Origin of the sequence: Pseudalkalibacillus sp. JSM 102089 (assembly GCF_041366475.1) — a bacterium.
Taxonomy (GTDB): domain Bacteria; phylum Bacillota; class Bacilli; order Bacillales; family Guptibacillaceae; genus Guptibacillus; species Guptibacillus hwajinpoensis_B.
The window spans coordinates 115344-172610 of the sequence record NZ_JBEWYW010000003.1; the positions used below are offsets into that span (position 1 = coordinate 115344).

60 protein-coding genes and 2 pseudogenes (2 of these 62 running past the window's edge) are annotated in these 57267 nt (G+C 41.8%); 19 read left to right on the forward strand and 43 right to left on the reverse strand.

What is annotated here, in order from left to right; genetic code table 11:
- Window positions 1–2129: the 5' portion of an SNF2 helicase associated domain-containing protein gene (locus ABVF21_RS08875; RefSeq protein WP_371018053.1), read on the reverse strand. The gene continues 1063 nt to the left of window position 1, outside the view; 2129 of the gene's 3192 nt are visible here — the first part of the coding sequence; it begins with the start codon at window positions 2127–2129; its stop codon lies off the left edge, out of view.
- 123 nt (window positions 2130–2252) lie between these two features.
- On the opposite strand from ABVF21_RS08875, the gene ABVF21_RS08880 reads away from it, so the two are divergent.
- Complete coding sequence (locus ABVF21_RS08880) at window positions 2253–2504, forward strand: hypothetical protein (RefSeq protein ID WP_303529955.1); 252 nt, start codon at window positions 2253–2255, stop codon at window positions 2502–2504.
- A 48-nt stretch (window positions 2505–2552) separates the two neighbouring features.
- Window positions 2553–2933 (forward strand): carbonic anhydrase, encoded by a 381-nt coding sequence (locus ABVF21_RS08885; RefSeq protein ID WP_371018054.1) that lies wholly within the window; start codon window positions 2553–2555, stop codon window positions 2931–2933.
- Between the two features lie 99 nt (window positions 2934–3032).
- Here ABVF21_RS08885 and ABVF21_RS08890 read toward each other — a convergent pair whose 3' ends face one another.
- Window positions 3033–3380, reverse strand: a complete 348-nt coding sequence (locus ABVF21_RS08890; RefSeq protein WP_303529957.1) for a hypothetical protein — start codon at window positions 3378–3380, stop codon at window positions 3033–3035.
- 164 nt (window positions 3381–3544) lie between these two features.
- On the opposite strand from ABVF21_RS08890, the gene ABVF21_RS08895 reads away from it, so the two are divergent.
- The gene (locus ABVF21_RS08895) at window positions 3545–4720 is read left to right on the forward strand and encodes a hypothetical protein (RefSeq protein ID WP_283152742.1); all 1176 of its coding nucleotides are present in this window, start codon (window positions 3545–3547) and stop codon (window positions 4718–4720) included.
- 51 nt (window positions 4721–4771) lie between these two features.
- On the opposite strand, the gene ABVF21_RS08900 is transcribed toward ABVF21_RS08895, so the two are convergent.
- The 13 genes from ABVF21_RS08900 to ABVF21_RS08960 all read right to left on the reverse strand — a co-directional run bounded on the left by ABVF21_RS08900 (window position 4772) and on the right by ABVF21_RS08960 (window position 14381).
- A complete protein-coding gene (locus tag ABVF21_RS08900) occupies window positions 4772–5980 on the reverse strand; it encodes a Bcr/CflA family efflux MFS transporter (protein WP_303529960.1) in 1209 nt (402 codons plus the stop codon).
- A 142-nt stretch (window positions 5981–6122) separates the two neighbouring features.
- Entirely contained in the window at window positions 6123–7832 is a 1710-nt protein-coding gene (locus ABVF21_RS08905; RefSeq protein WP_194220634.1) for an ABC transporter ATP-binding protein, read from the reverse strand.
- A 237-nt stretch (window positions 7833–8069) separates the two neighbouring features.
- Window positions 8070–8927: an SDR family oxidoreductase gene (locus tag ABVF21_RS08910; RefSeq protein ID WP_303529965.1), complete on the reverse strand. Its 858-nt coding sequence runs from the start codon at window positions 8925–8927 to the stop codon at window positions 8070–8072.
- Between the two features lie 141 nt (window positions 8928–9068).
- The gene (locus tag ABVF21_RS08915) at window positions 9069–9353 is read right to left on the reverse strand and encodes a hypothetical protein (RefSeq protein ID WP_371018055.1); all 285 of its coding nucleotides are present in this window, start codon (window positions 9351–9353) and stop codon (window positions 9069–9071) included.
- Window positions 9354–9380: 27 nt separating this feature from the next.
- Entirely contained in the window at window positions 9381–9554 is a 174-nt protein-coding gene (locus ABVF21_RS08920) for a hypothetical protein (protein ID WP_194220631.1), read from the reverse strand.
- Window positions 9555–9577: 23 nt separating this feature from the next.
- Window positions 9578–9793 (reverse strand): hypothetical protein, encoded by a 216-nt coding sequence (locus ABVF21_RS08925; RefSeq protein WP_303529968.1) that lies wholly within the window; start codon window positions 9791–9793, stop codon window positions 9578–9580.
- A gap of 39 nt (window positions 9794–9832) precedes the next feature.
- Window positions 9833–10060, reverse strand: coding sequence for a hypothetical protein (locus ABVF21_RS08930; RefSeq protein ID WP_303529970.1), 228 nt, complete (start codon window positions 10058–10060; stop codon window positions 9833–9835).
- A gap of 101 nt (window positions 10061–10161) precedes the next feature.
- Window positions 10162–10530 carry a hypothetical protein gene (locus tag ABVF21_RS08935; protein WP_303529972.1) on the reverse strand — a complete coding sequence of 123 codons (369 nt, stop codon included), beginning with the start codon at window positions 10528–10530 and terminating at the stop codon, window positions 10162–10164.
- Window positions 10531–10548: 18 nt separating this feature from the next.
- Window positions 10549–10716, reverse strand: coding sequence for a hypothetical protein (locus ABVF21_RS08940; RefSeq protein ID WP_303529974.1), 168 nt, complete (start codon window positions 10714–10716; stop codon window positions 10549–10551).
- A gap of 343 nt (window positions 10717–11059) precedes the next feature.
- On the reverse strand, window positions 11060–11575 hold the full coding sequence (locus ABVF21_RS08945; protein ID WP_371018056.1) for a DinB family protein: 516 nt from the start codon (window positions 11573–11575) through the stop codon (window positions 11060–11062).
- A gap of 239 nt (window positions 11576–11814) precedes the next feature.
- Window positions 11815–12069, reverse strand: a complete 255-nt coding sequence (locus ABVF21_RS08950) for a hypothetical protein (protein ID WP_371018057.1) — start codon at window positions 12067–12069, stop codon at window positions 11815–11817.
- A 226-nt stretch (window positions 12070–12295) separates the two neighbouring features.
- A complete protein-coding gene (locus ABVF21_RS08955) occupies window positions 12296–13669 on the reverse strand; it encodes a sensor histidine kinase (protein ID WP_371018059.1) in 1374 nt (457 codons plus the stop codon).
- A 22-nt stretch (window positions 13670–13691) separates the two neighbouring features.
- Window positions 13692–14381 (reverse strand): response regulator transcription factor, encoded by a 690-nt coding sequence (locus ABVF21_RS08960; protein ID WP_303529982.1) that lies wholly within the window; start codon window positions 14379–14381, stop codon window positions 13692–13694.
- A 182-nt stretch (window positions 14382–14563) separates the two neighbouring features.
- Here ABVF21_RS08960 and ABVF21_RS08965 point away from each other — a divergent pair, with 182 nt between their 5' ends.
- Window positions 14564–14932 (forward strand): PepSY domain-containing protein, encoded by a 369-nt coding sequence (locus ABVF21_RS08965; RefSeq protein ID WP_303529984.1) that lies wholly within the window; start codon window positions 14564–14566, stop codon window positions 14930–14932.
- Between the two features lie 140 nt (window positions 14933–15072).
- Here ABVF21_RS08965 and ABVF21_RS08970 read toward each other — a convergent pair whose 3' ends face one another.
- The 5 genes from ABVF21_RS08970 to ABVF21_RS08990 form a co-directional block, all read right to left on the reverse strand.
- A complete protein-coding gene (locus ABVF21_RS08970; protein WP_303530469.1) occupies window positions 15073–15534 on the reverse strand; it encodes a hypothetical protein in 462 nt (153 codons plus the stop codon).
- A 2-nt stretch (window positions 15535–15536) separates the two neighbouring features.
- Window positions 15537–16325 (reverse strand): hypothetical protein, encoded by a 789-nt coding sequence (locus ABVF21_RS08975; RefSeq protein WP_283152753.1) that lies wholly within the window; start codon window positions 16323–16325, stop codon window positions 15537–15539.
- 218 nt (window positions 16326–16543) lie between these two features.
- Window positions 16544–17800, reverse strand: coding sequence for a protein translocase subunit SecD (gene secD, locus ABVF21_RS08980; RefSeq protein ID WP_283152754.1), 1257 nt, complete (start codon window positions 17798–17800; stop codon window positions 16544–16546).
- A 104-nt stretch (window positions 17801–17904) separates the two neighbouring features.
- Window positions 17905–18111 (reverse strand): hypothetical protein, encoded by a 207-nt coding sequence (locus tag ABVF21_RS08985; protein WP_283152755.1) that lies wholly within the window; start codon window positions 18109–18111, stop codon window positions 17905–17907.
- A 119-nt stretch (window positions 18112–18230) separates the two neighbouring features.
- Window positions 18231–19157, reverse strand: coding sequence for an alpha/beta hydrolase (locus tag ABVF21_RS08990; protein WP_371018060.1), 927 nt, complete (start codon window positions 19155–19157; stop codon window positions 18231–18233).
- A 147-nt stretch (window positions 19158–19304) separates the two neighbouring features.
- Between ABVF21_RS08990 and ABVF21_RS08995 the strand changes: the two genes are divergently transcribed.
- Entirely contained in the window at window positions 19305–20204 is a 900-nt protein-coding gene (locus ABVF21_RS08995; protein WP_371018061.1) for an ArsR/SmtB family transcription factor, read from the forward strand.
- Between the two features lie 102 nt (window positions 20205–20306).
- On the opposite strand, the gene ABVF21_RS09000 is transcribed toward ABVF21_RS08995, so the two are convergent.
- From ABVF21_RS09000 to ABVF21_RS09030, 7 genes are all read right to left on the reverse strand, one after another.
- Entirely contained in the window at window positions 20307–21230 is a 924-nt protein-coding gene (locus tag ABVF21_RS09000; protein ID WP_371018062.1) for a zinc-dependent metalloprotease, read from the reverse strand.
- A gap of 1785 nt (window positions 21231–23015) precedes the next feature.
- The gene (locus tag ABVF21_RS09005) at window positions 23016–23147 is read right to left on the reverse strand and encodes a hypothetical protein (RefSeq protein ID WP_283152758.1); all 132 of its coding nucleotides are present in this window, start codon (window positions 23145–23147) and stop codon (window positions 23016–23018) included.
- A gap of 203 nt (window positions 23148–23350) precedes the next feature.
- The gene (locus tag ABVF21_RS09010) at window positions 23351–23512 is read right to left on the reverse strand and encodes a YvrJ family protein (RefSeq protein ID WP_194220617.1); all 162 of its coding nucleotides are present in this window, start codon (window positions 23510–23512) and stop codon (window positions 23351–23353) included.
- Between the two features lie 70 nt (window positions 23513–23582).
- Window positions 23583–23801, reverse strand: coding sequence for a DUF2922 domain-containing protein (locus tag ABVF21_RS09015; RefSeq protein ID WP_194220616.1), 219 nt, complete (start codon window positions 23799–23801; stop codon window positions 23583–23585).
- Between the two features lie 38 nt (window positions 23802–23839).
- Window positions 23840–24058 (reverse strand): DUF1659 domain-containing protein, encoded by a 219-nt coding sequence (locus tag ABVF21_RS09020; RefSeq protein WP_226616647.1) that lies wholly within the window; start codon window positions 24056–24058, stop codon window positions 23840–23842.
- Between the two features lie 196 nt (window positions 24059–24254).
- Window positions 24255–25094: an aldo/keto reductase gene (locus ABVF21_RS09025; RefSeq protein WP_303530008.1), complete on the reverse strand. Its 840-nt coding sequence runs from the start codon at window positions 25092–25094 to the stop codon at window positions 24255–24257.
- Between the two features lie 206 nt (window positions 25095–25300).
- Window positions 25301–27115 (reverse strand): sulfatase-like hydrolase/transferase, encoded by a 1815-nt coding sequence (locus tag ABVF21_RS09030; RefSeq protein ID WP_371018063.1) that lies wholly within the window; start codon window positions 27113–27115, stop codon window positions 25301–25303.
- A gap of 225 nt (window positions 27116–27340) precedes the next feature.
- On the opposite strand from ABVF21_RS09030, the gene ABVF21_RS09035 reads away from it, so the two are divergent.
- The 3 genes from ABVF21_RS09035 (at window position 27341) to ABVF21_RS09045 (ending at window position 31116) form a co-directional block, all read left to right on the forward strand.
- Window positions 27341–28807 carry a flavin monoamine oxidase family protein gene (locus ABVF21_RS09035; RefSeq protein ID WP_371018064.1) on the forward strand — a complete coding sequence of 489 codons (1467 nt, stop codon included), beginning with the start codon at window positions 27341–27343 and terminating at the stop codon, window positions 28805–28807.
- A 247-nt stretch (window positions 28808–29054) separates the two neighbouring features.
- Window positions 29055–30500: an alanine/glycine:cation symporter family protein gene (locus tag ABVF21_RS09040; RefSeq protein WP_371018065.1), complete on the forward strand. Its 1446-nt coding sequence runs from the start codon at window positions 29055–29057 to the stop codon at window positions 30498–30500.
- 265 nt (window positions 30501–30765) lie between these two features.
- Window positions 30766–31116 (forward strand): glyoxalase superfamily protein, encoded by a 351-nt coding sequence (locus ABVF21_RS09045; RefSeq protein WP_303530017.1) that lies wholly within the window; start codon window positions 30766–30768, stop codon window positions 31114–31116.
- A 48-nt stretch (window positions 31117–31164) separates the two neighbouring features.
- On the opposite strand, the gene ABVF21_RS09050 is transcribed toward ABVF21_RS09045, so the two are convergent.
- From ABVF21_RS09050 to ABVF21_RS09065, 4 genes and pseudogenes are all read right to left on the reverse strand, one after another.
- Window positions 31165–31644, reverse strand: coding sequence for a site-2 protease family protein (locus ABVF21_RS09050; RefSeq protein WP_303530020.1), 480 nt, complete (start codon window positions 31642–31644; stop codon window positions 31165–31167).
- Window positions 31645–32072: 428 nt separating this feature from the next.
- Window positions 32073–32816: pseudogene (locus tag ABVF21_RS09055) on the reverse strand (SDR family NAD(P)-dependent oxidoreductase).
- Between the two features lie 115 nt (window positions 32817–32931).
- Window positions 32932–33669, reverse strand: coding sequence for an ABC transporter permease (locus tag ABVF21_RS09060; RefSeq protein ID WP_371018066.1), 738 nt, complete (start codon window positions 33667–33669; stop codon window positions 32932–32934).
- Window positions 33670–33687: 18 nt separating this feature from the next.
- Complete coding sequence (locus ABVF21_RS09065) at window positions 33688–34599, reverse strand: ABC transporter ATP-binding protein (RefSeq protein ID WP_371018067.1); 912 nt, start codon at window positions 34597–34599, stop codon at window positions 33688–33690.
- A 288-nt stretch (window positions 34600–34887) separates the two neighbouring features.
- Between ABVF21_RS09065 and ABVF21_RS09070 the strand changes: the two are divergent.
- From ABVF21_RS09070 to ABVF21_RS09090, 5 genes and pseudogenes are all read left to right on the forward strand, one after another.
- Window positions 34888–35118, forward strand: a pseudogene (locus ABVF21_RS09070) (NIPSNAP family protein); the annotation flags it as partial.
- Window positions 35119–35190: 72 nt separating this feature from the next.
- Window positions 35191–35628, forward strand: coding sequence for an NUDIX hydrolase (locus tag ABVF21_RS09075; RefSeq protein ID WP_283154317.1), 438 nt, complete (start codon window positions 35191–35193; stop codon window positions 35626–35628).
- Window positions 35629–35942: 314 nt separating this feature from the next.
- Entirely contained in the window at window positions 35943–36371 is a 429-nt protein-coding gene (locus tag ABVF21_RS09080) for a hypothetical protein (protein ID WP_303530030.1), read from the forward strand.
- A 266-nt stretch (window positions 36372–36637) separates the two neighbouring features.
- Window positions 36638–38167 (forward strand): BCCT family transporter, encoded by a 1530-nt coding sequence (locus ABVF21_RS09085; RefSeq protein ID WP_303530032.1) that lies wholly within the window; start codon window positions 36638–36640, stop codon window positions 38165–38167.
- A gap of 151 nt (window positions 38168–38318) precedes the next feature.
- Entirely contained in the window at window positions 38319–39095 is a 777-nt protein-coding gene (locus ABVF21_RS09090; protein ID WP_371018068.1) for a 3-hydroxybutyrate dehydrogenase, read from the forward strand.
- A gap of 70 nt (window positions 39096–39165) precedes the next feature.
- On the opposite strand, the gene ABVF21_RS09095 is transcribed toward ABVF21_RS09090, so the two are convergent.
- Window positions 39166–40455 (reverse strand): GntP family permease, encoded by a 1290-nt coding sequence (locus tag ABVF21_RS09095; RefSeq protein ID WP_194220599.1) that lies wholly within the window; start codon window positions 40453–40455, stop codon window positions 39166–39168.
- A gap of 339 nt (window positions 40456–40794) precedes the next feature.
- On the opposite strand from ABVF21_RS09095, the gene ABVF21_RS09100 reads away from it, so the two are divergent.
- Genes ABVF21_RS09100 through ABVF21_RS09110 form a run of 3 tightly spaced genes read left to right on the forward strand, consistent with a single transcriptional unit; the run spans window position 40795 to window position 43119 of the window.
- Complete coding sequence (locus ABVF21_RS09100) at window positions 40795–41034, forward strand: FeoA family protein (protein WP_194220598.1); 240 nt, start codon at window positions 40795–40797, stop codon at window positions 41032–41034.
- The gene (locus ABVF21_RS09105; RefSeq protein WP_303530475.1) at window positions 41027–41767 is read left to right on the forward strand and encodes a FeoB small GTPase domain-containing protein; all 741 of its coding nucleotides are present in this window, start codon (window positions 41027–41029) and stop codon (window positions 41765–41767) included. The genes ABVF21_RS09100 and ABVF21_RS09105 overlap by 8 nt, the downstream gene beginning before the upstream one ends.
- Window positions 41719–43119, forward strand: coding sequence for a nucleoside recognition domain-containing protein (locus ABVF21_RS09110; protein WP_371018069.1), 1401 nt, complete (start codon window positions 41719–41721; stop codon window positions 43117–43119). The genes ABVF21_RS09105 and ABVF21_RS09110 overlap by 49 nt, the downstream gene beginning before the upstream one ends.
- A 58-nt stretch (window positions 43120–43177) precedes the next feature.
- Here ABVF21_RS09110 and ABVF21_RS09115 read toward each other — a convergent pair whose 3' ends face one another.
- Window positions 43178–43498 (reverse strand): DUF4306 domain-containing protein, encoded by a 321-nt coding sequence (locus ABVF21_RS09115; RefSeq protein WP_371018070.1) that lies wholly within the window; start codon window positions 43496–43498, stop codon window positions 43178–43180.
- A gap of 162 nt (window positions 43499–43660) precedes the next feature.
- Window positions 43661–44701 (reverse strand): zinc-binding dehydrogenase, encoded by a 1041-nt coding sequence (locus ABVF21_RS09120; RefSeq protein ID WP_371018072.1) that lies wholly within the window; start codon window positions 44699–44701, stop codon window positions 43661–43663.
- A gap of 144 nt (window positions 44702–44845) precedes the next feature.
- On the opposite strand from ABVF21_RS09120, the gene ABVF21_RS09125 reads away from it, so the two are divergent.
- Complete coding sequence (locus tag ABVF21_RS09125; protein ID WP_371018073.1) at window positions 44846–46252, forward strand: amino acid permease; 1407 nt, start codon at window positions 44846–44848, stop codon at window positions 46250–46252.
- Between the two features lie 58 nt (window positions 46253–46310).
- On the opposite strand, the gene ABVF21_RS09130 is transcribed toward ABVF21_RS09125, so the two are convergent.
- The 4 genes from ABVF21_RS09130 to ABVF21_RS09145 all read right to left on the reverse strand — a co-directional run bounded on the left by ABVF21_RS09130 (window position 46311) and on the right by ABVF21_RS09145 (window position 50562).
- Complete coding sequence (locus tag ABVF21_RS09130) at window positions 46311–47690, reverse strand: Glu/Leu/Phe/Val family dehydrogenase (RefSeq protein WP_303530041.1); 1380 nt, start codon at window positions 47688–47690, stop codon at window positions 46311–46313.
- A 188-nt stretch (window positions 47691–47878) separates the two neighbouring features.
- Window positions 47879–48862 carry a Gfo/Idh/MocA family protein gene (locus tag ABVF21_RS09135; RefSeq protein ID WP_371018074.1) on the reverse strand — a complete coding sequence of 328 codons (984 nt, stop codon included), beginning with the start codon at window positions 48860–48862 and terminating at the stop codon, window positions 47879–47881.
- A gap of 157 nt (window positions 48863–49019) precedes the next feature.
- A complete protein-coding gene (locus tag ABVF21_RS09140; RefSeq protein ID WP_371018075.1) occupies window positions 49020–49595 on the reverse strand; it encodes a hypothetical protein in 576 nt (191 codons plus the stop codon).
- Window positions 49596–49665: 70 nt separating this feature from the next.
- Window positions 49666–50562: an acetamidase/formamidase family protein gene (locus ABVF21_RS09145; RefSeq protein ID WP_303530045.1), complete on the reverse strand. Its 897-nt coding sequence runs from the start codon at window positions 50560–50562 to the stop codon at window positions 49666–49668.
- Window positions 50563–50848: 286 nt separating this feature from the next.
- Between ABVF21_RS09145 and ABVF21_RS09150 the strand changes: the two genes are divergently transcribed.
- Both ABVF21_RS09150 and ABVF21_RS09155 read left to right on the forward strand, forming a co-directional pair.
- Complete coding sequence (locus ABVF21_RS09150; protein WP_371018076.1) at window positions 50849–52282, forward strand: alkaline phosphatase; 1434 nt, start codon at window positions 50849–50851, stop codon at window positions 52280–52282.
- Between the two features lie 65 nt (window positions 52283–52347).
- Window positions 52348–53025, forward strand: coding sequence for a DUF4352 domain-containing protein (locus ABVF21_RS09155; protein ID WP_303530049.1), 678 nt, complete (start codon window positions 52348–52350; stop codon window positions 53023–53025).
- A gap of 161 nt (window positions 53026–53186) precedes the next feature.
- Here ABVF21_RS09155 and ABVF21_RS09160 read toward each other — a convergent pair whose 3' ends face one another.
- From ABVF21_RS09160 to ABVF21_RS09180, 5 genes are all read right to left on the reverse strand, one after another.
- Complete coding sequence (locus ABVF21_RS09160) at window positions 53187–53342, reverse strand: hypothetical protein (protein WP_283152775.1); 156 nt, start codon at window positions 53340–53342, stop codon at window positions 53187–53189.
- 71 nt (window positions 53343–53413) lie between these two features.
- Window positions 53414–53611 (reverse strand): IDEAL domain-containing protein, encoded by a 198-nt coding sequence (locus ABVF21_RS09165; RefSeq protein WP_194220586.1) that lies wholly within the window; start codon window positions 53609–53611, stop codon window positions 53414–53416.
- A gap of 160 nt (window positions 53612–53771) precedes the next feature.
- The gene (locus tag ABVF21_RS09170; protein ID WP_194222223.1) at window positions 53772–55340 is read right to left on the reverse strand and encodes a BCCT family transporter; all 1569 of its coding nucleotides are present in this window, start codon (window positions 55338–55340) and stop codon (window positions 53772–53774) included.
- A 186-nt stretch (window positions 55341–55526) separates the two neighbouring features.
- Window positions 55527–56978 carry an aldehyde dehydrogenase family protein gene (locus tag ABVF21_RS09175; RefSeq protein WP_303530057.1) on the reverse strand — a complete coding sequence of 484 codons (1452 nt, stop codon included), beginning with the start codon at window positions 56976–56978 and terminating at the stop codon, window positions 55527–55529.
- A 20-nt stretch (window positions 56979–56998) separates the two neighbouring features.
- Window positions 56999–57267 carry the 3' portion of a homoserine dehydrogenase gene (locus tag ABVF21_RS09180; protein ID WP_371018078.1) on the reverse strand. 784 nt of this gene lie beyond the right edge of the window, so only the last 269 of its 1053 coding nucleotides appear in the window; its start codon lies off the right edge, out of view — the gene reads right to left on this strand; it ends in the stop codon at window positions 56999–57001.

Sequence of the window (57267 nt, forward strand, 5' to 3'; positions counted from 1 at the left end):
ACGTCCATTCCTTCGACCATTTGTTGAAGCTTGTCACGTGTTGATTGATTGCCATCAATGATCAGCGTTTGAAGCTCTGGAACAAATTTTTTCATTTCATTGTACCAGTTATACGTAAGGGATGATGGACAGACGATAAGAACAGGCTTTTTCTGTTCACGAATGGCTCTAAGCTCAGATACGATAAAGGTGATGCTCTGCAGCGTTTTTCCGAGTCCCATATCATCTGCGAGTACGCCGCCAAATCCATAGCTCGCAAGTGTTTTCATCCATTCATATCCTTGAATTTGATAATCACGTAAAATCCCTTCTAATTCGGGCGGTACTTCAAATTCCATTCGACTCGGATGCCGCACGGAATCGAGAAATTCGCGAAACGACTGGTCTGCTTGAAAAATGTTCTTCTGCTCGATCGCATCCATCAAATTGGCGCCTTTCGTAACGGGCAAGGAAAAATATGGCTCCAGTTGTTCTTGAGGAGGAACGGTCGTTAAGAAATGATGAATGTCTTCCATTTCCTTCGTTTCAAGCGATAAGAGCGATCCACTCCGAAGACGGTAGTATTTCCGCTTTTCTTCTAATGCAGCTAGGATTTCTTTAATTTGATTGTCGGATATACCGTCCATTTCAAATTTAAATTCTAACCAGTTTGTTCGTTCTCGCTTCTTCACCTTTACGTTGATTTTAGGATATGTTTTTTTGTGAACGAGACGATTCCGAACAGCAGTCGTCGCATATAACTGAAGCAGCGATTGAAGCTTTGGAACGGTATGATAGAGAAATTCATACTCAAGCTCTTCATTTTGCATCAAATAGCCACCGTCCGTTTTGGAAAATCCGCTCTCTTCCATCATCGCAAGAATTTCTTCTTCCTTCTCAACATCGCGAATGATGGTTGAACCCGGCACATCGCGATTCTCTAACGGCTGAATCACTACTTCTTCATACTGAAATTCAAGCCCTGCTAGCAGACGATTTCTAATGCGATCTAAGTAAAGTCTCGCCTTTAACGGTGTTCTCATAAATTTTTCACGGAAGGCTCTCGAAAGTTCTACATTTCCCATTCGTTTCAAATCAGGTACAACTTTTTCAAGAAAATGATCAATCTGTGTGTAAGGAATGGGAATATAATTTGTCCCGGGTGACGGGAGCATCTGCTTCAATTCAACGATTCGATGAAAGTCTCTCTCTTCTAATTGAAAGATCGTTCCATGATAGACCATCGATTGATACGCATTCAATATGGTCATGCGTTCGAGTCCTTTAATCGTGACTTGGCAACTGTCCGCATCCGACTCATCTACGATAAACCGGATCGGTGGTGAGCCGTCGATCACGTTGAGACGTTCAAAGGAATGACCATTATGTTCGAGTTTAACGTTAGGCGCCTTTGTTAACAACGGGATCAGGCTGATCCACGAAGATGGCGAGATGATCAAGGTGTCTCTCGACGTGTGATCGGTGGATGTGTATGGCGCTGATTCTAGAAAGGCCTCCTCATCACTAGCGACTCGAATAAGGTGATGAAGAATCGCATCTGCTTCAATTGAAAAACAGTGAAGATTTGTATCATAAGTAAAGTTCGCGGAAATTTCACTAGGCTTCCCCTGTTTCACATGAGAAAGAACGTCGCGAATGCGAGGCACTTTTGTTTGTTCAATCGCTACTTCTATCCCAAGCATAGCCTGATCGTTTAGCGAAACAGGTTTACATGTAAATACCGCATCAAGCATCTTTCTTTTTTCAAAATAGCGTTGATGGCCGCTCTTTTTTGAACCGTCCTTCGTAAATAGCGTCATGAAGTCTTCTGTAAGCTCTCTATTATCAACCTTGTTTTCCTCTTGTGCTTGCTGAAACTGTTGGATCGCAACGAGGACAGCCGCAATGTGCTGACAATCTTTTTGGAAAGTGGCAAGAGAAGGGCAGCTGCATTCCGTTTGAAGCTGTCCATTTTGATCCTTGATTACCGATACGAAAAAATCTTCCGTTCCATGAACAGTGGCCTCACACCGATCATTTTGATTGCATTGAAAGGATACTTTATTTGAACGGTAATAAGCCTCCCCTTTCTTGAAAGAGAGATCCCCACACATTTCTTTGATTCGATTTTTGTTTAGTTGAATATCCATGTTATCCCGATCCTTCATAAATAAATAGCGTGATGGACGCTTCCATCTTATCCACTCGTTTTCTAGTTCCATTTTAGCATATGTCACAGGCACTTACGGTCCAATGCCTATACGATAATATCCTTGTTCTCATACACTATCGTACAACTAATTAAGGGGGAAACGATCGTGTATCGACCATATTATCACCACGGACATGGAAGCTACTATCCTGGTTACGGCTATCATCATGGCCATGGCAGTTACAATCCCGGCTACAGCTATCATCACGGACACGGAACTTATTATCCGGGCTATGGTTACCATCACGGGCAAACAACTTACCATCCTGGTTATGGCTTTCACCACAGCCAGAGCACCTTCCACCGTCTTTAAAAAGATAATGTAGTAATAAAATAATGGCGCATGAAAGACAGGTGCAACATGGAGAAACGATTCGGAACGGCATTGAACTGCATAGATGGACGAACACAAATCCCTGTCACACAGTGGTTAAAAGCACAATATGGTCTCGATTATGTTGATCTCATTACTGAGCCAGGTATGGACCGCGTATTGTCCCATGGTCCACGATGTGAAATCGAGAGCATAAGAGAAAATACGCTCATTTCACTCACCGCTCATGCTTCACAGGTTATTGCAATCGTTGGTCATTTCGACTGTGCTGCCAATCCCGTAAGCAAGCGCCAACACTTTACAGATATCGTTGCTTCCACCCAAGTTGTTAAATCGTGGGGATTTCCAGTTTGGGTCATTGGTCTTTGGGTGGATGAGTATGGCCGGGTAGAGGTTGTTAGTGTATAAAATAAAGGGCCGTCTCCAGCTTTAGGAGATGGCCCAACATATGTAGAAGCAAATTGCCGTATTACCCACCACTATTTATTGTTTCTCGCTTCAAATACTTTAAAACCACGTTCCTAGAAAGATCATCACACTAAAGAAAAGAAGGAAGATGAAACTTCGCATTTTGCTTCTTTTCCAAACTCTAATCGTCATTAAGATCGCACCAGGAACAATAAAGACGAGCCCCATTACTTTTGCAATGAAAAATTCAAAAACATTGCCAACTGATAATAGAAACGCTCCAATTATGAGAAAGCCACCAGTGCACAAAAACTCTAGTGTGCCAAAACTTTCGCGAACTTCTCTTTTTTCTTTCGCATTCATCTTCTTATACCTGATTATGACCGCTATCATAGGAAAGCCGTATATCAGGCTTAGTGTAACAATTGAATCGACGGTACTACTCACAAGCACACTCCTCATTCCATTTATTCCCTTCTATCATGTCAAATATAAGGAACCATTTCAATGATGAATGCACGACCTTCAGATAAGAAGCAGTTTTACTCTAATAAAATAGGGAATTCATTCTTCTAGATACTTACATAAAATTGGAGTGGGAGGAAGAAAAAGTGAGTACCGAAAAAATGTCGGTTGGATTAGTTACCCCGCCAGGTTACCCAGAGAAGTTAAGTAAAAAATTTAGTAGCGAATTGCCTAATCTCCTTCGCTATTATGTAGAAGATGAGTGTGAATGGCATGTGGATTCAACCGTTGATCCTCTCACAGGAGTCACTGAAAAACCCGAAGAAGTTCTAGAAGCAGGTTATAAAAGAAAAGAAGAAGAAAATTGGGACTACATCGTTTGTTTAACAGACTTACCATTCTTTCAAGATAGAAAACCGATTTTGGCAGAAGCTTCTACAAATAAAAAAGTAGCCATCATCAGTCTGCCAGGACTTGGATCGACCCCTATGGTAAAAAGAATAAGGCAATCCATTCTTCAATTAATAAACGAAATGTACTATGGTAGCCCAGAGGAAGATCGAGAAAAAGCGCAGAGACGATTACAAACGAAAGAGAACGATGAATACGACTACTTAAAGGAAAAAGGGTCGAAAAGACTCTTTAAAAAAGGGGGATTCGAACGCTTTTCTCCTATCAAGCGGGTAAGGCCTGGAGAAGAAACATCTATTGATGTAAGATATATCGTAAAGTCGCGGTTAAGTGGGGCCATTCGCATCTTAACTGGAATGGTAAGAGCAAATCGCCCGTGGGCGATCTTTCCCGCTTTTAAAAAGGTGATTATTTTTGCTTTTGCGACTGGGTCCTATGCTCTCGTGTTTCCTACACTCTGGCAGTTAAGTAACAGTTACGGTCTATGGAGAATGTTTATGCTTATGATCGTCTCCTCGTGCTTAATGGTCGGATGGCTTGTCCTAGCTCATAATCTATGGGAAAAACCAAGACAGGATCGAGCGAAATATCTTCGAAACCTCTATAATATAGCAACGATCCTGACGCTTCTTGTGACGGTTAGTTTCTATTATATTATACTATTTTTTATGTTCGCCGTAGCGGTCATAGCGTTTATTCCGATGGGACTGCTAGAATCGCAATTATCAGGTTCCGTTGGATACGATAATTATTTCTACATTACGTGGACAGCTACGAGCATCTCGATTATTATCGGCGCACTTGGGTCCGCCCTTGAAGATGAAGAAGTGGTTCTTTCCTCAACATACGGATACCGACAGCAGCAGCGATATAAGACTGCGAATGACTCGAAGGAAGAAGAGAATACTTAAGTAGTGAAAATGAAGAGACTAATTCAAAAAATGACCCTCCGAGTTGGAGGGTCATTTTGCTTCTACGTTATTCTTCTTTGTTAAGGTAAAAAAGATGATCGCACCAATTGAAGACGTTGTAAACAAAATCGCTCCCATTGGAACCGCAGTTGATTCATCAATCCCAACAAGCGGTGACACCATCGAACCGAATAACAGCGGCAGCATGCCTAATACCGCACTTGCACTTCCGGCGCGGTGGCCCTGCTTTTCCATCGCAAGCGTAAAAGTACTTGTAAGTACCATTCCCATAGCTGTCATATAGATAAAGATCGGGATGACGAGCGTTGCGAGTGGCCCTTCAATAATCGTCATGAGTAGAAGAAACGATGTAGCCGTGACTGCTGTAATAACCGCCGTACGAAGAAGACTTCTTTCATGAAAATAAGCACTTAACCTGCCAATCATGAAGCTACCAGAAATAATCGCAAGTCCGTTAATTCCAAACAGAATACTGAACGCTTGAGGTGAAACGTTATAAATCCCTTGATAAACGAATGGAGTGCCAGATACGTATGCAAAGCTACCACCGTGCACAAATCCAATCGTTAACGCATATCCGATAAAGGAGCGGTCCTTAAGCAGACTTCCCATCGTTCGCACAGATTGCTTCACCGTGCTTGGTAGCCGTTTCTCAGGCGGTAACGTCTCTGGTAGTCGGAAACCGATAACCGTCACGATAATCAGTCCAAGAATTCCAAGGAAATAGAAGATCGTGTTCCAAGTCGCAAACGGCAATAATAAAATCGCCCCTCCCGCAATGGGCGCGATCATGGGCGCTGTCGCATTGATAACCATAAGAAGCGCGAAGAATTTTGTTAACTCTCTCCCGCTAAAAACATCACGAACGACGGCACGTGATAAAACAACGCCTGCAGAAGCGGTGAACCCTTGAATAAACCGGGCAATAACAAGTGTTATTATGTTCGGTGCGACGGCACATAGAATCGAAGCGACCGCAAATAAGAAAATAAAAATGAGCAACGGCTTCCGTCTCCCCTGTCCATCACTGTAGGGTCCAACGACAATTTGTCCAACCGCTAACCCGATTAGACAGGTCGTTAAACTAAGCTGAACAAGCGATGCGCTCGCATTTAAATCACTCGCAATTCCTGGAAAACTCGGAAGATACATATCAATATTAAGCGGACCTAATATCCCGAGCATCCCAAGCAATAACGCGAGGCCAAACCGTTCTTTTCCTGTTGGGTTATGAAGCATGAGTGTTAACACCTTTCTTGCACAATGCATCAGTTAGTAGTCCAATAGATTTTAGCAAACGAGCATTTTCATTACAATTGATAAGACCCCGATTTGGAAAAAGAAAAACGATCCCTACGTATCATAGGAATCGTTTCATTCATCATCCAAACTGGGCTTTATGCAGACGGCTGTATATACCGCTGGATTCGATAAGCTCCGCATGGTTTCCTTGCTCGGCAATCCCATCCTTCGTCACAACCATAATCCGATCAGCATTCTTAATGGTTGCAAGACGGTGGGCAATCACAAGCGTCGTGCGCCCTTCCGTTAGTTCTTCCAGTGACTTTTGAATCGCTACTTCCGTTTCCGTGTCGAGGGCAGAAGTCGCTTCATCTAAAATAAGAATCGGTGGATTTTTCAAGAACATGCGCGCGATCGCAAGCCTCTGTTTCTGACCACCAGAAAGCTTCACACCTCTTTCACCAATCACCGTATCCAATCCGTCTGGCTGACTATAAATAAAATCATCTAGCTTTGCTTTCCGCGCTGCTTCAAGAATTTCTTCATCTCCAGCTAATAGATTCCCATAAGCGATGTTCTCGCGAAACGTTCCTGAGAACAGGAACACATCCTGCTGCACGATTCCAATCTGACTTCGAAGAGAGGAAAGCTTCAATTCTCTCACATCGATCCCATTAATCGTAATCGCACCACTCTGAATTTCATAAAAGCGAGGCAGCAAACTACAAAGCGTTGTTTTGCCAGCTCCAGACGGGCCAACAAACGCAACCGTCTCCCCAGGCTGTATAGATAAGTTGATTTTATTTAATACAGGCGCATAGCCCTCATAGCCAAACGAGACATCTTGATAGCGAATCTCTCCGCTAAGCGCCATTTCAATCGCATCTTCCGAATCCTGAATGTCTGGATCAGTATCAATGATTTCGGTATAACGCTTAAACCCAGCGATCCCTTTCGGATAGCTTTCAATAACGGCATTAATTTTCTGGATTGGTCCGATAAGTATATTTGATAATAAAATAAACGCAACGAACTCTCCGTACGTGAGCTCTCCTGAGATAACGAAAAAAGTACCGAACAGCAGCGTAAATAGCGTTACGACTCGCATTAATAGATAGTTCGACATGACGTTTTGCGCCATAATTTTATACGATTGAAGCTTAGTTGAGCGATAGCTCTCATTGTTTTGACGGAACTTCTCCTGTTCATGGTGTTCATTTGCAAACGCCTGAACGACGCGAATCCCTCCGATGCTATCTTCTACGCGGGAATTAATTTCAGCAACATCCTGAAACATGCGTCTGAACGTTTTCGTCATCTTTTTATTAAAGTAGATGGCGAGAATAATAAGAAGTGGAATAACGATAAAGGAAAGAACGGCAAGCTTCCAATTAATCATCAGCATCAATCCAAATGAACCAAGTAGCGTCATCACCGCCACAAAGACATCCTCTGGGCCATGATGCGCTACCTCGCCAATTTCTTCGAGATCTTTTGTAAGTCTTGAAATGCTGTGACCCGTTTTACTATTATCATAGTAACCAAATGATAGCTTTTGCATATGCGTAAACAGCTTCTGACGCATATCTGTTTCAATGTTAATCCCGAGCTTATGTCCCCAGTAGGTGACGATAAAATGCAGGCCGGTATTTATTAAGTAAATGAGGAGCAACCCAGCACACGCGAGAAGAATGATGCCCCAATTTCCCTCGGGTAGTAACCGATCGATTACCTGATTCACCGCAAGTGGAAAAGCAAGTTCCAACACTCCGACGATGATGGCGGATACGAAATCAAGGATAAATAGCCATTTGTATGGCCGGTAATAAGAAAAGAAGCGTTTGAGCAAAGAAAAACCTCCCTATAACATGATCGAATCAATGACACTCATCACAATTGAGATTCATTATCAATTATAGAGTTTTAACTGACCGAATACAATCTTTTCTTCGCTTAAAAAACCGCACACTCATGAATGCTGATCCATGAGTGTGCGGCTTATCTTGGTTAAGGCGGTTTGGCCAATAAATTTCATTTTTGGCCAATAAACGGAGCTTCCGGCCTAACACCGGGCCGTCTACTCGCATTAGGAGGACATATAGTCCCCACCGTTTACGTGAATGCACTGGCCTGTCATGTAAGAACCGTCATCAGATGCTAGTAAAACGTATGGACCGAACAGTTCAGAAGGCTGCCCTGGGCGTCCCATCGGATTATCGGTTCCGAATTCTGCAACGGAATCTTCGTCAAATGTAGATGGAATGAGCGGTGTCCAGATCGGGCCTGGTGCTACCATATTTACACGGATGCCTTTGTCTACAAGGCTCGCAGCCATACTGCGTGTAAACGCCACGATCGCGCCTTTTGTAGAGGTATAGTCAATTAGCACCTTATTTCCTGTATAAGGATTAATGGAAGTCGTGTTAATGATCGAGCTTCCTTTTTGTAAATGCGGCACTGCGTACTTCGTCATGTTAAAAACAGAATAGACATTTGTTTTAAACGTTTGATCCCACTGCTCGTAAGAAATGTCTTCAATGCTTTCAGTTGGAAACTGAATCGCCGCGTTATTCACGAGAATGTCGAGCTTCCCAAAGTGATCAAGCGTTTTATCGATTAGATCCTTGCATTCTTTTTCTTCCGAGACATCCCCCGGAATCAACAGACATTTGACGCCTTCTTGCTCAACAAACTTCTTCGTCTCGTCGGCGTCGCTCTGTTCTTTCTCAAGATAGTTAATCGCAACGTTCGCGCCTTCTTTCGCATAAGCAATCGCAACCGCGCGACCGATTCCACTGTCACCGCCAGTAATGAGCGCTACTTTTTGATCCAGTTTGTGACTGCCTATGTAATCATGCGGTTGATCAGGCATTGGCGTCATTTTAGATTCGATACCAGGCTGTTCAGGCTGCGTTTGTTTTGGTTGTCCGTTTTGATTATTCACGTGATCTCTCTCCTTCTCTCTTCATTAAGTGAGTTTTTTATGCTGTTTTAATGAAATACCACGGAAGGAAAAAGTGTAAACTTCTGTAAGCGAATCCAGAATGAAAAGGGTAAAAATGTAATAGCCGTTATCTGCTACAGTCTAGATACCGAAGAAATAAGTTATCCATGTAGCAGCGACGGCGATACCAGCAATAAGAGACAATCCGATATTTAACATCGCAAGATTTTTTCGACCATCCGCTATGTTTTTTAATCCAGTAAGAAGCAAACGAATAAACCAAAACGTTAGTAAAAAACCCCAGCCTATATAATCATTAAATGGATCTGAATCAAACAAAAATTGAATAGCTCCAATGAAGAGAGCGGCATTAATGAGTCCCATTACTATTTTGCGGAGTTTCTTCCCCTGACGATTTTCCTTCATTTCCATCTCCTTTCGCTCCAAGTTCACTTATTTCATTTTCTTGATCAAATTCTTCCCCACTACTCGAGCGAGGAGTCCAGCGATTAAAGCGATGACGATGCTGATAACCGTGTTATCCGTCCACTCTTGCCCAAGGGCAAATCCAATCGCTAGCGCAATGCCGATGACAAGCCCTAACATCACTCCTTGCACTTGACTCATGTTCTCACCTCCAACTGAACGCTCTAGTCTTCTGAATCTCCGAAACTTTCCTCGCTGCTATACCGTCGACTCGGATGATCGAGAATCTCACCATATTTCCACAGGCGAACTTGCCTTAGTATAAGCCCAACAAAAAGACCAGCCATCGCGATGATTAATCCCGCTTTATAGCTGGTTAGAAGGGAGAATAACAATAAAAAGCAGGAAGGAATCGCAATGATGATCTGAACTCTTTTCATCGATGTCCTCCTATTGATCTTTTTCATACTGATCGCTTATTAATCAAACTGCTGAATGTAATCAAACGGAAAGGTTAATGAAAAATAGCCGAACGCTAAAGTTACGACTGCGAAGAAAACCAAATTCATGACCTGGATTTGCTGTGACTTAGCGTAGCTTTTATGAATGAGGAACAGAATCACAGCGTTCGGTAGCATCAATAAGAGATAAAGTTTTACCAACAGACTACTCTCCACACTCTTACTAAAAACCACTCCGTCATTCATCAGAAACATCCCGTTAAAAAATAAAATCGGACATAGAATGAGACACACCACACTATATAACACCAACAATAATGAAATCCCTTTTAATTGAGCAATTCGGCTCACTGAAATTCTCTCTCCCTTTTCAACTTCTTCCACAGAACGACTAATTGAAGAAGTGACATGATGACGATAACCTGGACCCCGAGATTACTAAATGAAATGCCTAAAGTTGATTCACCCCCGACTAATTTCAAAACAGCTAGCAGAAACAGCAAATAGATGATCATAAACAGCTGAGACTGAAATAACTCTTTTACTGTATATTCTCTCAAGCGTTTGAAAAGAAACGATGCAACAACAGTCCCAAACATAAGCAGAAGTAGAATGGATGAAGGAAAGGTCTCTTGTAAACTCATATCTGGAAAATAATCATAGATCAATAACAACGTGATAGAAAACAGAAACAAACCCTCTATCGCTTTTGCCAAAACCTTGCTTCTCTCCTTTCATCTATCAGACGGTGCTTTCTCTTTCTCAAGCAGCCGATCAACTTTAGTTTCTAATCGATCAAGCTTTGAGCTTCTCTTTCTGAAACTCACAACGATGAAGACAATCCCACCCAGAACGCCAAACATTAAAAGAAATGCAACTAATTGAAATAGGATATCCCCCATATAAAAACCGCCTCTTTAGTAGTTTGAAATAGCTTTTTATTACACATCGCAATACGAACACTAGCCACTACACTTATGATGGCTATAAATTTAAGTAACATATTCTCCAAAACTCTCAAAGGATAATCCAAGTAAAACCATTCCGAATAAACTTACAAAGCCGGCCAACATGAATTTCACAACTTCCCCCCTCGATCCCCACCTTAATTTTACCATTTCTTCAATGATTTTGTTTCCCTCGTTTTCTATTATGAAGGTGATTTTCATTGAGAAAAATAAAAAAACGACAACTCATAATGGCTGTAGCCCTTTACGAGTCGTCGCTTCTATTATCATTATGAATTCATCCTTGTTCAGGATAGTCCAAATAGCGGTTGATATCGGATGGCGTTAAGAGATCGGTGTCCGTCGGTTCATAACCTAGAGCTCGCGCAAGTGTTACGATCTGCCCTTTGTGATGAAACTCATGCGTAATCGTATGCGTCATTAACCATAGCGGAGACAGCTCTTCTTCCTCTTCTTGCCCCGGTACCTTGCGACTTATTTTCTCATCATATCGCTCGTCATATTCTTCTAGAAAACGATAGACGAGCTGATCAACACGTTCAAACACGGTTCTCATTTCATTTACATCCGTTACATCGTCCACTTCTACGACTGGCTCTTGCATTTCCAAAGCAAAGCGACCTAACCAGCTTTCATAGCACTCTGCGATATGAACGTGTAAATTACGAATCGAACCCCATCCGTATCCATCTACTTCTTTTAAGTAATCATCCTGATCGATTTGCTCACAGAAATGAAAGAGAACTTTACGCGTGTGTTTAACTAAATCATATTGCTCTTTTAGTACGTTCATTGCATTTCCTCCTGTTATCTTAAAGTGACTTCTGTCCGTCACTCGACCGTCTCAAACTATTGCTTCTATCTTCTACTCTTTATTCCTTTTCAACGGTGAACTAAACCTATACTTTTTTAGTGAGTTTGCTCTCAAATCATAGAAATTCACATGACATTTGAACTAATTATGGAGTTACATGTTGGACAATATCTCATCTTTTTTCACTATAAAAATAGAAATAAAGCTTCCTCTCAAGATCAAGAGAGAAAGCTTACTAGTAAAAAGGCTAAGCCGATCAAAATATACTTTAGTGGAAACTGTGATCCTTTTCCTTTTGAAGAAAATTTCCTTATGTCACCTATCACAATGAATAGAAACACAATCGCAATCACATACAGAAATACTTCACTAATTGAAAAAAGAGAATACACTAATCCGATTAACAGTATCATTGCGATAATTCCGATCAAACTCAATGGAATCATCGTAGGTTTAAACGTTATGCTTTTCAATCGCACTCTCCCTTAGTTCCAGAACTTCGAACCACTTCTTCAGCTGTCTGCGTGAAACGTTGCCTAATCATAGAAATAGAGGGAATAAACTTATTAGGATTGTCAATTCAGCCGCTTCCTCTTCCCAATTAATTTGTTTGCGTTACAATAACCCCCACTTCACTTTAGCATATTTATCCATTATTAAGCGATTCTCCCATTGAGAATTTATAAAAAAAGAACCCTCCTAAGAGGATTCATTGTGGATGCTAGAGGACACTTTTTTCATTGACAATAAGACTGTAAACGTACTTCCCACATCGACTTCACTTTTCACTTGGAGCTTACCTTGATGGTTCTCCACTAACTCCTTTGCGATGGAAAGACCTAGCCCGGTTCCTCCCGTTTCACGTGAGCGGTTTTTGTCAACGCGATAGAAGCGTGAAAAGATTTTCGACTGTTCCTCTTTTGGAATGCCGATACCAGTATCGGAAACGCTTAGTACAGCACCATCATTATGTGTTAAGTCAACGGTGATCGTCCCTTCCTCCGTATACCTCACGGCGTTTTCAACTAAAATAACCGCAATTTGCCGAAGCTGCTCAGCATCTCCTAACACAGTGACATTCTTTTCAAGATTTCCGATAAGATGTATTTCCTTATTTCCTTCGAATTGACTGATCACACGCTCAACAATACGAGTAAGATTAACGTTCTCCATCCTACTTTCAAAATGTTCATTACGAGCGATCGTAAGCATTTGTTCTAAAATATGCTTCATTCGGTTACTTTCATCATCTAACGCTTGAATTGACTTTTCCAAAACAGATGGATCGTCCTTCCCCCACCTTTTAATTAAATTCAAATGACCACGAAATGCGGTTAGTGGGGTTCTTAATTCATGTGAAGCATTGGAAACAAAGCTTTTCTCTCGTTCAAACTGTTCTTCTAGCTCCTGAAGTAGCTGATTGAACGTTCCGGCAAGTTCCTTCAGCTCTTTAGGATTCGAAGGTTCAAAAATCCGCTTCTGCAGATCTGACGAACCGTCTATTTTACTCACTTCATCCGTCATGTTTAGAAGCGGGTGCAGCTTCTTTTTTGTAAATTGATAAATCAAAATGGAGCCAATTATAATACTTACTATCCCTGTGATGAGAAGGATAAAGAAAATAAGCTGAATGAATTCAAACTCATCTTCCATATCGACTTTTAAATGAATATTACCATCGGTAAAAGATACATCGTTTCGATAAAATAACCCTTCCTCTTTGTTCCATATAAACTGATCAAACAACGGCAGGTTTACTTCATCACTTATATCTAGTATTTCGTCGTCTCCTCTCGATTGCGCGAGAATTTTCGCTTCTTCACGGATTTCAACATAATAATCGGCATGATCCGGATACAATACTTCATCAAGTGACTCCTGAACATCATCTTCCCGTACAATCATCAGCAATTTTTCTTCCATCGCTCCAACATCATCCTGTGTTCGATCTATCAAGAAAAATCCGATTGTACCAAGCACAACGATACCGATTAGGATAAGGGCGATAATAAACTGCCACACGTACCATGATGTAAATTGATGAAGTAGCGATTGATTTTGTTTTTTCTTCATGCGATTCCCTCCAATCGAACGCTTATGAAGAGCGAAGGATGTAACCGATTCCTCTAACCGTATGAATAAGCGTTGGTTCATACTCTCGATCTAACTTGTTGCGAAGGTAGCGGATGTAGACGTCGACCACATTCGTCTCTCCAACAAAGTCGTAGCCCCAAACCGCTGAGAGAAGCCACTCGCGACTGAGCGCCTCGCCTTCATGTTTCATGAGAAAAACAAGCAAATCAAACTCTCGCTGAGTGAGTTCAATTTCATTGTTTTCCCGTACGACGCGCCGACTTTTTACATTCACTTCAAGATTCGCAATCGTTAACTTATCTTCATCCTGTTGCTTACTTTGAGACTGAGCGCGTCGTAATACAGCACGAATGCGCGCAAGCAATTCTTCAATTTCAAAAGGCTTTGTAATGTAATCATCCGCACCACGATCAAGACCGAGAATTTTATCCCCCACATAATCTCTGGCAGTAAGGATAATAATCGGAACGCGACTCGTTTTACGTATCCGTCTACAAACTTCCAGTCCATCAAGCTTCGGAATCATCCAATCTAATAAAATAACGCTCCATTCTTTTTCTTGAAATCGAGCCATCGCTTCCTCTCCATCACGCGCCGCTGTCACGTCGTACCCTTCATGCTCAAGCTCTAACTTCATGAACTGAATAACATTTATTTCATCTTCTACAAGAAGAATTGATTCTTTCTCCATCTCTCCTCACCCCTTATTTCTTCTTCCTCTATTGTAACTACCCTTAACGTAAGAAACATTAAATAGAAAATGAGAATTTCATGAGAAAAAGCTCATCCATTTCTCATCCTGCTGTCCTTTTTTTATTAGATTCGATCCGTATCATAAGAAGTGTAGAAAAAACAGTTCAAGGAGGATAACTAATGAATATGAAAAAAACACTTATTATCGGCGGAACCGCATTAGGCATAGCTGGAGGAGCTCTTCTCTATCAAGGATCAGACGGTATAGAGAATGTGCTCGCTTCGGGCAATAACGAAAGCAAACTAATTGAGGAGGCTAAAATTTCTGAAGCTGAAGCTGAAAAAATCGCATTGGAAGAGGTTTCCGGAGACGTGATTGAAAAAGAAGTCGAGAAAGAAGACGGGAAGATCGTTTATGAGTTCGATATCAAAACCGATACCGGTGAGAAAGAAGTTGAAATTGACGGCATGAGTGGCGATGTTATTCAAGTTGAAGATGATGGTGAAGACGATGATGAGGAACAGAAGGAAGAGTCCGTAACTCAGTAATAAACTAAATCATGTTTGAGTTTATCTTAAATTATAAATTTAGACCAACACCCTCCTCCGATCGAGGAGGGTGTTGGTCCTTTATGGTCATGGGTTTAATGTGTACACGATTCTTTTATTATTAACTACTTCTTATTCACTCAATGCATCACTTTCGCCAATCCTAAAGCTAAATGTTCCCAAAGAATTTTTTCAACGACCTCCCCGTCAGTAATATCGCAGTTCACAATTAAAATCACTTCAGATTGTTTCCCTTTTAACTGTCGCTTTTTCTTATTAGTTGTCAATACAATAATCAAACGAATCACCAACCCAGTAACAAAACCAACGATCGCTCCGATTAATCCCCAATAGATTGGTCCCCACTTCCATTCAAAACCAAGGCTAGCAGTAACTACGGAAAACGCCGTGGCTAACGGCATTGCAATGTCAATAAGCGATATCCCGTCTGACCGATGGAGGGTATCAAATATCTTTCTATTTTCTTCACGATTATCAAGTGGGACTGCATAGATATCTTCTCGCTTAATACCGACCTTTTCTAGATTTGAAATAGCTATTTCTAAAAAGATATTATTTTCAAAAGTTGAGAACACTTGCATACTCATACCAGTTTTTTCCCTTTCAACATACAGAATGATGCTGCTTGATAATTCTTTTTAAGGAAACGCCTTTGACTTTTTTCATACAGCTTATTATTTTCGACTGTATTCATGTAAGCATCGAATATAGCAAAACCGTATAAAGAAGGAAACATGAGTAACCACTCCGGTTTTAGAACACTAGTCGCCAATTCAATTTCACCTAAGAACAGCAAAGATACTCCTTCTAGCATGTGGGAATAATAAAAGAATATAACACTCCAGATGATTACGACGAAGGCACTTACAATCCTATGAATGTATAGCTGCCCGAGCCCCGGCATAAGTAATGACCATAACGCCGCTAAAAACGGGCTTCTTTTATCTAAGTAATTGATTTCTAATGCCCCTATACTAAAAGAATTGATTTCATGATCTTCTCGTTCAGCAAGGATATAAACATTATTCATATCAACCGTTGATCGATAACTATCCCATATGGCGAAGATGTAAACTGGAATGTAGATAAGGAGCCATCGGGTATCTAAAACCGTTTTTGCCATAGATATGTTCCCCTGAAAAGAATAAATCATGGCAAGGTTCACGTGCGCTTTTAAGTTAATCACAACTTCCCATGCTAATAACAGAAAACCTCTTATATACTTAGAAAGCAATAAGTGACCAAACCCTGGAAAAGAGACAGACCACCAAGCAATAATGTAAGGATTTCTTAAATGGATTTGCGTGGTTCCAAGGATACTTACATAAGCTTTATACCTTCTGGCTGTATTATCGTTCTTGTAATTATCCAATTAAACTCACCCTCACATCCAAAATGATGCTGTTATTTTCTCCTCATCCACGAATAATTATCACAATCCTTATTAGTCACACTATAATACCGAAAATGAGTTGGAAGAAATACAATTTTCAGCTCATACATTTCAATGATTCGCCACCTATGAAATTAGAAGAAACAAAAAAAGCTCAAGATAAGGAAATATCCTTTAATCTCTTGAGCAAATATTGTTTAAGATTTACTATCTTGATTCCATTCCACGAGCTTTGTCTCCCCAATCATATACAACAGAAGTCGCAATAGCGCATAGCATGTTAGAAATCCAGCAACAATGCTAATCAATAGCATTGTCGCAAAACCTTTCACACTGCCTACGCCGAATACAAACAGTCCTGCCGCAGCCATTAATGTTGTGAGATGCGCATCAGCAATCGTAAGAAACGTTCGATTCGACGCTTGCATCACTCGCTCTTCAAATGACAAACGACGATCCTCTATTTCTTTTAAACGTTCAAACGTAATGATCGTCGCATCTACCGCCATACCAAGACCAAGAATGAAAGCAGCCAGTCCTGTTAACGTTAGGACGCCTTCCAGAAAAACGAAAATTCCTATAGCTAAATAAAGATAGCTGATCATACAAAGGATCGAGAGCAAGCCCAGCCAACGATAGCGCCAAATCATGAATAAAAAGATAAGCGTCATAGCTATGATTCCCGCTATCATCGTATTTTTCAACGCCTGTTCACCAAGCTGACCACTAACAGATTGTGAAGAAATCTCTTCTAAAGGAGCAGGGAGATCTCCAGTGCTAAGCGCTTTGGAAAGGAGTTCTGCTTCTTTTTGGGTGAATTCACCTGAAATCGCCATCCCGGAATTTTTTGTCCAGGCCTCATTTATATATCCTTCGAAAAGAATCTTTGAATCTTCCTTTGCTTTCTCTTTTATATACGCATCCCCGTCAACGTAATCAAGCCATAAAGCAAGACGTTGATCCTCATAAGTCTTAGTCACGTTTCTCATATCAATGGAGTCGCCGAACTCGATGGTCACGACGGGGGCAATGTCCTTGGAATACTGTTCTATTCCGACAGATTTGAAATCAGTGGACGAAAGGACAAGATTGTCATCTGTATCCCGAAACGTAATATTTCCGCCAATGGAAATAAACTCGCGCGCTTCCTCCTGATCTTCCACGCCAGGCACCTGTATGCGAATGCGATCTTCATCCTCAATCGTAATGACGGGCTCGCTAATACCTAGCAAGTCAATCCGATCACTGATCAGAGCAGCTGTTTGTTTGACACGTTCTTCTTCTGGTATGTTTTTTTCTTCGTAAGGATCCTGTACTTCATAAAGAATCTCAAACCCGCCCTGTAAATCTAGTCCGAGCTTTAATTCTTCTTGAATGGTTTTAGACGTTGTAATCATTAAGAGAAATATAAGTGCGATGGTGATCGTAGTGGAAATGATCCAGCTTTTTTTCATTAAGTAACAAACACCTTTTGTGAGAGTAGAGAATTCAAATCATGCCTGTCTCTTGCTTATCTAACTGTTCATGGGGATTTCACTATGAGGCTCGGAAAAATCATTTAAGCATTATTTGGCTTTCGCTTTCGATATGAGCGATACAACGAGTTACCGATAAACATAGCAAATCCATAACAAACCGCTACGATCGTGAAAGCAATAAGATTGTCATTCACAATTAAGAGCACACCTACAAGGATAAAAAGCATGAGTCCTAAAATATTTATCCTCCAATATGGTTTCGACAATAGCTGTTTTCTAGACTCCATTTCCACCACTCCTTTTTTGATGATCAATGACTTTCTATACTACTTGTACGATTTCACTTCTATTTGGTTTCATTTTCCAGATAAACAAAAATTGTCTAACTCATTTTGGAGAAACGTTCTTACTGCTTCGTTACAAAACGAACCGCCTCTTCCAACACATTGGGAAATTCATTCGGCCATTCATGCCCGATGCCTTCATTTACAATTAGCTTGCAAGGTATCTGATAATCTTCAAAAAGTTGAGAAGCTTCCAATACACTTTCATAGAAAGGATCTTGATCACCCGTTATAATGCATCCTCTTGCCTCGGGGTTCAGCTGATTGTGCAAAATTTCTTTTAGTGAATGGATATCGAAAGCTGGTGCAACAGCAATAAAGAAATTAAACTCTTCCATATCATTACTTAAGCTCATTTGAGTTGCGATACTTCCTCCTTGCGATGCGCCGGCGAGTATTTGTTTTTTATCTGATATATCAACACGTTGAGTAAATTCACAATACGTCTTTCTTACATCATTATAAGCAACAGCCATATCATCCCATGCGTAACATTGGTAGCTGAAAAGTTGAGAAGATTGAGGAAATCCCATCAAGTACTTCGTGACGAGATTCTCATCAGACCACTGCTCCGCAAAGTCTTTTGCATTTGAACCTTTCCAATGCAAAGGAAAAATGACCGTATCCGCTTCAGAATGCCCCTGAATGGTTAACTCCGCATGTGCAGATGCTTTTGTGTTTTCAAAGATCTCACGACATTGACTTACGATCGACTTAAATTCTGGGTGGGCTTGCAAGGGGGTCAACTCTGGATCAGATGTTAGAATTTCCGGGTTCCACCACAGTCCATGTTTGAGAACTTCTTTTAGTTCACCAACACCTTCTTCGTTCTTCCCTTCCATTACATAAATATTCGCTCTCCAATGACCCAACCGATCTCTTTTATGAGGAAACTTTTCTTTCGCTTCTTCCATAACACGCAAAGCTTCTTCGTTTTCTTTACTTTCCACAAGTTCAATCACCCTATTCTGTAGATCAGCAAACCTCATTGTAAAAACCTCCCAATATCTTAATTAGTTCAATATTAATTGAACTAATATATTAAGTCAATGTTTAAGTAGTTAATGTTTTGATTATTCTAATTAGGAACACCGTATGGTAAGATATGAAAAAAAGAGAGATATGGAGGGACACCTATGCCATTGCAAGTTAGAACGCTTTCTTCACCTGTTTATGAACTCTTATTAAGCATTTCGTTATATAAAAGACAAACATTAATGAAATATTTAGATCTTGGCGCAAAGTGGCCTAAGGATATTGAATTGTCCATTTCCCCTGAGTTACATTCTTTGATTGCTTCAAAAGAGAACTTGTTCTTTGAAGACATATTAGTTTTATTGATTGAACAATCACCATACAAAGACAAAATCGATCTCTTCTTTGATTGGTTAGGAAATCTATCTGGCGGTGAGCTTTTTGAACGAATCGCTCCTTTATTAGACGTTGATCGAACACTTCCTGCTGATCTATCATCACAAAGAGATCAATCACTCACGTTGTTAAAAGCCTGGAATGAGCAATATTTTCAACACATGGATCCCGATCTTTCTGGCCGATTAAATCGTGACGCAGAAGAGAAAAACGATAAGCTTAAGAATCAATCACAAGAGGATGTTGTTTTAGAAGCGAGTCATTTCATCATTGAAACGACTAGCGTGAAGAGCGTTTGCTTGATTCCCGCCATTCACCTTCAACCTATGTCGTTTATCGATCATTTGAAAGATACGCTATACATCACCTATCCTCTTAAAGATGCGAAAGATGAACTAACTGAAGTTCTTCGTTTCACCAAAGCGCTAGGGGATGAAAAACGACTAAAGATCTTGAAGTTTTTATCTCACGAACCTTCTACTTTCACCAATATCGTTTCGGAATTTGGTATGGCAAAAGGGAATATCCATCATCATCTTTCCATTTTAAGAGGGGCTGGATTGTTGAATATTCACGTCAGGGATAAGCGGAATACATTTTATTACAGCACAAACAAAGAAATCGCAGAAGAGTTACGTAAGAAGGTGGATCAGTTTCTTAAATAGTGCCTGTCACCACCTGATAATTCGGCTAATCTACGCCTTTTAAATGAAAAGAGCGCTCAAACGAATCGTTTGAGCGCTCTCACCTATTGCTACTGATATGTATTAATTTCCATACCAACCTTTATGTGCTTCTATTAAATTATCATGATCTTCGTCCCAATAATCAACACTATAAGAATAGTCATAGTTCATAATGCATTTAATCCCACTGCCTTGAGCATCGTGATTTAGTCCATAGTTATGAGAGAATTCGTGCTGAGCCGCGTGCCATGTATTCGTTGCGCCCTGATCGAGGTTAACTGATACTGCACTACCATAAGGTGAGTTCGGATAAACATAAGCAATACCGCCTGAGTTGAAATTAGCATCTCTCGTGAAACCTACTACAAAGTCGTATCCATTTCCATTCCAGTCCTTGTCCATGTCCTGAAGAATCTCAGATGCATTTGCCCCTTCAGAAGTCCACTCACCAAGAGCTTTAATCTCAAAATCAATGTTATGATCACGTGTAAACCCATTATCCGCGTTCTCAACAATGTTTTGCGTGAGCGTTTGCCAGTCGCTATGTGCAGCACGATACTCTTCATCCGCAGCAATCAATACGGTCACTACGCTAGCATCAGTTGCAGTTGGTGTTGTCGTTCCGCCTGAACCTCCAGTTGATCCTCCGTTACCGCATAATAGAATACACAATTCGCCTTCTTCATTAACCTGTTTTTTAGCATTCTTTTTGTTTTGTTTGTCTGCTAGTTTGTCTGCTTTCTTTTCTGCATTTTTCTTGATTTTCTTTTCTCCGATTTTCTTACCTTTTTCATCCAAAACATCCGCTACTGAAGAACTCTCCACTTCAGCTGGACGATCAAACTTCTCTTTCCCTTTTGTTTTGGCTTTGGGAAGTTCATGACCGATCGTAACCTCTGACCCCTGTGAATCTAGCTCTGCTGTTTTTGCACTTGTTTCCCCGAATCCTGGTACGATAGCGATTGATAATGCAAGCGTCAATGCTACAAGTCCTTTACGTTTCATACGTGTTCCCCCTGAGAAGTATTTTTAACACATCTCCTAATCTATCACATGGGTTCGACACTTCGCGGGGGCCAATAGATAGAAATCAACCGATATTTTCCAGGGGAAAAAAAGAACGGTTTTTCTTAACAAAAACTTAACACCGACATTTATTAAGAGGATCATCATTCATTTTTTCATCTCAAAGGTTCACTCAATTTCCAGAAAATGAAGCAAAATAATTAGAATGACTCCCCCCCAATTTAGCTTGTCTTTATATCATTTCCCTCTAAAAACTCATATACTATTTCATCTATGAATGAAAGAGGTGATTAAAAATAGATAGCATAAGATGCCCGAAATGTTGTTCCCTTATTTGTAATCATGAATGCAAAGGGAGCTCAACATATAAAAAACATTGTAAATGTAGAAAGTGTCACTGTTGCAAATGCATCTGTCCTCCTGGGCCTCCTGGGCCTCCTGGGCCTCCTGGACCTCCTGGGCCTCCTGGGCCTCCTGGGCCTCCTGGACCTCCTGGGCCTCCTGGGCCTAGCTTAAACACGATTTATTTAGCTGCAGAAACAGTACCGAGCGGACACTTTATTGGAGTTGGGACAGCTGATCTTAACTTTGAAGAAACAACTGTAGTCGTTCCATTTAGCGGTCTTATCACTGGATTAGTCTTTAGTATTCGTGATGAGATATTAACTGCAAATGAAAGTGTAACAGCTGAAATTTATAAAAGTTCTGATTGTGGATTCACTTCTACCCCTACTGGAATAATCGCAACAGTTATGGGACCAAATAATGCAAATACACCTAATTGCTGTGCTACCGCAATTGGTAATTTATCAATTAATCAATGTGATCTTTTATCAGTAAGAGTAACACATAGTAGCGGAGAAGCATTACAAGATGGTGCTACAGCAACCATTATTACAACAATTTAAACTCCTTGAGAATAGTGCCTGTCACCACCCAAAACCACTCGAATGGTTATAGATTTTGTCGAGTGTACTGAAATGAAAAGAGATCCCTCCGAAAGAAGGGATCTTTCTTTCATTATTTAAGGTTATATCCATATTTTCATTGCCCCTCCTAACTTTCCTCCAAACTACTTTCAAGTAAATATCATACTCAAACGAGAACTACTTTTGTAAGAAGTCATTCAGGAAAACCTGGATACAACTACTAGAATTACTGATAATGTGTTTGCTCTAAAATCTTCTTCCATCCCTTTGCTCTCAAGTGTAAGATTTTAATCGTCCCTCGAAACAGATGAAACATATAGACACTCTAAAATGTACCATTCATTAATATAGGTAATTACGGAAAACACCTCCATGATAAACACAATGTGTACATAACCCACTATCTATATGAAGATATTCCCGTCCTGGCCCATGATACTTCCCAATTGATGCTAAATAAGTGCAATGAACTTCAGCTGATGAATATTACCGACTAATACACCGCTATCAAAATAAGAGGTAGCCATTTTCTTTTTTCACCTAACGTCAAACTCTGATCCGCTTCCCCCTGCTTCCCTATCACCTTTCTTCTCTATTTATCTTTCATATCTTTTAGGCTCTTCAACCACTGAAGGCACTAGATCAGATAGGAAACATTGGACAGAGAATGACTACCTTTACAGCGCCGACAAGAAGCATCAGCGCTGTAAAAGTAGCCGCTCATTACTACTGAAGTATACTGAGACCTTCTGAGGTTTCCACCGTATCACCCGATTTGAACGCTTGAATTTCTTCAACAGCGCGCTTTCTACACATTAAACCAGCCCAATGTGCGTCATCTGCGCGCTGCTACCGTACCGTAGTACGCCTGGTTACCTACCCGAACCGTTAAAGGCCGTTCTCGCCATAGCTTCTCACCACAGAAACCGGGAACTGTGTATTTTTGAGAACGCTGAATTTTCTGCATCGGCTTCAGCTCACCTGACAAGTTTTGTTTTTAAACGTGTGGTAGGCGTTCCACGTTCTGATCAGCGGCGCACTTGAAGAAACCTCACTATCTCTCATTTTAAATAGAGCTTGGGAAGCCGCTGTTCTATATGAAGTTGATCGTGCCATTATGTAATAGGGAAAATGGGAGAGAGGCCCCCGCCTTCTCTCCTGTGCAATACATCACCCTGTATGTTGATTCGAACTTCGAGCGTTTAAGTGATCTGGCAGCTGCAGAATCGTATCGTTCAGCGTATCGAGCTTCTGTTCAATGCGGTGCAGCAAATAAAGCGTCACCACAACCGGGAAGCCAACATCGCTAATGAGAGACATCCAGGACTCCATTCCTTCCCCCTCCTCGTTCGTTTAATAGACTTACTAAAAAGGAAGGACAATTGCCCTTCCTTTAAACTACTTAACCGATGATAATGTCGTTCTCATTACGTTCAACGATACGAGCGCCTTTTTTCGAAACAAGATCGCCTCCGCTCGTTGTAAAACAGTTCTGCGTAATGAGCGTATCCATCGCCGCTGCGATTGCAGCTGGATTAACAGGCTCGACTGGATCGCTTAGAGTGATGGAGAACGGTTTGTTGTCACGCGTGTTGAATTGAAGTTCTAGTGTTTTAGCCATTTGGGATTCCCTCCTTTCTTCCCTTTATTGGTGACTACTTACGACTGAAGATCAGATGAATCATTGCGCTCAACTGCGAACAAATTGTGCTGTTGAAGCGGTGCTAATGCCAATGCGACTGCAAAAAGCGCATCAGGCGTAGCAGAAGTTTTCACGTTGTTGAAGTTCTTGCTGCGGAAAATGGATTTACCGTTTTCGTCAACGCCTACTTCAAGTACCATGCGAAGCTGCGTATCCATGAGAGATGCTGTTGCCATGTCGACCACCTCCTTTCACCTTATATATCGTTTGGAAAGTGGGAAAAGGGGCATTGGGGGAAATAAAATTATCTGGAACTAAAAAAGCCGACCCCACAATGGGACCGGCTTCGTTAAAAGATACTATTAGGAATCTGTGAATACTTCCAAACAAAAGGACCGCATTAAAAGTGCGGTCCTTCTTCTATCATCGCTATTACATTTTAAAATCGAATTCATCTGGGTGTGGGCCGCTACGAGCATTGTCATTCAATGCATCAAGCTGCTTCATTTCCTCTGAAGTGAGTTCAAAATCAAAGAGATCGATGTTCGCTTCAATGCGCTTTTCGTTCATTGATTTTGGAATTGTAATCACGTTATGTTGAAGATCCCAGCGAAGGATTACTTGCGCTACAGATTTATTGTACTTCTCAGCAATGCCAGAGATTGTTTCATTATTTAACAACTCACCAGCCATTAGTGGAGACCATGCTTCCACTTGAATGTTGTGCTCTTCGCAATACGTTCTGACTTCTAATTGTGTCAGACGAGGGTGGAATTCGATTTGGTTAATCACCGGTGTAATCTCGAAGTTTTTACGAAGATCTTCAAGATGATTCACATGGAAGTTACTAACACCAATTGAACGAACACGCTTTTCTTTGTATAGCGTCTCAAGTGCTTTCCAAGGCTCCTGGTATTTGTTATCCCCTGGCCAGTGAATAAGGTAAAGATCTAAATACTCAAGACCTAGCTTAGATAAGCTTGTTTCATAAGCTTGAATCGTTTCATCGTAAGATAACCCGTCGTTCCATACTTTTGAAGTAATAAAGAGCTCATCTCTTGTTACGAGACCTTCTTCAATCGCCTGATTCACGCCACGACCAACACTTTCCTCGTTGCCATAGATCGCTGCTGTATCAATGCTGCGGTAGCCTTTCTTAATAGCCGTTTTCACTGCTTCGACTAATTCTTGGCCTTCCTCTACTCTAAATACGCCGTAACCTAGTTCCGGCATTTCAATATTGTTATTTAGTGTTTTTGTTTGAACAGTCATGATTCATTGCTCCTTTCAATACTCCATTCATTGGTTTACCCGTAGATTTGATTTTAAATCTTCTCATCGAGAAAATCACGTTAAACGCATTATAGAAGTGGAAGGTGCCTGTCACCACCCGTTATTTGGCGTTTCATGTCGAAGGAGGAAGAGCATTTGCTCTTCCTCCTTTGTTTTCTAGTACATAGCAACAGTAAAGCTCTTTCTTAAGTAAACTCACATGGCGGCATCCCCGGTACTGCTCCACTCGAAGGGGAGAGGCGTTTTTGGCGACATTGTTCTTCTAGTACGAGATTTAAGATTTTCTGTACTTCTTTTGATTCGGGTGTTTCAAAGTCAGGATGAGCGAGGTTTTTCTCCTCTAGGGGGTCAAGTGTTAAGTTATACAATTCGAATTCATCTGGCACCGGGGTTGTTTTCGTAGTCGTGATGCACTCCGAAACCTGTTCATCTGCATTTGGTGGAACAGGGTCGGATTGAGTGACCGTAACATCCGAGACTCCAGGGTTACTCCAAAACTGAGGATTATCATAATACCGTCCATATTTCCAGATTTCTTTCTTTTTATCGCTTCCAGTAGGAAGCGTAGTAATAACGGCTTCAATATGATTCGGTTGAATAACGGACTCATAAGGCTCACCCGTTACGGTCACCTGATTCGGCCCCCTCGTCACGTCATCATCCGTCATAAAGTATAGTGGTTCATTAGCACGATAAAATCGCTTCCTACCTGACAATAATGGGGTGAGGTCTCTTCCAACAAGAGGATGAACTTCTGTATGATCAAGACTTAACATCTCTTGAACTTCTTCCTCATCGATTCCCGCAAGCCCTAACATAGTTGGCAGAACGTCCACGTGACTCGTTAGCATCGTTGTGCTCTCTTTACCTGAGAAAAGAGACGGACTATGAATAATCAGCGGAACATGAATCGATTCCTCATACATGTTATACCATTTTTGATAAAGTTCCCCGTGCGCGCCAAGGAGATCGCCGTGATCTGAAAGGAAAAGAACAATCGTATCTTCATAGAATATCGATTTTTTCAACGCTTGAAAAACTTTCATCATCTCGTTATCTGCCTGTTTCTGTAGAGAATAATAGAGCTTTCTATAAAAAGGCGTATCAATTAAAGGCTGTAAAGCTTTAGGATACACGTCGCGATAGCTACTTTGTGCACGAGGTTTTGTGTGAAGAGATTCTAAAGATGTAGGCGCTTTAGGGATGAACGGAACAGTGGGATCGATTTCAAAGTTATAAAGAGGAAGTTGCTCAGCGATCACGCCATACAGAGCAATATCATGTGGATTAATGAACGAGCTCATGATCATCCACGGAGGCGTTTCCTCTTTTTCTTCCTGCTCAAGGCATTGAATTAAGTCCACCACTTCAGTAGCATACACTACGTCTCGTCCGCTGACCCCGATGGCAGCCGATGAACCGGAATTACGAGGATTGGCACCATGTGGTTCAGGTCCAATCCATCCGTTAAAGCCAAATCCATCTAACCGACTTGCTTCAAGGTACTCCTGAACATTTTCTTTATCAGGCACGCCCGTAGAAGTATAGCTTGGTAGGGCATTGTTTGTCCCCGGAATAATAATATCCACTTCAGAAGCGTGCCATTTCCCTTTCCAGTACGTACGGTATCCCGCTTTACGCAAATAGTCTCCCATTGTTGGAACAGTATTGGGATCGAGCCAAAACATATCTGGATCAAACGGCGTCTTTGCTGCACCACTCGTTTGCGTGACTCCGTGAAGAGAAGGATACTGACCTGTATATAATGTTGTTCTACTTGGTGAACAAGCCGTACTCCCAGCGTAGTGATTTTTAAATTCGAATCCATTTTCTCGCAACAACTCTTGCACCAACAGATTTTCCTTGCTCCACTTCTTTATATCCTCATTTTCATAGATTGAGGGATATCGTTGCTCATCCACCATTAATATAAGAAAATTCGGCTTTTTACACCGTTTTGTAAAAAGAGAGGTGCGAGGCTTCGAATGATCTTTCCTCATGATTCTTTTCCTCCTTCAACTAAAACCCTTAACCCTATTCATGCATTTTCAGTAGTCTATGTAAGCGCCCAGGAAACGGTGCTTCTTAGTGATCAGTCTTGCCGCAATCCACCTAATTCTTTCAACGAATGCGCTATTTTTCATAACCTATTTTTCTATCACATACATTAAGAAAGGAAAATATTAGAGGGCTTCATAGCTTTCAAGAGGAGGCTCGGCTAAAATATGGATCAACCGTTCTCTTCATTACGCTATCCAGAAGACTTGCTGTCTCTTATTCAACATGGTCTACCGGGAAAAAGCAGCCCTAAGCACGTCATCATAATTGGAGCTGGACTGTCTGGATTAGTCGCAGGGTCGTTGCTACAGCGGAACGGCCATCATGTGACCATTTTAGAAGGTAATGATCGCATTGGCGGGAGAGTTTATACTTTAAGAAAACCCTTTTCACCGGGACAGTATATGGACGCCGGGGCAATGAGAATTCCAGATAACCATGCTCTTGCACAGGAATACATCAGACATTTCCACCTCCCAACTCATCCGTTTCTAAATGCCACATCAGAAGATTTGATTTTCACGAACAACGTGTTAAAGACGCGAGCGGAATACGAAAAGAATCCTGATATTCTCAGATTTCCTGTAGAAGAAAGCGAGAAAGGAAAGACAGCTACAGATCTGTTTCTTGAAGCAACAAAGCCCTTCATCGACCTTTATAAACAAAGTACGCCTGAAGAGCAAGAAAAGCTCGTAGCTGAATACGGAGAATATTCAATGGGGGAATTTCTGCAGTACAATCCACTAGGTAAGCCATTATCACTTAACGCCATTCGTTACATTGGTGTGATGCTTGGGATTGAAGGCTTTCCAGAGTTTTCTTTCACAGATATTCTAACGGACATCATCTATCCGATTTTCAGTAAAGAAATTCAGTTCTTTCAAATTGATGGTGGGAATGATCGCCTCCCTCTCTCATTCGCGAACGAGTTGCAAAATCAAATCTACCTTAATCAAAAAGTAATCAAGATCAAGCAGTCAAAGCGCGGCGTTACTGTTACAACACTCAACCCAGAAACGAATGAACGGTATCAAGTGAAAGGCGACTTTGCTATTGTTACCGTTCCTTTTTCTGTTCTGCAATTTATTGACATTGCTCCCTACAACTCCGTGTCCTTTAAAAAATGGCAGGCCATTCGTGAACTCATCAATGTTCCTGCTGTGAAAATTGGAATCGAGTTTCGTCATCGCTTTTGGGAGAAAAATAACGTCGGGAATGCTATAACGGATTTACCGACAAGATTTAGTTATGTGCCGAGTGAAGGGAGTGGTTCAAAAGGACCTGCTGTCTTATTAGCAAGCTATTCCTGGGGAGAAGATGCTGTTCTCTGGGGAAGTTTACCGCAAGAAGAATTGACGCGCATCTTACTAAAGGACCTCGCCAAAATATACGGCGATGAAGTGTATACAGAATTCATCAAAGTCGTTCCTTTTAATTGGAGTCGAAATCCTTACTCAGCTGGGTGCTTTACTCTTTTTACACCCGGACAAGAAAACAACCTCGGTGACATTATTAAGCAGCCTGAGGGGAAGCTTCATTTTGCCGGAGAGCACACCTCCTCTTTTCACGGTTGGATGGAAGGCGCCATCGAATCTGGCCTGCGGGCAGCTTATGAAGTGAACACGGATGAGTAAGCCTAATGGATCCCGTTAAGAACCACTAGTAATAAATCAGGTGGCTTCTTAACGGGTTTTTTGTATTCTTTAAACCTAATAAATAAGGAGACTTCCCCTTCAAGCCAAGTTACTGGTAACTATTACTACATATTGCATAAATGTTGTAATTTGTCGGAATTTATTGATAATTTGTCGATTTTCTGTATAATTAAAAATAGATTTGAATTTTCAGAAAATAATTAACAACTAGAGGAGCGACACAACTATGGCTGAATTTCTATCCGGTATTATTGATTTTTCAAATAACATTCTATGGAGTTATGTATTAATTGCAGGATTACTAGGAATCGGAATTTATTTCACGATTGCTTCCCGATTTGTTCAATTTCGATTTTTTGGAGAAATGTTTCGCGTATTAGGTGAAAAACCTGATTACAAAGATGAGGCCAAAAACATCTCCCCTTTTAAATCATTTTGCGTCGGTGCAGCTACACGTATCGGAACAGGTAACTTAGCAGGAGTGGCAGTGGCCATTACGCTCGGTGGTCCTGGTGCTGTTTTCTGGATGTGGATTGTGGCACTTCTAGGTGGTGCGACTGCCTTTATTGAAAGTACACTCGCTCAGGTTTATAAAGTGAAAGGGAAAAACGCGTTTCGCGGTGGACCTGCTTACTATATTGAAAAAGGCCTTAAAGCAAGATGGCTTGGCATTATCTTTGCCGTTCTTATTGCGATTACTTTCGGGCTTATCTTCAATTCAGTACAAAGTAACACGATCTCATTAGCATTTGAGAATGCCTTTGGAGTAAATCGTCTTGTGATCGGATTAATCATTACAGCGATTACGGGGCTTGTGATCTTCGGCGGCGTTCACCGCATTGCGAATTTATCTAGTGTGATTGTTCCTGTTATGGCGATTCTTTACATTGTTATTGCGATGATTGTTCTCATTATGAATGTAGCTGAATTACCGTCTGTCATGGCTTTAATTGTTAAGAGTGCATTCGGATTTGAACAAGCTTTAGGTGGAGCCATTGGTGCGGCTATTATGAACGGTGTGAAACGAGGACTATTCTCGAACGAAGCTGGTATGGGTAGTGCCCCGAACGCTGCAGCTACTTCAACGACTTCACACCCGGCTAAACAAGGTTTGATTCAATCATTAGGTGTATTTGTCGATACGATCTTAGTTTGTTCGTCAACAGCGTTTATCATCTTACTTGCCCCTGTATTCCAGACAGGTGATGTAACGGGGATTGAATTGCTTCAGAACTCACTAAACAGCCACGTTGGCGGCTGGTCAGGCATCTTCATTTCAGTAGCTATCTTTCTATTTGCTTTCAGCTCAATCATCGGTTCTTACTACTATGGTGAAACTAATATTGAGTTTATTAAAGAAAGCAAGCCTGCGCTATTTATTTTCCGCCTCGCAACGATGGGATTTGTGCTTATTGGTTCCGTCTCTAGCTTAAGTCTTGTTTGGAAAATGGCCGATTTATTCATGGCCCTGATGACAGTCATTAACTTAATTGCAATCGGGTTACTAGGTAAGATTGCATTCAAAGTATTGAAAGACTACGAAAATCAGCGCAAGCAAGGCAAAAACCCAGTCTTCAACCCAACTAAGCTTGGCATCAAGGATGCAGATGCCTGGATCGAAGATGAGGAAGAAGATGAAGAGGAATCTAAAAAAGAAGAAGCAGTAGGTTAATAGCGACATTTCAGAGCCCGGTGTATACACTCAGCCGGGCTCTTTTGCGCCCATCACTATCTTTTCGTTAGAAATTCCAAGATTACCGAACACCTAGGCTTTCATAACTTCTTCACCCTTTTTTTGACATACCCTTTTTAAAGTTCCTCATTCGTTATATGATAAGAATATGGTTAGACATCCCACTCATTTATTGTGATGGATAATCTAATTTAGATAATGGAATATGTTGTAAACTACGAAGAAAGGCAGGTTCTTTCTACTTATGATTACACCGATTTTCCGAATCTTTGATACTGAAAAGGCCACTGACTTTTATCGAGATTTCCTCGGCTTCAACGTTGATTGGAGGCATCGATACGAAGATAATATGCCCGAATACATTCAGGTTTCCTTTCATGACGCTCTTATTCATCTCACGGAACATCATGGAGATGCTTCTCCTGGAAGTTCAATAAGGGTGAAATTAAACAACGTCGAAGACTATCATCACACCCTTACTCAGAAAGAATACGCCTATGCCAACCCTGGCATGAAACACACTCCCTGGAAAACAATCGAAATGACCGTCACCGACCCTTTCTTAAACCGGATTACGTTCTATGAGGAAGAGTAGCTGGGAGCGGGTGCCTGTCACCTCCCGCTTCTTGTCGAACGCTGTCCATTAATCAATTGGATCTTCTGCTTTTCCGTAGCGAATAACATCGTAGATCGCCATGCCATCACTTGGTTTTCCATCGTCGTTTTTATAAGGCATTAAAGAGAAAAAGACAAAATAGAAAGAAAAGTAAACAAACTGTCTAAATACAAGAGTTTTCGGTAGCACTTCTATAAGAATGAGATAATTAATAATCAGTATGAGTATAACGTTAAATAGGCTACCACCAAGATAAATGGCCACGTGAGCCCATGTTTGGTTGTAAGTTAACTTATCGTATTGACACCAGCCTTCCATAAAATATTTCTTCCTAACCTCTAGAGGCCCTATATCAAATAATTTCTTACCAGTTCCGATACAAAATTTAATTCTCCCACCAAAGATTCTCGCTACTAGTACGTGACCAGCTTCGTGGACCAATGTAACAATTGGTAAAATAATAAAGAAGTTCACAAAAAACATCGGGATGTCGCTTAACGTAAACATGTATAACCTCCATTTTTTTCGGGCTATGTTAGCCAATTTTAGTAATCTTGTTAGTACGCTTTTACATGATGTTGGCTCAAAATGACTTCCTTAAAACTGACACTCTCTTCATTTTTTAAGGCATAAAAAAAGCCGAAAAGGAGTCGTTCTCCTTTTCGGCTTATGTCTGATACTAATTGTCCAGATCATTGCTACCTTACATATATGTTTGTTTCTTTTTGAGTTTGGTTGTCAGTCTTACAAATTGCTCTACCTGGTGATTTGCGTAAGAGTATGAAGATACAAGTTGTGCACCACACATCACCTAGATGAGATATTTATGAGTTTGCTGTAAAAGTCGTGCTTTAAAAGACCAAACATCTTATTTCAGTCTCAGTTTCTTATTGTAACGGCTAGGCTTAAAAAATGGCAACCCCATTTTAAAAACCTTATACATCAGCCGAACCAAGCGTCATCCCTCCGTCGATCACCATTTCGGTTCCCGTACAATAGGAGCTCTCGTTGGAAGCAAGAAATGCGACGGCTCTGGCAATTTCCACCGGCTGGCCGATTCGACCAAGTGGAATGGACTGATAAAAATCTGGAACCCCTTCCCCTTGCGTAGCCATTTCTGTCTCAACGCCTCCGGGATGGATCATATTAACACGAATCCCTTTTGGTCCTAACTCAATCGCCGCTGCTTTCGACATGGCGACAACAGCAGCTTTCGTGGCCGCATAGGCAGTAGATTACCCAATCGGAGCAAAAGCTGATATTGACACGTTGTTTACGATTGAACCTTTTTGCTGCTTTTCCATGAAAGGAACGACAGACTGCATGCCAAGAAATACGCCGAACTGGTTTACGTTAACCATTTCCTGATAATCGTCGATCGTTAACTTCGTAAATGGTTTTCTTTTTAATATACCGGCATTATTAACGAGCGTATCTAAGCGCCCAAATTCCTCACCAATCTCATCCATCACTGCTTCCCAATCCGCTTGCTTCGTAACATCTAATTGCACAGGATAGGCGCTCTTTCCTATAGAACTAGCTACATCCTTTGCACTTTCATACTGTCGAGCTCCAATGACGACACGTGCTCCTAATGCAGCAAGGTGCTCGGCAATAGCTTTGCCTTGCCCGCGATTACCGCCTGTAATTAAAATGACTTCACCGTTCAAATCTGGCATTTCACTCTCTCCTTCAGCGTTTTAACTAGAGTTTACATGAAGTATGTTTAGATTTCATTCAAAGGCATAAGGAAAAAGCTACGACAGAACGAATATCGCCCGTCATAGCTTTATGTTAGCTTCGAGAATTTTTCAAAAAACGTGGATAGGCCGATAAAGCAATCGCTCCACCTACTGCGCCAGCTAGAAACAGGATAAGCAGATTAAACCAAACATCGCTTACGCCACCGTTCTGAAGAATAATTTCCTTATACCCATCAAGCGCCCAGTATTGGGGAAAGCCTTTACTGATATTCTGCATAAATTCTGGCATCGTTTCAACTGGCATCCACAGTCCTCCGAGCAAAGCTCCGCCGAGTGCAATGATTTGCGTGAGCGCAATGCCCATGTTTTCTGTTTTTACAAGAACGGCCATCGCCATTCCCCAACACGTGACGATGAAGGCAAGGGCGAAGGATAAAATGATGATGGCAAACGGATCTCCTAATGATAGATCATACACAAGAATTCCAAATCCGAACAATACAGTAACCTGAATCAAAACGATGATCACGAACGGGATCCATTTTCCAAGAAAATAATGAATGATCGAAAGCGGCGTACTCGCAATTCGAGCTACCATGCCTCTCTCCCTATCTTTTACAAAAGTGATGACCATCGATATCATAATATAGAAAGCAAACATGATCGTATATCCTGGAATAATTTGCGTAACCACTTCTTTATAGTTCCCCATTTCAGAGAAAATCCCAACAAATGCTACGATAAACACAATCGGTAAGATGAACGTCCAAAACCATAACCCTTTATCATGTACCGTCTTTTTTAGTTCAGTTCTAACAATAGCCCACATGAGCATTCCTCCTTTCGTTTAGACATCACGTAGCTGAGTTCCTGTTAAATGAAAGAAAATATCTTCTAATCTCGGTTGATATAATTCCAATCTTCGAGGTTCAATCCCCTCTTCTCGAAAACGCCCAATGACTTGTTCAAGCGTAGCTAGTGGATTCTCTGAGGTTAATAAGTATCCATTTCCTTTTCTTTCAGGGCTACCGAAAGGAGATAATAGTTCTTCTGATATACCTTCTCCAGAAATATATAGCGAAGGCTTGCCATATCGCTCAAGCAATTCACCCATTTCACCGTACTCCATCAGCTTACCTTTATCGATTAAGCCGATGCTATCACAAAGCTGTTCCACTTCTTCCATATAATGACTCGAATAGATAATCGTGCTTCCTTCTAACTTTAGATGATGGATAATCGAAAATATCGAATTTCTCGATTGAGGATCAATACCCACTGTCGGTTCATCCATAATTACAATGGACGGTTTATGAAGCAAAGCACATCCAATGTTTAATCGGCGCTTCATTCCACCAGAATAAGTAAGCACCTTATCTTTTCCCCGATCTTTCAAACCGATCTGATCAAGCACCTCTTCGATCCGAACATGAAGATTTCTCCCTTTCAATCCATAAAGATGACCGAACAAACTCAGGTTTTCTCTTGCTGTGAGGGTTTCTTCTAAACAAATTTCCTGTGGCACGTAGCCGATTTGCTTCTTGATCGCCTGCCGATCTTTCGATACAAGATAGTGATTCACAGACATTTCTCCATCAAACTGCATTAAAATTCCCGAAAGAATTTTCATTAACGTCGATTTCCCTGCTCCATTGGGACCAACAAGACCAAAACACGTTCCTTCCTTAATGCTAAAACTAATGTCATCTAGCGCCTGAATGGGACCGTATTGTTTACTTACGTTTATCACATCAATCATTCGCCAAACTCCCTCCTCTCAAGATCATAGAGACTACTTTCTTCTATCCAGCTACAAGTACGTATTGAAATGATGGAAAGTTTCTTATTCACAGCATTTAGGCTTCTTAAGAAAATAAATCAACTTTCACTTAATATATATAAAAGAGCCTCCACTTACATTCGATATCACTATACTTCTTCACTAATACTACGGAGCGGAGTAAGAAACCTCTATTAATATTGCGAAAATAGCTACTATTTGAAATAATATAGTGAACAGTAAAATAATGACACTATCTATTTTTATATGAAACGAGGGGTCAATCCATTGATTTACAGAAGAAAAACGTATGCGATACAACCCGAAAAGCTTAACGAGTTCAATGAGTTTTTTCATACTTACCTCTACCCTAATCAATTAAAGCATGGTGCAAAGCTCATTGGTCGATGGGTTAATGAAAGCGAAAATGAAATTACAGCCACATGGCAGTATAATAGCATCGAACAGTATGAGGAGATCGAACGTAGCATTAGACAAAGCTCTTTACATACAAAAGCCCAAGAACGAAGAGCCGAATTAGGAGAGCTTTACCTCGATAGCCGAGAGGAAATGCTAACTTCAACAGCTGAACCTTATTCGTATCACCCGCCAAAACACATCGTGTCCGCAGCTTCCGTTATTTTAAATGAAGATAATGAAATGCTTTTAATCAAAGGCCCGCGTAGAGGTTGGGAGATGCCAGGAGGTCAGGTTGAAGAAGGAGAATCCCTGATCGATGCGGCTGTGCGTGAAGCGAAGGAAGAATCAGGCGCAGATATTGAAGTCGTTAAATTCTGTGGTGTGTTCCAAAATGTAAAGTCCTCAATCTCAAATAATATGTTCTTAGCCAGATTTGTTGGCGGCGAACTCACAACAACACCCGAAAGTCTTGAAGTTGGCTTCTTTCCCATTCCTACAGCGCTCGAAATGGTAACGTGGAAAAACTTTAGACAGCGAATTGAATACTGCTTGAATGAAGCGCAGCATCCTTTTTATGTCGCTTTTTAATAACCGATTTACCGCCACTCAATAGAGAGGCGGTTTTTATATGAGCAAAATTGGTTTACTTCCTCGTCTCAAAAGGTATTTATTTACATATAAAAGGATGATATACGATGCAATCCTATTGGCGTAAAGTCTTAGAATTGCTAATAATTGGGATGCTCTTCATTCCTATCTTGACTATTTTGAACAATGAACCGATTTTCTCCTCAAAAAACATCTCGCTTTTTCTCGGTATTCTAACTTTCAACGTCTGCTTATTTCTTTGGAAATGGTTACGTAACTGACGATCATAAATTAACCTATTTGGAGGGCTGAAAATGACGAAGAAAAAAGTGTTATCACCTTTTAAAGAGTTTCTCGTTATGTTCTCACTGTTTGGGATTCTGTTCGGTGTCGGCTTTCTTGCCTTTTATTATTTGGGTTTTAACATTGGTTTCCCCATTGCTCTCGCTCTACTGATTCTTATCGCTTACATATCAAGGCGATTCATTAAACAATCCGACGAAAACTTTCTTACACCAACTGATCGCAAATTCAATATGAAGAAACACCCTTGGTTTGTCGGTGTTCCTCTTTTTATTCTTTTTTTCGTCGGAAATTATGTTCGCTATGATGATAGCCTCATCACTGCTCTGATTATAACGCTGATTAACTTTTTCTTTAGCTTTGTGGTGGTGCTCGGCGTCTATTATTTTAAGATGAAAAATTACGGATACCGATTGAAGGATGGACACTGGTCTAAATAACTGAAAATATGAGTTGTAAAACCGGAAGAGATAGCTGTTTCTTCCGGTTTTATTTTATCTCCATGGGGTATTTATGAATTGAAAACACAATTTCGACTGAATTCGATTTAATTTTACAAAAAAGGGGGTTAATGGAATCGATTACCTTAAAATTCATCTTTCATTTATAAAGTAACTAATCAGATTAAAACTTCTCTCTTTACACCATACTAACGGTAGTGATAGAGTAAGTAATTGTGTTTAAAAAGCGATTAAAGGAGTCTTCTATGAACAATAAAGAAAATGGGCGTATTGATTGGCCCGTCTTTGGAATAAGCGGTGGAGTGTTAATTCTCTTCGTTATTCTTGCACTTTTTGATATTTCATTGGTAGAAAACATCGTTAGCTCAAGCTTTGCCTGGTCTGCGAGATTTTTCGGAGGTTTTTGGCAAGTATTAATGCTAGCGACGTTCTTCGTAGGTATTGGATTGGCATTCTCAAAATATGGAAAGATAAAACTTGGCGGTATGGACAAGCCTGAACTAAGCCTTTATAAATGGTTATCCATTATTATGGCGACGCTACTCGCGGGTGGCGGTGTGTTCTGGGCAGCGGCAGAGCCAATGTATCATTTCTTAACCGTTCCCCCTTCTCAAGATGGGAAAGGCATTGAAGCAGGAACACAGGGTGCTATTGATACAGCACTAGCACAAAGCTTCATGCATTGGGGCTTTCTCGCATGGGCGATCCTTGGAACGATCAGTGCTGTTGTTATGATGTATGGTCACTATCATAAAGGTATGCCGATGAAGCCGCGTACCCTTCTCTATCCTATTTTTGGTGAAAAACTTCGTCACAGCTGGTTTGGAACGCTTATTGATGCGTTTTCTGTTATCGCAGTTGCGGCAGGAACGATTGGCCCAATTGGATTCTTGGGATTACAAGCAAGTTATGGATTGCAAGAAATCTTCGGAATTCCAAATCAGTTCAGCACGCAGTTCTCGATTATTTTAGCGGTTGTCGTGGTTTCCACGATCTCAGCCGTAACTGGACTTTACAAAGGAATTCAATATTTAAGTAGCTTTAACGTTCGACTGGCTATTGGATTAATGGTGTTTATCGTCATCTTCGGACCTGGTGGCTTTATCTTTAACCACTTTATCTCTGGATTTGGTGTTTATGTCGATCAATTTGTCACAATGAGCACATTCCGTGCTGATACTGGCTGGCTTTCATTCTGGACAGTCTTCTTCTGGGGCTGGTTTATCGGATACGGTCCAATGATGGCCATTCTTGTGAGTCGTATTTCAAGAGGCCGTACGATCCGAGATATTATTATTGCCGTTTCTATTTTTGCACCAGTAATTTCAACATTCTGGTTCACGGTACTTGGCGGATCAGGGATTTTCTTTGAAATTTCTAACCCAGGATCCATTTCAGAAGCATTAAATGCAGCTGGTAATCCAGCAGCGATGTTTGCCATTACAGAACAATTCCCGCTCGCAAGCATTATTTCACCACTGTTCTTAATTCTAACGATTCTTTTCGTTGTAACAACAAGTGATTCTATGTCCTATACAATTGCGATGGCCGTTACAGGCGAAGGCGATCCACAAAGATGGCTTCGCGTATTCTGGGCTATTCTAATGGGAACTGTTGCCGTAATCCTACTCATTACTGGAGACAGCGGTATTACGCAGCTACAGAACTTCATTGTTGTAACAGCTGTTCCCGTCTCCCTCATTCTCCTGCCGATGGTTTGGCTCGCGCCTAAAGTAGCTAGAGAAATGGCGAGAGATCAGAACATCATTAAATAAGAGAAGAGTTTAGAATGCGCACTATCTTAGGATAGTGCGCTTTTTTGGCTTTGTGGTGCCTGTCACCACCCGCTTTAGCTCGAATAAAGTCGAAATATCTTCTGAGAATTTGGGTATCCTAAGAGCTATGATACTTAAGGAGGATATGTCTATGCTTGAAGGGAAATGTGCGTTAATTACTGGTTCTGGTCAGGGTATTGGACTAGAGATTGCAACGGAGTTTGCGAAGGCCGGAGCGAAAGTGATGTTAAATGATATTAACGAGGATACGCTTAAAGAATCTGTAGAGAGTTTAACGTCCCAAGGGTTTACCGTTGAAGGTGTCGTAGCTAACGTTGCGAAGGAAGAAGATGTGAAGAATGCGATTGATGAAACAGTTAAGAAGTTTGGTCGCATCGATATTCTCGTGAACAATGCTGGCATCCAGCATGTTGCCCCTATCGAAGAATTTCCTAGTGAGAAATATAGCTTAATTCTTGATATTATGCTCAAAGGACCTTTCTACGGTATTAAGCATGCCTTCCCTATTATGAAAGAACAAGGCTATGGCCGCATTCTTAATATGGCTTCGATTAACGGCCTAATTGGCTTTGCCGGTAAAGCTGGCTACAATAGCGCGAAGCATGGCGTGATAGGGTTAACGAAGGTTGCAGCCCTTGAAGGCGCTGATCATGGAATTACCGTTAATGCCATCTGTCCTGGGTACGTTGATACACCACTCGTTCAGAATCAGCTTGAGGATCTTGCCAAAACCCGAAATATCGAGAAAGAGAAAGCTCTTGAGCAAGTGATTTATCCACTCGTCCCTCAGAAGCGGTTAATTCAAGTTCAAGAAGTAGCCGACTACTCGATTTTTCTAGTGAGTGAAAAAGCGAAGAGCATTACAGGTCAAGCAGCTGTTATTGATGGCGGATATACAGCGCAATAAAATTTAAAACCCCCGGTCTCCTTTTTTGATAAGGAGAACCGGGGGTTTTTACTTTATACATTTGAGACAATTAGTTAACACCCATCATTGCAAGGAAGATAATCGCAATGGTCGCAATCATTGGGATGATCAACCCAACGACAAATACGTCTTTGTAAGAGTCTTTATGCGTTAGTCCTGTAACAGTGAACAATGTTAACAGTGCACCGTTATGCGGGAGAATCGACGCTCCTGAAGCTACTGCCGTGATCCGGTGGAAAGCTTCTAAGCTAAGATTGTTATTAATCGCAATATCGTAATATTCTGGTCCGAGAGCTTCAAGTGCGATACCCATACCACCAGAAGCTGATCCAGTAATCATGGCCAGGAGCTGTACTGCAAAGGCCTCTGAGAAATACGGGCTAAGCGGGATGGCGAAAATGAGATCTTTCACTGCTTCAAACCCAGGTGATGCTGTCACGACAGAGCCGAAACCAACAGCAGCACTTGTATTAATCGTCGCCATAACGGAACCAGATGCGCCTCCGTTGATCGCTTTTATAAATTGCTTGTAATTTTTAATATTAAAGAGCATGATGAGTAGAATTCCGATACCAAGCGCAACGAGAATACTTAAGTTTTCAAAAGCGTTTAATGTTACAACTACAGCAATTAACGGAATAACAGAAAGAATCCAGTTTGGAAGCTCATCTTCGTTAATGCTTTTTACTTCGTTCGAGCCCTTAGGCTCAGTAAATTCCTCACCATTCTTCGTGAGTTGTTTCTCGCGGAACTTCAGATAGAAATAACCGCCAACTGCCATAATTAAGCCAGCTACAATCCCAAGAATAGGCGCGGCCATTGTAGACGTTTTGAACGTATTAATTGGGATAATGTTTTGGATCTGCGGCGTTCCTGGCAGTGCTGTCATCGTAAACGTAAATGCCCCAAGAACGAATGTAGATGGAAGTAATTTACGTGAGACGTTTGCCTGACGGAACATCGCTACGGCTAGTGGGTAAACGGCGAATACAACAACGAAAAGACTTACGCCTCCGTATGTAAGAATCGCTGCTGAGATAAGCATACCGAGAATCGCTCGTTTCTCACCAATCAAGTTTGAAATTTTATAAGCAACAGACTGTGCTGCTCCTGTGTCCTCCATTAATTTCCCGAAAATGGCACCAAATAAGAAAATCGGGAAATAAGCTTTCGCAAAATCAACGAAGCCCTGCATGTATGTTCCAGTGTAGGCTTCGAGAATGTTCATACCGCTCAAAATTGCTACAATACCTGATACCAACGGGGCGATCCAAATAATCGACCATCCGAGATAAGCTAAGAGCATCAAAAGAGCGAGCCCTACAAGAATACTAATCATAGCTGATTTGCCTCCTCAAAAATCTTCTGTCTGTTTTACTATGTCCAATCCAGGCAAATCTAAATCGACATAAGCCGACTTGCGCGTGCCTGTCACCACCCGCATTTACTCGAATTCACTCGAATGATGTTACCCGTTAATTTTCAGGGTAAAACGCTATTTATCACATTTCTCTCCTATTCAATGAAATTCATAAAAGTAAAAAATATCGAAACATTCTCGCTTTCTTCATTAATAACCATTGACATATGCCCCTATTTTTACATACGATGAAGATACAAAGTTTGCCCAAGGGAAAAATAGTAGACGCGGGTTAAAAGAGTAAACGGAGGTCAACTAATGAACTTATATGACGGTAAAAAAGGAGATCGCATTCGAATTAAAGAGGTAGCCATTGATGGGGTCATGAGAAGAAGACTTCTTGATTTAGGCTTTGTTCCTGGAGCTGTCGTTGATGTTCTAAAGAAAAGCCCACTTGGAGACCCAATTGCTTTTCGCGTTAGCCATACAACAATTGCACTCCGAAAAGAAGAAAGCACAAAAATTACTGGGGAGCTGATTCAAGATGATTATGAATAATACGTATCGGATTGCGCTCGCTGGTAATCCAAACACAGGTAAAAGCACTTTATTTAACGCCCTTACAGGTTTGAAACAGCACACTGGCAACTGGGCCGGTAAAACAGTCAGCCTGGCGGAAGGCGCCGTTCACTACAAAAAAAGCACGTTTAGGCTGATCGACTTACCCGGAACGTATTCACTGTATTCGAATTCAACCGATGAAGAAGTCGCACGTAACTATATCGTTTTCGAAAAACCTGACGTTACGCTAGTTGTGCTTGATGCGACATCCTTAGAACGTAATCTGAACCTTGCGCTACAGGTGATGGAGATGACTTCAAATGTTATTGTGTGTATCAATTTAATTGATGAAGCGAAAAAGCGTGGTATTGAAATAGATGAACAGCGGTTAATGAGACATCTTGGAGTTCCAGTTCTTAAGATATCCGCACGAAATAAAACTGGATTCCCTGCTCTCTTAGATACGATTGACCGTATGATTCAGGGAGAAATTAGCACCTCCCCATTTTCGATTCAATACAACGAAGAAACCGAAGCAAAAATCACACAGCTTGAGCCGAATGTAAAAAAGCTTGTCGGAGATCGGTTTCCTACAAGATGGATCACATTAAGACTACTTGATGGGGATACATCGTTACTTGATGAAATTCAAAAGAGAATGCAGCAAAAGGAGGACTTAACGTGGAACGCAGTGGGGAACACGAGCGCCAATCATTTAGAGAACTTCTAGATCAAGCAAACGACCTGTCAACTTCCTCTCTACGGGACGAGGTTGTCCAAAGTTTATATCAAACGAGTCAACAAATCTGTCAGAAAACAGTTCGCTTTACGAAAAGCAAAGAAGATAAGAAAACAGAGCGATTGGACGCTATTTTCACCTCGCCGATTTGGGGATTCCCCATCATGCTCGCCATGCTTGGGCTTATTTTCTATCTCACAATCGCCGGGGCAAACGTCCCCTCTTCTATGCTTGCAAGCTTCTTTACATGGTTAGAAGATTACATTTCGATGGCATTCACTGCATTGAATTCACCAGACTGGCTCCATGGCGTGCTCGTTCTCGGTCTTTATCGCGGAACGACCTGGGTAATTAGTGTTATGCTGCCACCAATGGCGATCTTTTTTCCAACGTTTGCTTTACTGGAAAGCTACGGGTATTTACCTCGCGTCGCGTTCAATATGGATCGGTTGTTTAAAAAGGTTGGCGCGCACGGCAAGCAGTCCCTTACGATGGCTATGGGATTCGGATGTAATGCAGCCGCCGTCTTATCCACGCGCATCATCGAATCCCCGCGTGAACGTATGCTTGCGATACTAACGAACAACTTCGTACCTTGTAACGGTCGCTGGGGAACACTCATCGTGCTTGCCTCGCTCTTTATGGCAGCTGGATTTACCGGAGGAATGCAAACACTCATCTCCTCTGGCGTTATTGTTGGTATCGTCATTTTTGGTATTTTCGTTACGTTTGTTGTGTCATGGGTACTTTCCAAAACGATGCTAAAAGGCGTGCCGACGCACTATACGTTAGAACTCCCGCCATACCGGAGACCGAAATTTTTCGATACAGTGGTACGCTCATCTCTTAATAAATCATACGCCGTTCTTATGAGAGCAATTAAAATCGCAGCACCTGCCGGAGTGCTCACTTGGGTGTTTGCGAACATCTATATCGGGGACACGAGCATCTTTATGTACGGAGTGAACTTCCTCGACCCGTTCGCTCAATCACTCGGGTTAGACGGTTATATACTGCTTGCCTTCATTCTCGGATTGCCTGCGAATGAAGTCGTTCTGCCGATCTTGCTAATGGGATACTTATCGACTGGATCGATGCTTGAGGTTGATAATCTGGCTGACTTAAAGAACATTTTTCTTGATCAGGGCTGGACTTGGTTAACGGCTCTTAACATGATGTTATTTTCCTTGCTTCACTATCCATGTGGCACAACGTTGATTAATATTTATAAAGAAACAAAAAGCTACAAGTGGACATTTGTTGCCTTCATCATTCCAACGGTTATTGCGCTAGGCGTTACATTTGCTGTCGCTCAATTAGTAAGAGGAATGGGATGGGTTTAAAAAATGCGACGAATCAAAAAGCATGCCCATCGCCGGCATGCTTTTTCCTATTCATCAGTTATGAACTCGCTATATTCTTTCTCTGCACATAAGAAAGCTGCTTTTTCACAAAGTAAACTAGTAAGCCGCCGATCAAACCGAACGACAGCAGACAAACCCCAGTCATGAGCGGAGCCACTTTAAAAGCGTAGAGAAACATGTCAATTTCATAAATATCTTTTGAAGCGACGACTGTGCCTGGCGTGAAAATGAGATGGCTTTTCCAATCTGACAGAGTCGATAATTGACTTGCCGTCCAGGAGGTAGCCCAGTACGAATACCCAAAGACAGTGACGAGACAGAGCATCGAGTAAAGTTTGAAGAAACCCCTTTTTTTCACACCATCACCTCTATGATTTTATACTGTATTTATTCGATAGTTACGTTGAACATTCCTGTATTTTCCTGAAATTGGTGCACCTATTTAGAGAGCGTACTCTCCAACCTTGATAGATATAAGAAAACACCTATTTCCAAATAGGAAATAGGTGTTTCAAGCGCTCTATTCTTCTGGAAGCAGAACAATCTTCCCTAATTTACCCGCCTTTTTAAAATATACCTGCGCCTCTCTCGCCTTTTCTAACGGAAAAGTTCGATCAATAACGGGTTTGATTTTACCTTCCGCTATCGCCTCAAGCATGCGTTTGAATTCTTCTCTCGTTCCAAGAACAGAGCCGTAAAGAGTAATGTGCTTCAGATACATCGTTCTAAAATCAAGTTGTGTCTTCTGACCACCAGCTGATCCTGATGTACAAAACTTGCCGCCTTTCTTTAATACTTGAAGCGACGTTGCAAACAGAGCGTCTCCTACTACGTCTAATATCGAATCAATCGGACCACCGTTTGCTTCGATGATTTCTTCAGCGAGCTGATCGGATTTATAAGAAAGCACATGAGTGGCACCGAGGTCTTTCAGCTGATCTTCTAGGGCAAGGTCGCCAACGATCGCAATCACCTTAGCACCGAATACGCGAGAAGCGATTTGAACATTGAGCGATCCAACGCCACCGTTCGCCCCTGTTACCATGATCGTTTCACCTGGATTGGCTTGAATTTGTTCAACCATGTGCCAGGCCGTCATTCCACTTACAGAGAAAACCGCGCTTTCTGTAAAGTTAGGAAGGGGCATATCAAAGCATAATTCCGCTGGCCAAACGACGTATTCGGCATAGCCACCGTCGTATTCAGAGCCAATGAATGACATATCTTCAGAAATATGCTCCAATCCTTCTTCTCCACTAGAGGTAAATGGAAACAGCACTACATCTTTTCCGATCATCTTCTTATTATGCTCATTGCCGGCTTTTACGATTGTTCCGGTAATATCAGACCCTGGCGTTCTTGGAAACTGAACTCCCTCTGGACGCCAACCAGATTTCTTACCAGTCCCATAAGCTCCTTCTCTCATCCAAATTTCCGTGTTATTGATGGCGCAAGCTTTAACCTTAACGAGCACCTCATCTGATTTTGGCTCAGGTATCGCTTGCTCCACCACCTCTAATTGATCCACATCACCGTATCCCATTACTTGAACTGCTTTCATTCATTTATTTCCTCCATTCAGCACTGCGGTGCCTGTCACCACCCGATATTTGTCACATTATGTCTTGTTGGATATTTTATCAGTTTCTTTCTCAAGATAGTAGTAATAGGGTGATTCATTTGATTGAGAAAGAAGGTAGTCCGTATGAGAAATGAACACATTGTTCAGCAAACGGTTCAGCGTGCTCAGGAAAAGAAAGCGAACAAAGGCGATGATCACCGGCTTCACTGGTGGCAATTAACGCTTATTGGAATAGGCTCCATTATCGGAGCTGGTTTCTTTCTTGGTAGCGGTCTATCCATTGAACGAGCAGGTCCTTCTGTTCTTCTCGATTACTTAATTGCCGGGATTATCGCCTTCCTCGTTTTTAGCGCACTCGCTGAAATGTCTGTTCATGACAATGAGACGGGTTCTTTTAGAAAGTATGCTCAAATGGCTTTCGGTCATTCAATGGGATTCATGAGCGGGTGGATGTACTGGGTGTCAGGCTTGCTCATTATGGCGAGTGAAATTACAGCGCTAGGGCTTTTCACCCAGTATTGGTTCCCATCTGCACCACTCTGGCTATTGATGATTCTCTATACAGCACTTGGCATAGGGATTAATCTATTAGGAGTGAACAATTTCAGCACGCTAGAATCGTTATTTGCCGTTGTAAAGTTAGCCACACTCATCGGATTTATTGGCTTTAGCTTACTGTTTTTATTTAATGTAGTTGCGCCCGCTTCCTCTGTTCAAACCGAGACAGTGAAGATAAGCTCCCTTTTTCCAAACGGCTTAATGGGTACATGGTCTGCGATGATCTTCGTTCTCTTCTCGTTTGGAGGGATTGCGGTCGTAGGGTTAATGTCGAGTGAGCTTAAACATAAAGATGAAACACCTAAAGCAGGACTCGCTACCGTTGTGATTATGACCGTTCTCTATCTGTTATCGATTTTCTTTATTCTCTATATGGTTTCATGGACGGTGATTAGCGAAGAGGAAAGCCCATTCGTCACCGCCCTTTCGCAATTTCAACTTCCTTTTATCGGATCGATATTTACGATCATTTTAATCACAGCGGCTTTTTCCACAATGGTTGGAGCCCTATTTTCCATTACGAGGGTGCTTGTCTCTCTTAGTCACGCTGGAGATGCTCCTAAATTACTTGATCACCACACGAAAAAGGGCGTTGCCACACGGGCATTGGCCTTGAATGCCATCGCACTCGGCATCATGATTGTCGTATCTTATGTGTTACCTGATAAAGTGTATGAATACTTAACAACAGCAGCAGGGATTATGTTGATTCTAAACTGGGTGGTCATCCTCTCTTCCCAAATCAAAAACCGCCGCCATTACATTGAAACACCAACGAAGAAAAGATACTTTAAAATGATTGGAGCGCCCTTCACCTCCATTCTCGGCATTGTTCTCATCTTCATCGTCATAGCAGGGGCTGCATTTCAAGAAAGTGAACGGATAGGGCTATTTATTAGCATTGGGATAATGGCGATTATTTTCATTTCGTATTTTTTTGTGAGAAGGAAGACACAATCTACTCGCGAATGAAGGCAGCACAATACAAAAAAACCCTCCGTTGAAAATAACAGAGGGCTCTCTTCCTAAATTAATAGAGCTTCCCATGACGATAAAGAATATTAGAAAGCTTCATCACGGTGTGAATATAACAATTCTGTCTAAGGGCAAAAGGGTCACTGAAAAACTGCGGATAAATTTCGTCCATCGTTTCTTTCATTTTCTTAAAGAGAAGCGAGAATACTTCTTCTTCACTGTAGAACTGTGTTTCTCTTCCTTGTAGCCATTCAAAGTATGAAACGATAACACCGCCGGCATTCGCCAGGATATCTGGAATAACGAGCACACCATCTTCACTAAGCTTTCGGTCGGCGCCAAGAGTAATCGGGCCATTCGCTCCTTCAACGATCATGCGCGCTTTCACTTTATCGACGTTGTCTTCATGGATTTGGTCTTCAAGGGCAGCCAAAATAAGAATGTCAGTATCAAGGTAAAGCACATCCTCCCGATCTTGAATGTCAGCTTTAATATTATTTTGGCTCAACGCTTCATCCGTTGTCGGCAGATCTCCGTCATGATTCGAAGTGAACTCAATAAGCGCCTTCACATCAAGTCCGTCTTCATTATAAAGTGTAACGTTGCGATCACTTACCGCTACAACTTTAGTATCTAAATAGTTACAGCTGTAAGATTCAAGCGCCGCAACAGATCCAACGTTACCAAACCCTTGAATACCAATTGTGAGCGGGCGTTTGGAATGCTCAAGCGCAGTCTTCGCAAATCGGTTATCATTTTTCTTAAACCACTCTTCATTCTCCTTCACAAAATTATGGAGCATGTAACGAAGCGTATAGTAAACCCCTTTTCCAGTCGCTTCTCTTCGACCAAGCGACCCACCGTTCACCTGACTTTTTCCTGTAAAGCTTCCGCGATAAGGACGCCCTTGGTGAATGTTTTTGTACTCGCCCATCATCCAGTCCATTTCTCGTTCACCTGTTCCCACATCTGGCGCAGGAATATCTTTATCCGGACCTAATATATCGCAAAAATTTTGAACGTACGTTTTCGAAATCGTATGTAATTCTTTTTCCGAGAACTCACGAGGATTAATCACAACGCCGCCTTTCCCTCCACCAAATGGCACATCGTGAAGCGCATTCTTAAGCGTCATCAGCGTTGCAAGGTTAATCACTTCATCCTCTTCAACTGTTTCATGGAATCGAATACCACCTTTATACGGGCCAACGGCATTATTATGCTGTACGCGGAAAGCGGGAATTCGTAAGATCTTGCCGTTCTCAAGAGGAACGCGAAGAAATGATTTTTGAATTTGGTTCGGTGTAGAGAGAATCGATTCAAGCGACTTGAACGCATTCTCACGATCTTCGTCCTTGAAATTTGGTAAAAACGATTCATCTTCGAGTAGTGCATTTAATGATTCTTGAACAACTTCTCCATATTTACTAGCCAATTTCATCCCTCCATTATTTTCTAATCTATTAATATCGTACCCGTTTGAAACTAGTTCAAACGGGCTGGATGAAAAGGCTTACTAATTTTTTAACACAATCACAAAATCCACCGTACTACCTAGAAAAAAAGCCTGGCATGAGGCGGAATACGCTCATGCCAGGCTAGGAATTTAAAGATCTGATTCTTTTAACGTTGATCAGCCGGAAAGACGACTCCGATTTGCTTACGTGCTTCATCCATGACTTCCACTGACCGAAGAGAATTTTCGTGTGAATTAATCGAAGAATCCAGTTGACCAGACTGAATGAGCTCAATGAACTCCTTCGCTTCGTACATCATCGTATGAGACTGGTTCTGTGTGAGATCTTCAATTGATCCATCTCGATAGTGGATTTTCACATCAAGCGGTGAACCTATTTTATCGATTAGAATGCTACCATTCTCTCCTTGAATTTCGGACGGAAGATGAGAATCTGTGATTTTGGAATACATGATCACCGCTTCTTTGTCTTCATACCTAAGCAAAATACTACCTTCTCCATCAACGCCAGACTCAAGCATAACGCCTTCTGCTTTAATCGACTGTGGCATTCCTAACATTGAGACAACGGGGTACACACCATATACACCGATATCCATCAGTGAACCATTGGAGAATTTCGGGTTAAAGGCATTTAACACCGTTCCTTCTTTATAGGCATCGTAGCGAGATGAATACTGACCGTAATTCGCAACAAAGCGACGTACCTGTCCGATCTTATGCAGGTTCTCTCGCACCATTTGCATGTTTGGCATAACAGTTGACTTCATTGCTTCCATTAGAAGAACCCCGTTCCGAGAAGCAGCCTCAACCATCTGTGTCACCTCGCGCTTATTTGACGCCATCGGCTTCTCACAAAGCACGTGCTTCCCAGCATTCATGAAAATAACCGACTGCTCTGCATGAAGGGAATTCGGACTCGCGATATAGACCGCGTCGATCACATCGCTGTTAGCCATCTCCTCGAGACTCGTAAACGTCGCTTCTGCCCCATGCTTCTCAGCAAACGCCTTCGCCTTCTCTTCCGTTCTAGAGTAAACCGCCGTTAGCTTAAATTCGCTAAGCTCATTTGCCCCCGCGAGAAAATTATCCGTAATCTTATTCGTCCCAACTACACCAAAACGTACCATCAAATTCCTCCTATTTTGTTCGACAAGTGACAGGCACCGCCCGCCTTACGCCGAAATGTGTCACATTATGTAATTAGATTTAGTTTAACGCTGTCCGTACATCGTTTCAATGGAAATGAATCAAACAAACGCAATGCTGCATAAGCATTGCGTTTGTTTATTCGCTTTGTTCTATTTCCCTTTCATACCTATCATACATCGTTTCCAGTGCCCTCAAGCTACTATCAAACGTACCATGAAGGTTACCGTATTGAATTTGCGCTAAATCTCGAGTTAAAAAATTCGCATCCTTTAGCTCTTCTACACTTTCTTCAATCGCAAGACAGTTCTCAATAGAAAGGCGCAATTGTTTCTTAACATCGGCGGAATACGTCTCTTCAAAAGACAAATCGATTAACACATTTCTCGCTTCCTTGACATCAAAAGCTACATTATCAAGATCCTCTTTCGTCATGATGACCGCCTTCTCACTCATAAGCCATTCTTGGTCATACATCTGCAAAATATATTGAAGACGATCCATTGTAGGATCATCCCCTGAACCTTCAGCATACATCTTGCTTAATCCATTCATTTTCTCGGTATAATCTTCTACAAGATAAGGATCCGGGCTGTAGGAGATTGATCGATGCAAACTAAGAGAAGAATAAGGGTATAACCAGGTGAAGATAACGAAGAAAACCACAAGAGCGCCAATGAGAGATAAGATCGTAAGCTTCATTTTACGTGACATTATTTATTCCTCCGGTTCCGCAAGTTCGCGAGTGACAGGCACCACCCGTATCCGCTCGAACGCTGTCGAATCAGATCAAGCGCACGCCAAGCTGCTGCTCTAGCCATTTTGGTACAGCGAACCTAGCTGTCATTAATGGATCCACAACCTGACAGACTTCCACCTGACCAACAGCACTCATCAGCATTGTCGCATCCCCAATGGACATGCCTGTTTTCTCAGCAACTCGGTCCACCATTAGCTCTGTCGCAAGCTTCACGGCATCATCCAATGTGTCGGCAGACGCAATCTGTGTGACAAACTCTTTGTTCTCCAACATTGGTTGAACCAGTGGCTCTCCCTCTAACACTTCAAGCTTAACGGTCGCTCTTCCAGGCACTTCAATGCCCGATACACTGACTTCTCCGTCCCCCATCGCAGCGTGGAAATCACCTAATCCAAACAGTGCTCCTTCCGCAAATACTGGGAAATACAGCACGGCTCCTTCTGTTACCATCTTGTTATCCATGTTTCCACCGTGAGCCCCAGGGGTGCCGCATGAAATACCTGCTCCTTCAGGCGCAACCCCAATCACTCCGATCATCGGATTAAGCGGAATCGTAAGGCCATTGAAGTGAGCTACGCCATCTTGAATAGGAATAACTTTAGACTCCATCTCTTTCAATCGGTGCCCCATAATACCAAGCTCTGGTCCAACGACCATAACACCCTGTTCTCCAATCTCGAGCTTTTCAATTGTCACCTTTAACACATCTCCAGGTTTGGCTTCCTTCACATAGATAGGTCCCGTCGCTGGATTCACTCGGTTCCAATCAATCCCGCTAATCTCATCTTCTTCGGTTTGAAGCTGATTTTCAAAGCAGTCATACGTCACAATTTCTATCGTCGCGCCTGATGGAACAACTTTTACTGGCTTATGAGACTTATTAAAATCATAGATAACAGAATCGTTCATAAGTAACTCCATTTAACATTCCTCCAATAGTTTCATTATTAAGATGATTTTAACAGTTTGAAACCGTCTTTGACTACTTTATTCGCTTAACTCCTAAGTACTCTTCAAATAACTAGTTCTGTGAAAATAGTCTCGAAACCGCAAGTTTATTCGGTCATTCGCAGGTCACGATCTTATTACGACTAGTTATTTAATCCCGATTTTCTTAATAGCATCCTTACAATCTATTAACATTCACTTCAAATCTATCACGTAGACTATGGGCTGTGAGAAAAAATGATCCAGGGGGAACCTACATATGTTTACTAAAAATGTTAAAAAGAAACTCATTCCATTCGCTGTGATTTCATCATTAGCCGTTGCAGGATATGCTGGTGTGTCTACAGATACAGATGCTAAATCCGATAACAGAAAAAAAAATAAGAATGAAATCGAGAATGTCATTTTCTTAATCGGTGACGGCATGGGGCCGGGCTATACAACGGCTTACCGCTCATTTATGGATGATAAAACAACACCTTATATGGAAAAAACAGCTTTTGATGAGTATCTAGTAGGCGCTCAAGAAACGTATTCATGGGATCCTGAAGAAAGCGTAACGGACTCTGCTGCAGCAGGAACGGCCATGGCGGCAGGGGTGAAAACATATAACGGCGCGATTTCAGTTAACGTGGACAAAAACGAAGTAAAGACTGTTCTAGAAGAAGCTAAGGAAAATAAGAAAGCAACTGGTCTTGTCTCTACTTCGCAAATTAACCATGCAACGCCAGCATCGTTCGGTGCGCATGATGAAGATCGCAATAACTATAACGACATCGCTGACGATTATTATGATGAGATGATTAACGGTGAGCATAAAGTAGATGTACTACTTGGAGGAGGAACATCTTACTTCGAGCGCTCAGATCGCAATCTAACAGAAGAATTCCAAGAAGATGGCTACAGCTATGTAACATCGAAGGATGAGCTTAAGAAAGATAAGAACAAACAAATCCTTGGCCTTTTCGCTCCAAAAGGAATGGATAAAGCAATCGACCGTACAGAAGATGCACCATCTCTTGAAGAAATGACAGATGCCGCGCTTAACCGCTTAAGTGAGGATAAAGATGGATTCTTCCTTATGGTAGAAGGCAGTCAAATTGACTGGGCTGGTCATGATAACGATGCTGTGGCAGCGATGAGTGAAATGGAAGACTTTGAGAAAGCTTACGCAGCAGCGATTGAATTTGCAAAAAAGGACAAGCATACGCTCGTCGTTACAACGGCTGACCACTCTACTGGTGGCTTCGCAATGGGACGTGACGGTGAATACAAATGGGATCCAGCTCCACTAAAAGCAGCAAAAAAGACACCTGACTACATGGCAGCACAGATCGCTGATGGCGCTGATGTTGAGAAAACACTTACTGAAAACATCGATCTTGACTTAACATCTGAAGAAATCGCTTCTGTCAACAAAGCCACTGAAACGAATGACGTTGTGGAAATTGACAATGCCATTGAAAAAATCTTTGATCTCCGTTCAGGTACTGGCTGGACATCTGGCGGACATACTGGTGTGGACGTGAACGTCTATGCTTACGGTCCACACTCTGAAAAGTTCGCAGGTCTTCACGACAATAATGAAACAGGGCAATTGGTGATGGATCTTCTAAATGCGAAACAGAAAGGCGATCGTGATGAAGACGACGATCGGGACCATGACAACGACCACCACAAAAAAGACAAATAAGGAAGAAACTCCCGTTGCTTTAAATGCAGCGGGACTTTTCTTCCTGATGAAGGAGTTTGGTTCAAGTGAAATATGTACTTGTTGCGCTTTTATCAGCATCTCTTTTTCTCGGAGGGTGCGCAGCGAACGATGCTGATAATGACGCTGAATCACAAGCAGAGAATTCTACAACTACCGAAAAGTCTGAACCGAAGAGTGAACAAAAAGAGAATACTCGTGTAGTCGACAGCCCTCAGGCGCCTGACGACAGCTCGCTTACAGAAGTTGGTCAAACATTTCAGGATGCCGACGGGTCCATTAAGTTAAAAGCTGTTTCTGATTATAACGAGAAAACAGAAATTGGTGATGTTGAGTTAACCATTTCAGATGTTAAAGTAATGAAATACGAGCCCTCCCCTGACTTGATTGATTTCTTCCACGGATATTCTACGAATGAAGAGAAATTCAACTATGTGAAGGTTCGGGTCAATGTGAAAAACACATCGGATGAAACGGTTAACTTCGCTCCTGTTTCCTTACTTGAAACGAGTGATGGAGAGAAAAAAGGATACGATGATGATTTTTACTTGGAGAGTCTTTACGGAGATTTTGCTCCGGGTGAAGAACGGATCGGTCAGCTCGGTTTCGTATTGAATGAAACTGACGTTGAGAATCTCAAGTCGCTCACGATTCACACGAGCAACGTATTCGATGAACAGAAAGAAACGATCACGAATAGTAAGGAGATCGCGATTCCTTTTTAAAGATGCCCTACAGGGTGTCTTTTTATTTTCCGCGGATAAAAAGAGCGTTTCGCGGAATTAAGTGATGTTTTCGCGGAAAAAAACCGATTATCGCGGAATTATTTCAATTTCCGCGGAAATAAGCTGTTAAGTTCCCTATCAGATCATTTCATCTTCCTACTTCATACCGTTTTGTATCCCTTTTTTAAGTACCATAAGAGATACGTTACAAAAGATAGACCAAGCCCACCGAAGAGAAAGACTGATTGAAGTTTGTACCCTTTGTTTTCGGTCATCCAGTCCATCACAACATAAAAAACCGCTGCCAAATCTAGCATCTACATCTCCTCCAGAGTGTTTGAATACTAGATTATAAGCGAGCGGTTTGGAATATATACCAACTTTTTCATTATGTGAGTGAATTAAGGCGATCGGTTAGCTGCATGAATGACTTACGGTCACGAGAATCAAGAGCCTGGTCAATTTCTTTCTTTAGAATGTCTTGTTTTTGTTCGATGCTGGAAGCATTGATGTGTGCGATGAGCTGTTCGACCATTTCCTGTCTCTTTTCCGAAATCTGATTTTGGTAGACGTTTCGATTCTCCATCATCCAATCCTCCATTCATATTTATAGAAACGTGTTAACGTTTTCTATGCGATTAATTACAGTTTAACCGATTTTTACGATATTTAAACAATAGTTTAGAAGATTCTAATAAAAGAGGTCGAATTTTGTACTATTTTACTAGACTAGAGCTTAGGAAGTCTTAATGATCGTCTTCCTGCTTGGAGGCAGCAATTTGTGCAGAAGTCGTTTCGATCAGAGAGCGCTCCTTTTCCTTTACCTTTTCCTTATGGTCCCTTCTAAGGGAAATAAATAGCGCTCTACACATTAGAATCATGATAAAGGTAAATGGTAGAGCTGAGATGAGTGAAGCGGTTTGGAGCCCTTGAAGACCACTGCTAATAATGAGCACGACAGATATAGCAGCAATAAGTGTTCCCCAGACGATCTTCGACGCCATCGACGGGTTCATGCTTCCTTTCGATGTCATCATCCCTAATACGAAGGTTGCCGAGTCAGCAGATGTAACCAAAAAGACAGCGATTAAGAAAATCGAAAGACCTGACAAAACGGTTGTTAACGGAAACTGTTCTAGCGTAACGAATAGCGCACTCGTGACATCGTTACTAACAGCAGCGGTAATAGCCGTACCGCCGAATAGATCCATGTTCAAGGCTGCTCCTCCGAAAACAGCGATCCAAACCATCGCAATAAATGGAGGTACGATCAGCACTCCGAAAATTAACTCGCGAATGGTTCTACCTCTTGAGATTCGCGCAACAAAAGAACCGATAAAAGGCGACCAAGCGATCACCCATGCCCAGTAGAATATGGTCCAATCTTTGACCCATGATCCACCCTGGTACGGTGTCATATAGAAACTCATCTCAACAAAGTTTTGGATGTAATCACCAATCGCAACGGTAAAGCTCTCAAAAATAAAGACGGTTGGTCCAAGTATAAGTACAAATAGCATGAGTGCCAGAGCAAGCCCCAGATTCAGGTTGCTTAAGTATTTAATCCCTCTATCAAGTCCTGTTGTCGATGAAAAGAGATAGAGCACAAGAAGAATGCCGGTTATGATCAGTTGAACACCTGCGTTCTGCGGCAGGTCATACATATAATTTAAACCGCCGTTAATTTGCAGAATTCCCATCCCAAGTGATGTCGCAACACCCATAACGGTCGCAATAACAGCAAGCGTATTCACGATTGTTTTCCAGCTCGCCTTTTTCTTCGGCGTTTTCACAGTGATCGTTGAACTTATAAGTGCTCCTCGATCTTTTTTATATTGAAAGTATGCCATCACAAGACCAACGACGGTAAAAACCGACCATTGATGAATGCCCCAATGAAAGAAAGAATAGCGCATCGCTGTCCGAGCAGCCTCTTCTGTCCCGCCTTCAACTCCCAGGCCAGTTGGAGGTGTACCGAAATGAGTCATCGGTTCTGCCACTCCCCAGAAAACAAGTCCAACGCCAAATCCAGCGCTAAAGAGCATGCCGATCCAAGTGAAATAGGCATATTTTGGACGTTCGTCTTCTTTACCAAGACGTACTTTCCCATACTTACTTAGAGCTAAGTATAAACAAAATACGACGAAGAACATGACCGCGATTAAGTACAACCAGCCAAATGCATTCGTCGTAAAATTAAAAACCGAACCTGCAATTTTCGCAAACCCAGCTGGAGCAGCAGCTCCCCAAACGACAACCAGTGTAATGACGAGCGCGGATACCCAGAAAACTGGATTTCTGTAATTCGAACTCATATGCTTCTCCCCTTCATTAAATGGACGTGTGGTCTGTATCATTCTTCGTATTCTATCCTTAAAGGGTAGTACCCCGCTGCCAAAATCACTTGAAATGAAGTCGGTCAATTAGTAGGGAACTGCCCATTAAGCACAGAAGATTTACTAAACCGTCAGAGAAGGAACCCCTTCCCTGACTGAAGTTACTTAAGCTTTCATTCGATGTTTCAGCTTAAAACTAACGACTCGTGGCTCAGTCATTTCAAGAATGGAGCTCCTCACACCTTCTCGCCCAATTCCTGAACCTTTAACCCCACCGAAGGGCATTCCATCAATTCGATAATCTGAGCTATCATTAATCATTAGCCCACCTACTTGCAGTCGGGTTATGGCTTCAAAGGCTTTTTCGAGATTTTCAGTGAAAATCCCCCCGTGTAATCCATAGTTCACACCATTTGCAAGATCAATAGCTTCATCTAAATCATTGACAGGGTAAAGAAGAACAGCGGGTCCGAAAATTTCCTGCTTGGCGATCATACAATCCTGAGGAACGTGTGTAAGGACAGTTGGTGTATAATAAGCCCCCTCTCTCACACCGCCAGTAAGGAGATTCGCTCCTTGCTCCAGTGCCTCACCTACCCACGCTTCCACTCTTATCGCTTCCTTTTCATTAATCATCGGCCCCATGTCAGTCGTTTCAAGCATTTTATCACCAACAGACAGAGCCACCGTCTCTTTAACAAACAGTTCTTCAAAAACGTCGTAGATTCCTTCCTGAATATACACGCGTTGAACGCCGATGCAATTTTGCCCAGCTGCCGAAAACGAGCCTGATACGATTGCCTTTACAGCATGTTCGAGGTCCGCATCATCCAATACGATTACCGGGGAATTCGAGCCTAGCTCCATGCTGATTTTCTTTAAACCTGCTTGGTGTGTAATCTGTTCACCTGTTTCTAGACCGCCGGTAAATGAAATCATACGAACGTCAGGATGTGTCACAAGCACGTTTCCAATCTCACTCCCTCTTCCGGTAATGACAGAGAGTACTCCGTGTGGAAGATCAGCATTGTCGAATGCTTCCGCTAGAAGAAGCGCGCTAAGCGGAGTTACTGTAGCAGGCTTCACGATGATCGCATTGCCTGCTGCAATTGCTGGTCCGATCTTATGCGCCACAAGATTTAGAGGATCATTAAATGGCGTGATGGCTCCTATAATGCCAACGGGAAAGCGAAAATAATAACCAAGTCGATCTTCACTCCCGGGACGCTGATCAAACGGAATCGTTTCCCCGTTAATTCGCCTTGCCTCTTCAGCTGATAACCTCAACGTTTCAATACAACGCTGAACCTCTCCTCTTGCTTCCTTAATCGTTTTACTACCTTCCATTGCAATCGTTCTAGCAAAACGCGTTCGATTCTCATCAACATACTCAGCAGCTCTGTGAAGGATCGTCATTCGCTTATGAACTGGAAGCTCACTAGCGATTTTCATTCCTATTTTCGCTTCGTTAATGGCGAGATGCATATCTTCAGCAGATGCAGAAGGAACACTGCAAATAAGAGATTGATCATGCGGATCCAACACTTCAATCTTTGCCTCTCTCGTCGTCCATTTCCCTGCAAGATACATGCCCTGAACAGCCGTTTGCGTCGTCATCCTCACATCCATCCTTCCCATTAGGTAGTAATCGCTGTTTTCTCCCGATGAAAGTGAATTAAATCGATTAATAGCGAGAAGCCCGTTTCTTTAATTCCAGCTCCTGCTCCTGATAAAGTAATCGGCCCAGCAAGACTGCATTCATACGTAATCGCGTTCGTTGCACCACTAATCGTAGCAAGAGGATCAGTAAGCGGTAGCCGTTCTGGCCCTACGGTTGCAGTGACGCCATTCTTTCCTTTCTTTAGCGTTCCTAACAGCTTCCACCGTTCCCCGTCGCGCTTTGCAT

What these genes read in the sequence shown, in the direction of transcription:
- ABVF21_RS08885 (WP_371018054.1), top strand. Translation starts at nt 2,553, where the DNA reads ATGGAGAAACGATTCGGAACGGCATTGAACTGCATAGATGGACGAACA.
- ABVF21_RS08900 (WP_303529960.1), bottom strand. Translation starts at nt 5,980, where the DNA reads ATGCTTCATAACCCAACAGGAAAAGAACGGTTTGGCCTCGCGTTATTG.
- ABVF21_RS08915 (WP_371018055.1), bottom strand. Translation starts at nt 9,353, where the DNA reads ATGAAGGAAAATCGTCAGGGGAAGAAACTCCGCAAAATAGTAATGGGA.
- ABVF21_RS08920 (WP_194220631.1), bottom strand. Translation starts at nt 9,554, where the DNA reads ATGAGTCAAGTGCAAGGAGTGATGTTAGGGCTTGTCATCGGCATTGCG.
- ABVF21_RS08925 (WP_303529968.1), bottom strand. Translation starts at nt 9,793, where the DNA reads ATGAAAAGAGTTCAGATCATCATTGCGATTCCTTCCTGCTTTTTATTG.
- ABVF21_RS08930 (WP_303529970.1), bottom strand. Translation starts at nt 10,060, where the DNA reads ATGAATGACGGAGTGGTTTTTAGTAAGAGTGTGGAGAGTAGTCTGTTG.
- ABVF21_RS08940 (WP_303529974.1), bottom strand. Translation starts at nt 10,716, where the DNA reads ATGGGGGATATCCTATTTCAATTAGTTGCATTTCTTTTAATGTTTGGC.
- ABVF21_RS08945 (WP_371018056.1), bottom strand. Translation starts at nt 11,575, where the DNA reads ATGAACGTACTAAAAGAGCAATATGATTTAGTTAAACACACGCGTAAA.
- ABVF21_RS08955 (WP_371018059.1), bottom strand. Translation starts at nt 13,669, where the DNA reads ATGAAGAAAAAACAAAATCAATCGCTACTTCATCAATTTACATCATGG.
- ABVF21_RS08960 (WP_303529982.1), bottom strand. Translation starts at nt 14,381, where the DNA reads ATGGAGAAAGAATCAATTCTTCTTGTAGAAGATGAAATAAATGTTATT.
- ABVF21_RS08965 (WP_303529984.1), top strand. Translation starts at nt 14,564, where the DNA reads ATGAATATGAAAAAAACACTTATTATCGGCGGAACCGCATTAGGCATA.
- ABVF21_RS08970 (WP_303530469.1), bottom strand. Translation starts at nt 15,534, where the DNA reads ATGCAAGTGTTCTCAACTTTTGAAAATAATATCTTTTTAGAAATAGCT.
- secD (WP_283152754.1), bottom strand. Translation starts at nt 17,800, where the DNA reads ATGAAAAAAAGCTGGATCATTTCCACTACGATCACCATCGCACTTATA.
- ABVF21_RS08985 (WP_283152755.1), bottom strand. Translation starts at nt 18,111, where the DNA reads ATGGAGTCTAGAAAACAGCTATTGTCGAAACCATATTGGAGGATAAAT.
- ABVF21_RS08990 (WP_371018060.1), bottom strand. Translation starts at nt 19,157, where the DNA reads ATGAGGTTTGCTGATCTACAGAATAGGGTGATTGAACTTGTGGAAAGT.
- ABVF21_RS08995 (WP_371018061.1), top strand. Translation starts at nt 19,305, where the DNA reads ATGCCATTGCAAGTTAGAACGCTTTCTTCACCTGTTTATGAACTCTTA.
- ABVF21_RS09000 (WP_371018062.1), bottom strand. Translation starts at nt 21,230, where the DNA reads ATGAAACGTAAAGGACTTGTAGCATTGACGCTTGCATTATCAATCGCT.
- ABVF21_RS09005 (WP_283152758.1), bottom strand. Translation starts at nt 23,147, where the DNA reads ATGCAGAAAATTCAGCGTTCTCAAAAATACACAGTTCCCGGTTTCTGT.
- ABVF21_RS09010 (WP_194220617.1), bottom strand. Translation starts at nt 23,512, where the DNA reads ATGGAGTCCTGGATGTCTCTCATTAGCGATGTTGGCTTCCCGGTTGTG.
- ABVF21_RS09015 (WP_194220616.1), bottom strand. Translation starts at nt 23,801, where the DNA reads ATGGCTAAAACACTAGAACTTCAATTCAACACGCGTGACAACAAACCG.
- ABVF21_RS09020 (WP_226616647.1), bottom strand. Translation starts at nt 24,058, where the DNA reads ATGGCAACAGCATCTCTCATGGATACGCAGCTTCGCATGGTACTTGAA.
- ABVF21_RS09025 (WP_303530008.1), bottom strand. Translation starts at nt 25,094, where the DNA reads ATGACTGTTCAAACAAAAACACTAAATAACAATATTGAAATGCCGGAA.
- ABVF21_RS09030 (WP_371018063.1), bottom strand. Translation starts at nt 27,115, where the DNA reads ATGAGGAAAGATCATTCGAAGCCTCGCACCTCTCTTTTTACAAAACGG.
- ABVF21_RS09035 (WP_371018064.1), top strand. Translation starts at nt 27,341, where the DNA reads ATGGATCAACCGTTCTCTTCATTACGCTATCCAGAAGACTTGCTGTCT.
- ABVF21_RS09040 (WP_371018065.1), top strand. Translation starts at nt 29,055, where the DNA reads ATGGCTGAATTTCTATCCGGTATTATTGATTTTTCAAATAACATTCTA.
- ABVF21_RS09045 (WP_303530017.1), top strand. Translation starts at nt 30,766, where the DNA reads ATGATTACACCGATTTTCCGAATCTTTGATACTGAAAAGGCCACTGAC.
- ABVF21_RS09050 (WP_303530020.1), bottom strand. Translation starts at nt 31,644, where the DNA reads ATGTTTACGTTAAGCGACATCCCGATGTTTTTTGTGAACTTCTTTATT.
- ABVF21_RS09060 (WP_371018066.1), bottom strand. Translation starts at nt 33,669, where the DNA reads ATGTGGGCTATTGTTAGAACTGAACTAAAAAAGACGGTACATGATAAA.
- ABVF21_RS09065 (WP_371018067.1), bottom strand. Translation starts at nt 34,599, where the DNA reads ATGATTGATGTGATAAACGTAAGTAAACAATACGGTCCCATTCAGGCG.
- ABVF21_RS09075 (WP_283154317.1), top strand. Translation starts at nt 35,191, where the DNA reads ATGCTAACTTCAACAGCTGAACCTTATTCGTATCACCCGCCAAAACAC.
- ABVF21_RS09080 (WP_303530030.1), top strand. Translation starts at nt 35,943, where the DNA reads ATGACGAAGAAAAAAGTGTTATCACCTTTTAAAGAGTTTCTCGTTATG.
- ABVF21_RS09085 (WP_303530032.1), top strand. Translation starts at nt 36,638, where the DNA reads ATGAACAATAAAGAAAATGGGCGTATTGATTGGCCCGTCTTTGGAATA.
- ABVF21_RS09090 (WP_371018068.1), top strand. Translation starts at nt 38,319, where the DNA reads ATGCTTGAAGGGAAATGTGCGTTAATTACTGGTTCTGGTCAGGGTATT.
- ABVF21_RS09095 (WP_194220599.1), bottom strand. Translation starts at nt 40,455, where the DNA reads ATGATTAGTATTCTTGTAGGGCTCGCTCTTTTGATGCTCTTAGCTTAT.
- ABVF21_RS09100 (WP_194220598.1), top strand. Translation starts at nt 40,795, where the DNA reads ATGAACTTATATGACGGTAAAAAAGGAGATCGCATTCGAATTAAAGAG.
- ABVF21_RS09105 (WP_303530475.1), top strand. Translation starts at nt 41,027, where the DNA reads ATGAATAATACGTATCGGATTGCGCTCGCTGGTAATCCAAACACAGGT.
- ABVF21_RS09120 (WP_371018072.1), bottom strand. Translation starts at nt 44,701, where the DNA reads ATGAAAGCAGTTCAAGTAATGGGATACGGTGATGTGGATCAATTAGAG.
- ABVF21_RS09125 (WP_371018073.1), top strand. Translation starts at nt 44,846, where the DNA reads ATGAGAAATGAACACATTGTTCAGCAAACGGTTCAGCGTGCTCAGGAA.
- ABVF21_RS09135 (WP_371018074.1), bottom strand. Translation starts at nt 48,862, where the DNA reads ATGGTACGTTTTGGTGTAGTTGGGACGAATAAGATTACGGATAATTTT.
- ABVF21_RS09140 (WP_371018075.1), bottom strand. Translation starts at nt 49,595, where the DNA reads ATGTCACGTAAAATGAAGCTTACGATCTTATCTCTCATTGGCGCTCTT.
- ABVF21_RS09145 (WP_303530045.1), bottom strand. Translation starts at nt 50,562, where the DNA reads ATGGAGTTACTTATGAACGATTCTGTTATCTATGATTTTAATAAGTCT.
- ABVF21_RS09150 (WP_371018076.1), top strand. Translation starts at nt 50,849, where the DNA reads ATGTTTACTAAAAATGTTAAAAAGAAACTCATTCCATTCGCTGTGATT.
- ABVF21_RS09160 (WP_283152775.1), bottom strand. Translation starts at nt 53,342, where the DNA reads ATGCTAGATTTGGCAGCGGTTTTTTATGTTGTGATGGACTGGATGACC.
- ABVF21_RS09165 (WP_194220586.1), bottom strand. Translation starts at nt 53,611, where the DNA reads ATGGAGAATCGAAACGTCTACCAAAATCAGATTTCGGAAAAGAGACAG.
- ABVF21_RS09170 (WP_194222223.1), bottom strand. Translation starts at nt 55,340, where the DNA reads ATGAGTTCGAATTACAGAAATCCAGTTTTCTGGGTATCCGCGCTCGTC.
- ABVF21_RS09175 (WP_303530057.1), bottom strand. Translation starts at nt 56,978, where the DNA reads ATGACGACGCAAACGGCTGTTCAGGGCATGTATCTTGCAGGGAAATGG.